54 protein-coding genes and 1 riboswitch (1 of these 55 running past the window's edge) are annotated in these 57,671 nt (G+C 72.1%); of the genes, 8 read left to right on the forward strand and 46 right to left on the reverse strand.

Annotation, left to right across the window (positions count from 1 at the left end; all coding sequences use genetic code 11):
* Nucleotides 1-354: 354 nt before the first annotated feature.
* Together hisG and MED01_RS28450 are read right to left on the reverse strand one after the other, a co-directional pair.
* Complete coding sequence (gene hisG, locus MED01_RS28445; RefSeq protein WP_238671583.1) at nt 355-1,200, reverse strand: ATP phosphoribosyltransferase; 846 nt, start codon at nt 1,198-1,200, stop codon at nt 355-357.
* 49 nt (nt 1,201-1,249) lie between these two features.
* Entirely contained in the window at nt 1,250-1,513 is a 264-nt protein-coding gene (locus MED01_RS28450) for a phosphoribosyl-ATP diphosphatase (RefSeq protein WP_110566078.1), read from the reverse strand.
* A gap of 133 nt (nt 1,514-1,646) precedes the next feature.
* Here MED01_RS28450 and MED01_RS28455 point away from each other — a divergent pair, with 133 nt between their 5' ends.
* From MED01_RS28455 to MED01_RS28465, 3 genes are read left to right on the forward strand one after another with little or no spacing between them, the layout of a single operon-like run.
* Nucleotides 1,647-2,510, forward strand: a complete 864-nt coding sequence (locus MED01_RS28455; RefSeq protein WP_238671584.1) for an ABC transporter substrate-binding protein — start codon at nt 1,647-1,649, stop codon at nt 2,508-2,510.
* Nucleotides 2,507-3,352: an amino acid ABC transporter permease gene (locus MED01_RS28460; protein WP_372493741.1), complete on the forward strand. Its 846-nt coding sequence runs from the start codon at nt 2,507-2,509 to the stop codon at nt 3,350-3,352. The genes MED01_RS28455 and MED01_RS28460 overlap by 4 nt, the downstream gene beginning before the upstream one ends.
* 3 nt (nt 3,353-3,355) lie before the next feature.
* A complete protein-coding gene (locus tag MED01_RS28465) occupies nt 3,356-4,099 on the forward strand; it encodes an amino acid ABC transporter ATP-binding protein (protein WP_274526410.1) in 744 nt (247 codons plus the stop codon).
* A 70-nt stretch (nt 4,100-4,169) separates the two neighbouring features.
* Here the strand turns inward: MED01_RS28465 and ribH are convergent, their stop codons facing one another.
* The 7 genes from ribH to rpe all read right to left on the reverse strand — a co-directional run bounded on the left by ribH (nt 4,170) and on the right by rpe (nt 10,386).
* Nucleotides 4,170-4,670 (reverse strand): 6,7-dimethyl-8-ribityllumazine synthase, encoded by a 501-nt coding sequence (gene ribH, locus MED01_RS28470; RefSeq protein WP_091401939.1) that lies wholly within the window; start codon nt 4,668-4,670, stop codon nt 4,170-4,172.
* A gap of 2 nt (nt 4,671-4,672) precedes the next feature.
* Entirely contained in the window at nt 4,673-5,938 is a 1,266-nt protein-coding gene (locus MED01_RS28475) for a bifunctional 3,4-dihydroxy-2-butanone-4-phosphate synthase/GTP cyclohydrolase II (protein ID WP_238671585.1), read from the reverse strand.
* Nucleotides 5,935-6,624: a nicotinamide riboside transporter PnuC gene (gene pnuC / locus MED01_RS28480; RefSeq protein WP_112584599.1), complete on the reverse strand. Its 690-nt coding sequence runs from the start codon at nt 6,622-6,624 to the stop codon at nt 5,935-5,937. The genes MED01_RS28475 and pnuC overlap by 4 nt, the downstream gene beginning before the upstream one ends.
* Nucleotides 6,624-7,268 (reverse strand): riboflavin synthase, encoded by a 645-nt coding sequence (locus tag MED01_RS28485; protein WP_238671586.1) that lies wholly within the window; start codon nt 7,266-7,268, stop codon nt 6,624-6,626. The genes pnuC and MED01_RS28485 overlap by 1 nt, the downstream gene beginning before the upstream one ends.
* Before the next feature lies 1 nt (nt 7,269).
* On the reverse strand, nt 7,270-8,331 hold the full coding sequence (gene ribD / locus MED01_RS28490) for a bifunctional diaminohydroxyphosphoribosylaminopyrimidine deaminase/5-amino-6-(5-phosphoribosylamino)uracil reductase RibD (RefSeq protein ID WP_238671587.1): 1,062 nt from the start codon (nt 8,329-8,331) through the stop codon (nt 7,270-7,272).
* A 167-nt stretch (nt 8,332-8,498) separates the two neighbouring features.
* Nucleotides 8,499-8,669: riboswitch (FMN riboswitch) on the reverse strand.
* Nucleotides 8,670-8,747: 78 nt separating this feature from the next.
* Nucleotides 8,748-9,704 carry a response regulator gene (locus tag MED01_RS28495; RefSeq protein WP_238671588.1) on the reverse strand — a complete coding sequence of 319 codons (957 nt, stop codon included), beginning with the start codon at nt 9,702-9,704 and terminating at the stop codon, nt 8,748-8,750.
* Nucleotide 9,705: 1 nt separating this feature from the next.
* Complete coding sequence (rpe, locus tag MED01_RS28500) at nt 9,706-10,386, reverse strand: ribulose-phosphate 3-epimerase (RefSeq protein WP_238671589.1); 681 nt, start codon at nt 10,384-10,386, stop codon at nt 9,706-9,708.
* A gap of 254 nt (nt 10,387-10,640) precedes the next feature.
* Between rpe and MED01_RS28505 the strand changes: the two genes are divergently transcribed.
* Together MED01_RS28505 and MED01_RS28510 are read left to right on the forward strand one after the other, a co-directional pair.
* Entirely contained in the window at nt 10,641-11,531 is an 891-nt protein-coding gene (locus MED01_RS28505) for a septum formation family protein (RefSeq protein ID WP_238671590.1), read from the forward strand.
* Between the two features lie 82 nt (nt 11,532-11,613).
* Complete coding sequence (locus tag MED01_RS28510) at nt 11,614-12,504, forward strand: septum formation family protein (protein ID WP_238671626.1); 891 nt, start codon at nt 11,614-11,616, stop codon at nt 12,502-12,504.
* Nucleotides 12,505-12,589: 85 nt separating this feature from the next.
* Here MED01_RS28510 and MED01_RS28515 read toward each other — a convergent pair whose 3' ends face one another.
* The 4 genes from MED01_RS28515 to MED01_RS28530 all read right to left on the reverse strand — a co-directional run bounded on the left by MED01_RS28515 (nt 12,590) and on the right by MED01_RS28530 (nt 18,081).
* A complete protein-coding gene (locus MED01_RS28515; protein ID WP_274526412.1) occupies nt 12,590-14,068 on the reverse strand; it encodes an RsmB/NOP family class I SAM-dependent RNA methyltransferase in 1,479 nt (492 codons plus the stop codon).
* Nucleotides 14,023-14,949: a methionyl-tRNA formyltransferase gene (gene fmt, locus MED01_RS28520; protein WP_238671592.1), complete on the reverse strand. Its 927-nt coding sequence runs from the start codon at nt 14,947-14,949 to the stop codon at nt 14,023-14,025. Before fmt ends, MED01_RS28515 begins: the two co-directional genes overlap by 46 nt.
* 5 nt (nt 14,950-14,954) lie before the next feature.
* Nucleotides 14,955-15,512 (reverse strand): peptide deformylase, encoded by a 558-nt coding sequence (gene def / locus MED01_RS28525; protein WP_091401921.1) that lies wholly within the window; start codon nt 15,510-15,512, stop codon nt 14,955-14,957.
* A gap of 85 nt (nt 15,513-15,597) precedes the next feature.
* Entirely contained in the window at nt 15,598-18,081 is a 2,484-nt protein-coding gene (locus tag MED01_RS28530; RefSeq protein ID WP_238671593.1) for an ATP-binding protein, read from the reverse strand.
* Nucleotides 18,082-18,320: 239 nt separating this feature from the next.
* Between MED01_RS28530 and MED01_RS28535 the strand changes: the two genes are divergently transcribed.
* Entirely contained in the window at nt 18,321-19,601 is a 1,281-nt protein-coding gene (locus MED01_RS28535) for a chymotrypsin family serine protease (RefSeq protein WP_238671594.1), read from the forward strand.
* Between the two features lie 79 nt (nt 19,602-19,680).
* On the opposite strand, the gene MED01_RS28540 is transcribed toward MED01_RS28535, so the two are convergent.
* The 15 genes from MED01_RS28540 to pyrR all read right to left on the reverse strand — a co-directional run bounded on the left by MED01_RS28540 (nt 19,681) and on the right by pyrR (nt 37,647).
* Nucleotides 19,681-20,664: an AAA family ATPase gene (locus MED01_RS28540; protein WP_238671595.1), complete on the reverse strand. Its 984-nt coding sequence runs from the start codon at nt 20,662-20,664 to the stop codon at nt 19,681-19,683.
* Nucleotides 20,665-20,921: 257 nt separating this feature from the next.
* On the reverse strand, nt 20,922-22,895 hold the full coding sequence (locus MED01_RS28545; RefSeq protein WP_274526413.1) for a primosomal protein N': 1,974 nt from the start codon (nt 22,893-22,895) through the stop codon (nt 20,922-20,924).
* Entirely contained in the window at nt 22,892-24,085 is a 1,194-nt protein-coding gene (metK, locus tag MED01_RS28550) for a methionine adenosyltransferase (protein ID WP_091401916.1), read from the reverse strand. The genes MED01_RS28545 and metK overlap by 4 nt, the downstream gene beginning before the upstream one ends.
* An 87-nt stretch (nt 24,086-24,172) precedes the next feature.
* Nucleotides 24,173-25,381, reverse strand: a complete 1,209-nt coding sequence (gene coaBC, locus MED01_RS28555) for a bifunctional phosphopantothenoylcysteine decarboxylase/phosphopantothenate--cysteine ligase CoaBC (RefSeq protein WP_238671597.1) — start codon at nt 25,379-25,381, stop codon at nt 24,173-24,175.
* A gap of 14 nt (nt 25,382-25,395) precedes the next feature.
* A complete protein-coding gene (rpoZ, locus tag MED01_RS28560) occupies nt 25,396-25,659 on the reverse strand; it encodes a DNA-directed RNA polymerase subunit omega (RefSeq protein ID WP_030335666.1) in 264 nt (87 codons plus the stop codon).
* A 64-nt stretch (nt 25,660-25,723) separates the two neighbouring features.
* Complete coding sequence (locus MED01_RS28565; RefSeq protein WP_238671598.1) at nt 25,724-26,257, reverse strand: nucleoside/nucleotide kinase family protein; 534 nt, start codon at nt 26,255-26,257, stop codon at nt 25,724-25,726.
* A gap of 25 nt (nt 26,258-26,282) precedes the next feature.
* Nucleotides 26,283-26,600, reverse strand: a complete 318-nt coding sequence (gene mihF / locus MED01_RS28570) for an integration host factor, actinobacterial type (RefSeq protein WP_030335662.1) — start codon at nt 26,598-26,600, stop codon at nt 26,283-26,285.
* Between the two features lie 178 nt (nt 26,601-26,778).
* Nucleotides 26,779-27,615, reverse strand: a complete 837-nt coding sequence (pyrF, locus tag MED01_RS28575) for an orotidine-5'-phosphate decarboxylase (protein ID WP_238671599.1) — start codon at nt 27,613-27,615, stop codon at nt 26,779-26,781.
* 73 nt (nt 27,616-27,688) lie between these two features.
* Nucleotides 27,689-28,963 (reverse strand): adenosylmethionine--8-amino-7-oxononanoate transaminase, encoded by a 1,275-nt coding sequence (locus tag MED01_RS28580; protein WP_238671600.1) that lies wholly within the window; start codon nt 28,961-28,963, stop codon nt 27,689-27,691.
* 297 nt (nt 28,964-29,260) lie between these two features.
* Nucleotides 29,261-30,307, reverse strand: a complete 1,047-nt coding sequence (locus tag MED01_RS28585; protein WP_238671601.1) for a quinone-dependent dihydroorotate dehydrogenase — start codon at nt 30,305-30,307, stop codon at nt 29,261-29,263.
* Nucleotides 30,304-33,651 carry a carbamoyl-phosphate synthase large subunit gene (gene carB / locus MED01_RS28590; RefSeq protein ID WP_238671602.1) on the reverse strand — a complete coding sequence of 1,116 codons (3,348 nt, stop codon included), beginning with the start codon at nt 33,649-33,651 and terminating at the stop codon, nt 30,304-30,306. Before carB ends, MED01_RS28585 begins: the two co-directional genes overlap by 4 nt.
* Nucleotides 33,644-34,807: a glutamine-hydrolyzing carbamoyl-phosphate synthase small subunit gene (gene carA, locus MED01_RS28595; protein WP_238671603.1), complete on the reverse strand. Its 1,164-nt coding sequence runs from the start codon at nt 34,805-34,807 to the stop codon at nt 33,644-33,646. The genes carB and carA overlap by 8 nt, the downstream gene beginning before the upstream one ends.
* Before the next feature lie 58 nt (nt 34,808-34,865).
* On the reverse strand, nt 34,866-36,143 hold the full coding sequence (locus MED01_RS28600; RefSeq protein WP_238671604.1) for a dihydroorotase: 1,278 nt from the start codon (nt 36,141-36,143) through the stop codon (nt 34,866-34,868).
* A complete protein-coding gene (locus tag MED01_RS28605) occupies nt 36,140-37,066 on the reverse strand; it encodes an aspartate carbamoyltransferase catalytic subunit (RefSeq protein ID WP_238671605.1) in 927 nt (308 codons plus the stop codon). The genes MED01_RS28600 and MED01_RS28605 overlap by 4 nt, the downstream gene beginning before the upstream one ends.
* A complete protein-coding gene (gene pyrR, locus MED01_RS28610) occupies nt 37,063-37,647 on the reverse strand; it encodes a bifunctional pyr operon transcriptional regulator/uracil phosphoribosyltransferase PyrR (RefSeq protein WP_238671606.1) in 585 nt (194 codons plus the stop codon). The genes MED01_RS28605 and pyrR overlap by 4 nt, the downstream gene beginning before the upstream one ends.
* Nucleotides 37,648-37,935: 288 nt before the next feature.
* Between pyrR and bldD the strand changes: the two genes are divergently transcribed.
* A complete protein-coding gene (bldD, locus tag MED01_RS28615; RefSeq protein ID WP_007458348.1) occupies nt 37,936-38,424 on the forward strand; it encodes a transcriptional regulator BldD in 489 nt (162 codons plus the stop codon).
* 91 nt (nt 38,425-38,515) lie between these two features.
* Here bldD and nusB read toward each other — a convergent pair whose 3' ends face one another.
* The 5 genes from nusB to MED01_RS28640 form a co-directional block, all read right to left on the reverse strand.
* Nucleotides 38,516-38,926, reverse strand: coding sequence for a transcription antitermination factor NusB (gene nusB, locus MED01_RS28620; RefSeq protein WP_172862180.1), 411 nt, complete (start codon nt 38,924-38,926; stop codon nt 38,516-38,518).
* 23 nt (nt 38,927-38,949) lie between these two features.
* On the reverse strand, nt 38,950-39,507 hold the full coding sequence (efp, locus tag MED01_RS28625) for an elongation factor P (RefSeq protein WP_007458344.1): 558 nt from the start codon (nt 39,505-39,507) through the stop codon (nt 38,950-38,952).
* Between the two features lie 98 nt (nt 39,508-39,605).
* The gene (gene aroQ, locus MED01_RS28630) at nt 39,606-40,031 is read right to left on the reverse strand and encodes a type II 3-dehydroquinate dehydratase (RefSeq protein ID WP_091401894.1); all 426 of its coding nucleotides are present in this window, start codon (nt 40,029-40,031) and stop codon (nt 39,606-39,608) included.
* Nucleotides 40,028-41,107, reverse strand: coding sequence for a 3-dehydroquinate synthase (gene aroB, locus MED01_RS28635; protein WP_238671607.1), 1,080 nt, complete (start codon nt 41,105-41,107; stop codon nt 40,028-40,030). Before aroB ends, aroQ begins: the two co-directional genes overlap by 4 nt.
* Nucleotides 41,108-41,117: 10 nt before the next feature.
* Entirely contained in the window at nt 41,118-42,116 is a 999-nt protein-coding gene (locus MED01_RS28640; RefSeq protein ID WP_238671608.1) for a helix-turn-helix transcriptional regulator, read from the reverse strand.
* A gap of 79 nt (nt 42,117-42,195) precedes the next feature.
* On the opposite strand from MED01_RS28640, the gene MED01_RS28645 reads away from it, so the two are divergent.
* A complete protein-coding gene (locus MED01_RS28645) occupies nt 42,196-42,924 on the forward strand; it encodes an alpha/beta fold hydrolase (protein WP_238671609.1) in 729 nt (242 codons plus the stop codon).
* Nucleotides 42,925-43,026: 102 nt separating this feature from the next.
* On the opposite strand, the gene MED01_RS28650 is transcribed toward MED01_RS28645, so the two are convergent.
* The 13 genes from MED01_RS28650 to MED01_RS28710 form a co-directional block, all read right to left on the reverse strand.
* Entirely contained in the window at nt 43,027-43,530 is a 504-nt protein-coding gene (locus MED01_RS28650) for a shikimate kinase (RefSeq protein WP_238671610.1), read from the reverse strand.
* Nucleotides 43,530-44,708, reverse strand: a complete 1,179-nt coding sequence (gene aroC / locus MED01_RS28655; RefSeq protein WP_091401884.1) for a chorismate synthase — start codon at nt 44,706-44,708, stop codon at nt 43,530-43,532. Before aroC ends, MED01_RS28650 begins: the two co-directional genes overlap by 1 nt.
* Before the next feature lie 94 nt (nt 44,709-44,802).
* Nucleotides 44,803-45,726, reverse strand: coding sequence for a glycosyltransferase family 2 protein (locus tag MED01_RS28660; RefSeq protein ID WP_238671611.1), 924 nt, complete (start codon nt 45,724-45,726; stop codon nt 44,803-44,805).
* A complete protein-coding gene (locus MED01_RS28665) occupies nt 45,723-46,397 on the reverse strand; it encodes a glycosyltransferase (RefSeq protein ID WP_238671612.1) in 675 nt (224 codons plus the stop codon). Before MED01_RS28665 ends, MED01_RS28660 begins: the two co-directional genes overlap by 4 nt.
* Nucleotides 46,394-46,873: a glycosyltransferase family 28 protein gene (locus MED01_RS28670; protein ID WP_238671613.1), complete on the reverse strand. Its 480-nt coding sequence runs from the start codon at nt 46,871-46,873 to the stop codon at nt 46,394-46,396. The genes MED01_RS28665 and MED01_RS28670 overlap by 4 nt, the downstream gene beginning before the upstream one ends.
* A 214-nt stretch (nt 46,874-47,087) precedes the next feature.
* Entirely contained in the window at nt 47,088-48,350 is a 1,263-nt protein-coding gene (locus MED01_RS28675) for a phosphotransferase family protein (protein ID WP_238671614.1), read from the reverse strand.
* Nucleotides 48,347-49,249 carry a sulfotransferase domain-containing protein gene (locus MED01_RS28680; RefSeq protein ID WP_238671627.1) on the reverse strand — a complete coding sequence of 301 codons (903 nt, stop codon included), beginning with the start codon at nt 49,247-49,249 and terminating at the stop codon, nt 48,347-48,349. The genes MED01_RS28675 and MED01_RS28680 overlap by 4 nt, the downstream gene beginning before the upstream one ends.
* A gap of 8 nt (nt 49,250-49,257) precedes the next feature.
* Entirely contained in the window at nt 49,258-50,895 is a 1,638-nt protein-coding gene (locus MED01_RS28685; protein WP_238671615.1) for a lipopolysaccharide biosynthesis protein, read from the reverse strand.
* Nucleotides 50,892-52,184 (reverse strand): O-antigen ligase family protein, encoded by a 1,293-nt coding sequence (locus MED01_RS28690; protein ID WP_372493743.1) that lies wholly within the window; start codon nt 52,182-52,184, stop codon nt 50,892-50,894. Before MED01_RS28690 ends, MED01_RS28685 begins: the two co-directional genes overlap by 4 nt.
* Before the next feature lie 68 nt (nt 52,185-52,252).
* On the reverse strand, nt 52,253-53,854 hold the full coding sequence (locus MED01_RS28695) for a GumC domain-containing protein (protein ID WP_238671617.1): 1,602 nt from the start codon (nt 53,852-53,854) through the stop codon (nt 52,253-52,255).
* Nucleotides 53,847-54,365, reverse strand: coding sequence for an acyltransferase (locus MED01_RS28700; protein ID WP_238671618.1), 519 nt, complete (start codon nt 54,363-54,365; stop codon nt 53,847-53,849). Before MED01_RS28700 ends, MED01_RS28695 begins: the two co-directional genes overlap by 8 nt.
* 128 nt (nt 54,366-54,493) lie before the next feature.
* Nucleotides 54,494-56,431 carry a hypothetical protein gene (locus tag MED01_RS28705; protein WP_238671619.1) on the reverse strand — a complete coding sequence of 646 codons (1,938 nt, stop codon included), beginning with the start codon at nt 56,429-56,431 and terminating at the stop codon, nt 54,494-54,496.
* Nucleotides 56,432-56,653: 222 nt separating this feature from the next.
* Nucleotides 56,654-57,671: the 3' portion of a glycosyl hydrolase gene (locus tag MED01_RS28710; RefSeq protein ID WP_238671620.1), read on the reverse strand. 689 nt of this gene lie beyond the right edge of the window; 1,018 of the gene's 1,707 nt are visible here — the last part of the coding sequence; the start codon falls outside the window, past its right edge; it ends in the stop codon at nt 56,654-56,656.

Here is a 57,671-nt window from a genome sequence, read left to right on the forward strand (position 1 = left end):
CCCGCCGCCCGCCGCCCGCCGCAAGATCGTGCTCGATCCTGGATGTAGTGGTATCGGGCGGCGTCGAGGCCACTATTTCCAGGATCGAGGGCGATCTTGCGCCTGTTCGCGGGGCGTGGTCGTCGGACGGGCCCCACCTTGCGGGTCTCCGGGTTCGACCCACGAGGTCCCGGTCGCATCAGGTCCGCCCGCACCAGGTCCGCGCGCAGCAAGGTCCGCGCGCATCAAGGTCGGCGTCGGCGCGCCAGATCCACTCGGGTTCAGGGAAAAGGGGGTGTCCCTGGCGTGCGGACACCCCCTTTTCAAGAAACCGGAGTGGATCAAGCCACGGAGCCGCCTCGGGTACGAGAACGGTCAGAGGCGGCAGGCGTGGATGTTGGTGACGAGGATGGCGCGGGCGCCCAGTTCGTACAGTTCGTCCATGATGCGGTGCACGTCGTCGCGGAGCACCATCGCCTGCACCGCCACCCAACCTTCGCGGTGCAGCGGCGACACGGTGGGCGACTCGATGCCGGGGGTGAGCCCGCTGGCCCGGTCCAGCAGACCGGCCGGCACGTCGTAGGCGAGCATCACGTAGCGGCGGGCCACCAGCACACCGTGCAGGCGGCGCAGCAACTGCTCGGCCTGCGGTTGCGCGGGCGCGCCGGCGCGCCGGACCAGCACCGCCGACGAGCGCAGCAGGGGCTCACCGAAGACCACAAGACCCGCCTGGCGCAGGGTCGCGCCGGTTTCCACCACGTCCGCGATGACGTCGGCGACACCGAGGCGTACGGCGTTCTCCACAGCGCCGTCGAGGCGGATCACGTCGGCCTTGACGCCCACGTCGCCGAGGTGCCGTTCGACCAACCCCGGGTACGCGGTGGCGATGCGGTGGCCGCCCAGCTCCTGCACGGAGGCGATGTCGTCGGGGCGGGCGGCGAAGCGGAAGGTGGCCCGACCGAAGGCGAGGTCGACGACCTCCTCGGCCGGCGCGGCCGAGTCGATCAGCAGGTCCCGGCCGGTGATCCCTAGGTCGAGGTCACCGGAGCCGACGTAGGTGGCGATGTCCTTCGGGCGCAGGTAGAAGAATTCGACGTCGTTGGCCTCGTCCCGGCAGACGAGGTCCTTGGGGTCGGTGCGCTGGCGGTAGCCCGCCTCGCGCAGCATCTGGGCGGCCGGTTCGGCCAGGGTGCCCTTGTTGGGAATGGCGACACGCAGCATGACGGAGTGCTCCTTCGATCCGGTTGGCGATCAACAGGGGTGGGGGCACTCACAGATGTCGGTAGACGTCCTTGAGGTCGAGACCGCTGGCGAGCATCAGCACCTGGACCTGGTAGAGCAGTTGGGAGATCTCCTCGGCGGTTCGCTCCGGCCCCTCGTGCTCGGCGGCCATCCACGACTCGGCCGCCTCCTCGACGACCTTCTTGCCGATGAAGTGCACGCCCTTGTCCAGCGCGGCGACGGTGCCCGAGCCCGGGGTGCCGGCGGCGGCCTTGGCCTGCAGCTCGGCGAACAACTCCTCGAACGTCTTCACGGGGAACGATTCTTCCAGCCACCCGGGCGGCACCGCGCGTCCGGGTCCGTCGAAATCCAGTAAGCGGACAATTCCCTACCAACATGGTGGGACAATTGTCGATCGATGCCCATGGAGCTCTACGCTGTCCGCCATGGCCAGCCGCTCACGTCTTCTCGCGCTCACCTTCGCCGGTGCCGTCGTCGTAGCCACCGCCGGATGCGCGCCACAGGACGAGAAACCCACCCCCACTGTCACCGCAGCGCCGTCCTGCGCCAAGGACAGCCTGCCCACGCGTACGCCGGGCAAGCTGACCATCGCCACCGACCAGCCCGCGTACGAGCCGTGGTTCGCCAAGGACAAGCCGGACAGCGGCGAGGGCTTCGAATCCGCTGTCGCGTACGCGGTGGCCGAGAAGCTCGGCTACGCCCGCGCCGACGTCACCTGGATCCGGGTCAAGTTCGACACCGCCATCGCGCCGGGGCCGAAGGACTTCGACTTCGACATCAACCAGTTCTCCATCACCGACGAGCGCAAGCAGGCGGTCGACTTCTCCGCGCCGTACTACCTGGTGCGGCAGACCGTCATCGCGTTGAAGTCCTCGAAGATCGCCGGCCGGAAGTCGCTGGCCGAGCTGCGGGACGCCCGGCTCGGCGCGCAGGTCGGCACCACCAGCTACCAGGCGATCACCGACGTGATCAAGCCAACCGCCAAGCCGCACGTCTACAACAGCAACGACGACGCCAAGAAGGCCCTTCAGAACGGACAGCTCGACGGTCTCGTGGTCGATCTTCCGACCGCCTTCTACATCACCGGTGCGGAGATCACCGACGCGACGATCGTCGGGCAGGTGCCGCAGGTCGGTACGCCCGAGGCGTTCGGGTTGCTGCTGGACAAGAACTCCCCACTGACCTCCTGCGTGAGCGGCGCGGTCGGTCAGCTCACCACGGCGGGCACCCTGAAGGAGCTGGAACAGAAGTGGCTCGCGCAGGTGGCGGGGGCGGCCGAGCTGCGGTGACGCTCCTGGATCAGGTGCCCTCGGAGGCGCAGCTGCGGCGGTCGGCGTACCGGCGTCGGCAGACCGTCTACAGCGTGCTCGTCGCGGCGTCCTCGACGGCGGCGCTCGGCACGCTGCTGGTGATCGCGGTGACCGGAGCGCCGGGCTGGAACCGGGTCCGGCGCTCGTTCCTGGATCCGGAGATCGCCCGCGACGCGCTGCCGACGGTGCTGAGCGGGCTGTGGCTCAACGTACGGCTGCTGGCCTGCTGTGCGGTCGGCGCGCTGCTGCTCGGGCTGGTGATCGCGGTGCTGCGGACGCTACGCGGGCCGGTCTTCTTCCCGGTCCGCGCGCTGGCCGCCGGCTACACCTACACCTTCCGCGGCCTACCGTTGATCATCGTCTTGTACCTGCTCACCCTCGGCGTGCCGGGGCTGCGGTTGCAGGGCATGCCGCCGGTGCTGGTGCTGGGTGGGATCGCGTTGGTCCTCACCTACGGCGGCTACCTCGCCGAGGTGTTCCGGGCCGGCATCGAGTCGGTGCACTCCAGCCAACTCGCCGCGGCCCGCTCGTTGGGCCTGACCTACCGGCAGACGATGCGGCACGTGGTCCTGCCGCAGGCCGTCCGCCGGGTGGCGCCACCCCTGCTCAACGACGTGGTGGCGTTGCAGAAGGACGTCGGGCTGGTCTCGCTGGCCGGGCCGATCGACGCGGTCCGCGCCGCGCAGATCGCCACCGCCCAGACCTTCAACTACACGCCGTACGTCGTGGCGGGGGTGCTCTTCGTGCTCCTCGCGATCCCGCTGATCGCGGTCACCGACTGGGTGACGCTACGCGCTGCCCGCCGACAGTCGGGAGGCTGACCCATGGCGTTGTTGCGCTGTCGGGGCCTGCGCAAGGAGTTCGGCGGGCACGCCGTGCTCGACCACCTCGATCTGACCGTCGCCGAGCATCAGGTGGTGGCAGTGATCGGCGCGTCCGGGTCCGGCAAGTCGACCCTGCTGCGCTGCGTCAACCTGCTGGACGATCTCGACGACGGCACCATCGAGTTGGACGGGGAGGACATCTCCGATCCACGGGTGGACCCGGACCGGGTCCGGCGGCGGATCGGCATGGTGTTCCAGGCGTACAACCTCTTTCCGCACCTGAGCGTGTTGGACAACATCACTCTCGCGCCGCGCCGCGTACACGGGCGGGGCCGGGCGGAGGCCGAGGCGCAGGCCCGGGAGCTGCTCGACCGGGTGGGGCTCGGCGCCAAGGCGGACGCCTACCCGGACCGGCTCTCCGGCGGGCAGCAGCAGCGGGTGGCCATCGTCCGGGCGCTGGCCAACTCACCTCGACTGATGCTGCTCGACGAGGTCACCTCCGCGCTCGACCCGGAGCTGGTCGGCGAGGTGCTGGCGATGATCCGCGACCTGAAGGCCGACGGCATGACAATGGTGCTGGCCACCCACGAGATGGGCTTCGCCCGGGAGGTCGCCGACCAGGTGTGCTTCCTCGACGCCGGGCGGGTCGTCGAGAGCGGCCCGCCCGGGCAGGTGCTCGGCGAGCCGACGCAGCCTCGTACCCGGCAGTTCCTGCGCCGGATCATCGAGGCCGGCCGTCTCTGAAGGCCCGCCTTCAGAGACGGCCGAGGCGGCGGCGCCAGAGACGGCCGAGGCGGTCGAGGCGCCAGAGGCGTCAGCCGCCGAAGCCGACTCGCTGGGCGTTGCCCGCCGCAACGGTCCGCACGGCCAACGCCGCGTCGAGCGCCGCCACCGTGGCGGCCCAGCCCTTGTCCTCCGCCGAGCCGGGCAGACCGGCGCGGTCGCGGGCCTGCTCGATGGTCTCCACCGTCAACACTCCGTGCGCCACCGGCTTGCCCTCGTCCAACGCCACCCGGGTCAGCCCGTCGGTGACCGAACGGCAGACGTAGTCGAAGTGGGCGGTGGAACCCCGGACCACCACGCCGAGGGCGACCACCACGTCGCAGCGGCGGGCGAGGGCCTGCGCGACCACCGGCAGCTCGACCGAGCCGGCAACCCGGGCGACCACGGAACGCGCGCCGCACGCCTCGGCGGCTGCCACCGCACGCTCCAGCATGTGGTCGGTCAGCTCGCCGTGCCAGCGGGCGGCAACGACCCCGACGGTCAGCCCCGCGGCGTCGACCGCCTCGACTCCCGGCTCACCGAAACCCGCCATCGTCATGCTCCGATCTCGTCGTTGGCGACCGGACGCCCCAGCGGCGCCTCGGACACCTCGTCCAACTCGTCCAGCAGGTGACCCATCCGGTCCCGCTTGGTGCGCAGGTAGCGCATGTTCTCCGGGTGCGCGCCGACCGGCAGCCCCTCGCGGCCGGTGATGGTCAACCCGTACCCCTCCAGCCCGGCCCGCTTGGCCGGGTTGTTCGTCAGCAGCCGCATCGACCGCACGCCCAGGTCGTAGAGGATCTGCGCGCCGGTGCCGTAGTCGCGTGCGTCGGCCGGCAGACCCAGGTCGAGGTTGGCGTCGACGGTGTCGCGGCCCAGGTCCTGCAACTGGTACGCCTGCAACTTGTGCAGCAGGCCGATGCCGCGTCCCTCGTGCCCCCGGACGTAGAGCACCACGCCCCGGCCTTCCTGCCCGACCCGAGCCAGTGCGGCATCCAGCTGCGGCCCGCAGTCGCAGCGCAGCGAGCCGAACACGTCCCCGGTCAGGCACTCGGAGTGCACCCGGACCAGCACGTCCTGGCCGTCACCGAGGTCACCCAGCACCATCGCGACATGTTCGGCCGGGTCGTGCTCGGCGCGGTAGCCGAGCGCCCGGAAGACCCCGTGCTTCGTCGGCATCCGGGCGTCGGCGACCAGCTCGACCTGCTTCTCGGTACGCCGACGGTAGGCGATCAGGTCGGCGATGGTGACCAGCGTGAGGCCGTGCTCGGCGGAGAACTTCTCCAGGTCCGGCAGGCGCATCATGGTGCCGTCGTCGTTCACCAGCTCGCAGAGCACGCCGGCCGGACGCAGCCCGGCGAGCCGGGTCAGGTCGATCCCCGCCTCGGTGTGCCCCGGTCGGCGCAGCACCCCGCCCTCGCGAGCGCGAAGCGGCACCACGTGCCCGGGGCGGGACAGGTCGGTGGGGTCGGTCGCCGCGCCGGCGAGCAACCGGCTGGTGTGTGCGCGGTCGGCCGCCGAGATGCCGGTGCTGACCCCCTCGCGGGCGTCCACTGTCACCGTGTACGCGGTGCCGCGCCGGTCCTGGTTGGTGTGGTGCATCGGCGGCAGGTCGAGCCGGTCGGCTTCGCTCTCGGTCAGCGCCACGCAGACGTACCCGGAGGTGTGGCGGACCATGAACGCCATCAGCTCCGGCGTGGCCAACTCGGCCGCGAAGATCAGGTCGCCCTCGTTCTCGCGGTCCGCGTCGTCGACCACGACGACCGGCCGGCCGGCCGCGATGTCCGCGACCGCCTGCTCGATATCCCCAAAACTGGTCATGCGACAGCCTCCGTGTAGATGGGCGTACGGACGGTCGCCGGTCGGGCGGCGCGGGAGGTGCGCCACCAGGCGGCGAAGCCCCAGACGCAGAGGGCGCCGTAGATCAGGTACATGACGGCCGAGGGGTAGAACCCGCCGCGCAGCAGCAGCGGCACGCCCACCGCGTCCACGGCGATCCAGAGCAGCCAGAACTCCACCCAGCCGCGGGCCATGCCGTACGTGGCCAGCAGGCTGCCGGTGAGGATCCAGGCGTCGGGCAGAGGGCCCCACGAGCCCAGGGCCTTGAGCAGCGGGTACGCCGCGGCGGTGCCGATCACGGCGGCCACCAGCAGCATCAGTCGCTCCCGTCCGGTGGCCCAGCGCGGCACGACCGCGGCCTGCCCGGCGTCGGCGCGACGGTTGCGCTGCCAGCGCCACCAGCCGTAGACGCTGACCGCGAAGAAGAACACCTGCCGGCCGGCCTGCCCGTACAGGTCGTGCTCCTGCGGGGTGGCGAACACCCCGCCGAGGAAGACGGTGAGGAGCAGCGCGTTACCGATCATGCCGACCGGCCACGCCCAGACCAGCCGGCGCAACCCGAGCAGCGCCGAGACCAGCCCGAACGCGTTGCCGACGATCTCCCTGGCCAGCACCGGAGAGCCGGCTACGTGCACCTGGGCGTCCAGCAGCCAACTGAGCGGACCCATCACGCCACCCCGCCCGGCTGCGCGGCAGCCCCGCTGGCGTCGGCGTGGGTGAGCCGGTCGCCGAGCAGCCGCTCGACGTACTTGGCCAGCACGTCGACCTCCAGGTTGACCGGGTCGCCGACGCCCTTCGCGCCGAGCGTGGTCAGCTTCAGCGTGGTCGGGATCAACCCGACGGCGAACTCGTCCGCGCCGACGGCGACCACCGTCAACGAGACACCGTCGATGGTGATCGAGCCCTTCTCCACCACGTACCGGGACAGGGCGGCGGGCAGTCGGAACCGGACGGTCTCCCACTGCTCGGCCGGCTCCCGGGAGATCAGCTCACCGACGCCGTCGACGTGGCCCTGCACCAGGTGCCCGCCGAGCCGGCTGCCGAGCGCGGCGGCCCGCTCCAGGTTGACCGGGTCGCCGGGGCGCAGCGCGCCCAGCGCGGAGCGGCGCAGCGTCTCCCCCATCACGTCGGCGGTGAAGACACCGTCGGCCACCTCCACGACGGTCAGGCAGACACCGTTGACGGCGATCGAGTCGCCGTGCCGGGCGTCGGACGTGACCAACGGGCCGCGTACGCCCAGCAGCGCCGAATCGCCTGCCGTCGGCGCCACCCGGACGATCTCGCCCAATTCCTCGATAATGCCGGTGAACATCTCAGCCCTCCCTTTTGCGGGGCAAAGCGGTGATCCGGAGATCCGGACCGATCTGCGTAACGTCGACGAACTCCAGATCGATGGCCTCGGCGATGGTGGTCACTCCCGCGTCGACCAGAGCGGTCGGGCCGGCGCCGAGCAACCGCGGCGCGACGTACCCGACGATCTTGTCGACCAGGCCGGCCTCCAGGAACGCGCCGGCCAGCCGGGGGCCGCCCTCCAGCAGCACCGCACGGACCCCGCGCTGGTGCAGCGCCGCGAGCAGCGCCGACAGGTCGACCCGGCCGTCCGGGTCGGCGCCGACCTCGTCGGCGGTCGCGATCCACGTGCGCGCGGCGCCGTCGCGGACCCGGGCGTCAGCCGGGGTACGCCCCGAGCTGTCCACCACCACCCGCAGCGGCTGCCGGATGGCCAGGCTGCCGTCGCGCAGGTTGCGGGCGGTCAACCGGGGGTCGTCGGCGAGCACCGTGCCCACCCCGGCGATGACCGCGTCGACGGTGCCGCGCAGCGCGTGCACGTCGATCCGGGCCGCCTCCGAGGTGATCCACATGCTGGTGCCGTCCACCGCGGCGGAGCGCCCGTCGAGCGTGGCGGCGTACTTCCAGATCACGTACGGCCAGCCGCGGCGCATCGAGGTCAACCACGCGACGTTGCCGGCCTCGGCCTCCTCGCCGCGTACCCCCAGATCGACCCGGACCCCGGCGGCGCGCAAGGTGGCGGCGCCCCCGGAAGCGACAGGGGTCGGGTCGGGTACGGCGATGACCACCCGGCCCACCCCGGCCTGGACGAGCGCGGAACTACAGGGGCCGGTGCGGCCGGTGTGGTCGCAGGGTTCCAGTGTGACGACAGCTGTGCCGCCCTTGGCCCGCTGCCCGGCCTGCGCCAGGGCGACGATCTCGGCGTGCGGCCCCCCGGCGTAGGCGTGGAAGCCCTCGCCCACCACCTCGCCGTCGGCGTCGAGGAGCACGCACCCGACCACGGGGTTGGGGCTGGTGGTGCCGAGCCCGCGCGCTGCCAACTCGATCGCACGCCGCATCGCCTCATCAACGGAGACGCTGGCCATCGCCCTGCCCCTGCCCTCTCACTCGCCGGTCCGCGCGCGGGCGGTCAGGGAGGCGGTGGCCATGGGGCCACTGGCAGGCGGTGGCGGATTCCGGGAACGGCACAGCCGCCCCGGGAGGGTCGGCACGGCACGCTGAAGCCAGCGGCCGGCTCGGACCCGTCCGTCCCGCGCGCTGTCTCCCATCCGGACTGTCTGGGCGCGGACGAACCGCCCCCAACCGTCGGCCCCGGATTTTCACCAGGTCCACCGGACGGCAGAGCCGTCCGGGTCGCGGGCTGACCACGGTTGGACCGTGGATCACCGCCGGTTCGGAATTTCACCGAGTCCCGCCAGCGCGTGGTGGGTACACGGGAAGTCTTACACGCCGATCCGGCTCTGCCGCCACCTAGGCGAGCTACTTCACAGCGCTATCACGCTCAGGTGACGCCGCGACGCCGGTCCACCGCCACGTAGGAGCCCGGTTGACTCTTGGCCACCGTCTTCATCTCCGAGGCCACCGCTATCGCTTCGAGCGGGTCGGTGAACCGCTTGCCGGCGTCGGAGAGGGACACCCCGATGGAGAGCGTGACCAGGGCAGCCCGCCGGATGTTGCCGCGCCGATCCTTCAACTCGACGAAGCCGCGCTCCCGGTCGGTCTGGTCGTAGAGCGTGTCGGCGGCGTTCTCGAAGTCGACGACCGCCCGGGACGTCAGTGGGCGCACCTGGTCCGGGGCGCAGACGATGACGAAGTCGTCACCGCCGACGTGACCGAGGAAGGCCGGTGGCAGGCCGACGCCCACCACCGCCCGGTGCAGGCTGCGGGCCAGCGCGGAGATGAAGTCGTCGCCACGCACGAAGCCGTACCGGTCGTTGACGCTCTTGAACCGGTCGATGTCGACGTAGCCGACGGCGTAGTCCACGCCGTTTCGGACCCGATCGCTGATCTCCCGACGGATCCGGCTGTTGCCGGGCAGCCCGGTCAGCGGGGAGACCTCCCGGAACTCCTTGTTGCGGCGCAACGTGGACGAGACCCGGGCCACCAGCTCCGCGGTGTCGAACGGCTTGACCAGGTAGTCGTCCGCGCCGGCGCTGAGCCCGTGCACCTTGTCGACCGTCATCCCCTTGGCGGTCAGCATGATCACCGGAAGAGCGGACGTCATCGGGTCGGCGCGCAGCCGGCGGGTCAGCTCCAGCCCGTCGATCCGGGGCATCATGAGGTCGACCACCGCCAGGTCCGGCCGCTGGCGCTCGATGACCTCCAGCGCCTCCTGGCCGTCGTTGGCGTGGATCACCTCGAAGCCGTGCAGCCGCAGGTTGAACTCGACGAACCGGGCGATGTCCTCGTCGTCGTCGACGACGAGAATGATGTCCTTGCGGTCGGCCTCGGGCTCCACCTCAGGCCCCGGGCGCCGCGCGTTCCGCCAGTGCCCGCAGGTGCCGTACCGCCTCTGCCGGGTCGGCGGCCCCGTACACGGCGGTGCCGGCCACGAACGCGTCGGCGCCCGCCGCTGCCGCCTGCTCGATGGTGTCGGCAGCGATACCGCCGTCCACCTCGATGCGCAGCTCCAGGTGCCCGGCCGACGCGTGCCGCCGGGCCGTCCGCACCTTCTCCAGCAGCTGCGGAATGAACCGCTGCCCACCGAAACCCGCCTTGATCGTCATGATCAGCAGGGTGTCGAAGCTGGGCAACAGGTCCAGGTAGGGCTCGATCGGGGTGTCCCGGTCGATGGCCAGGCCCGCCTTCGCACCGGCCGAACGCAGGTCCTTGGCGAGCGCCACCGGGTCGTCGGACGCCTCCGCGTGGAAGGTGACGTTGTACGCCCCGGCGTCGGCGTACCCGGGGGCCCACCGGCGCGGGTCCTCGATCATCAGGTGCACGTCGAAGGGCATCGCCGTGACGGCCCGCAGGCTCTGCACCACGGGCAGCCCAATGGTCAGGTTCGGCACGAAATGGTTGTCCATCACGTCGACGTGCAACCAGTCCGCGGCGTCCTCGACGGCACGGACCTCTTCGGCGAGTCGGGCGAAATCGGCGGCCAGGATGCTCGGCGCGACGATCGGCGGCGGTACGGTCACGGGGCCAGTGTACGAACGTGGCCACCCGCCACCCGCATCGCGGCACCTTTGGGGACGCCCTGTGACCCAGCAATGACCATTGGTGCAGAATTGGACGCTCCGGACCTCCGAATCCGGACGAACAGACATCAGCCACTGGCCGATCGACGGAAACGCGACGACACTCCAACCGGGACGGTGCCGTAGGCTGCACGCCCGCCGGGGTCTCGCCGCGGGGCGCGGCGACCGGCCGCCAGCTCCCGGGAGGGCGGACGATGCGACGGTGGCTTCCAGCGCTGGTGCTGGCCAGCGTCACGACGATGCTGCTGGCCGGCTGCACGCCGGCCCGGGGCGCGGACGGTGATCTCACCGACGACTGGCCGACGCTGCGGGTTCCGAAGCCGTTCACCCCCGCCACCGACACCTGCCTGCCGCGGATCGCCACTGTCGTGCAGGCCAGCACGTACGAGACGGTGGACTGCGCACGCAACCACCTGGCCGAGACCATCCACGTCGGCACCTTCGTCGGGCCCGACGCGCTGACCGAGGCCCGACCGGAACCCGGATCTTCGGCGCTGCGCACGGCTCGCGCCGAGTGCGACCAGCGGGCCCGGCAGGTGCTCGGCGGCGACTGGCACACGGCCCGACTCGCGCTGTCCCTCGCGTTGCCGTCCACGGCCGCCTGGGCCGGCGGCGCCCGCTGGTTCCGCTGCGACATCAGCGAGACCGGCAGCATCGACAACACCCGCCCGGTGAACCGCACCGGCAGCCTGCGCGGCGCGTTGATCGGCGACACGCCGCTGACGCACCGCTGCTTCGACCCCAAGCTGATCGGCGACAACCTCAACTACATGGCGCCGGTGCTCTGCACCGAGCCGCACCGCGCCGAGTTCGTTGGCGTCTACGAGGAACGTGACATGAGCTGGGCGGAGTTCGCCAAGTCCGCCGAACAGGCCCACCAGCGCTGCATGGCGCTGATCGCCGAGTACGCCGCGGTGCCCAACAACAGCGAGCTGCCGTACCGGGCCGGGTCCATCTACTACCCGCCGTCGCAGCGGGAGTGGGAGGAGGGCGACCGTGGAGTGCGCTGTTTCCTGTGGAGCGACGACCGCAAACTCACCCGCTCGATGCGCGGCGCCGGTCCCGAGGGACTGCCCGCGATCTGAGCATCGTTGCCGTATGCTGCTGCGCCGTGGCGCTATCGACCGGCCGGGTCCGGTCGGGGGCCAGCAGCGGCGGGAGGTCGGGATGCGACGGTGGCTGGCGGCGTTCGCCGGGGGTGGGGCGCTGGCCCTGGCGCTGGCCGGGTGCGGCGCACCCGCCGGCATCGACAGTGACCTCATCGACGACTGGCCGGCGCCCGTCGCGGCGCAGCAGTTCGTCCCCGCTGCCGACGTCTGCCACCAGAGCTCCCAGCAGGTCGGCTTCCTGACCGGCTACAACCCGACGGCGTGCACCGAGGCGCACCGGGTGGAGACCATGCACGTCGGCACCCTCACCGGCCCGGGCGCCGACGGCGGCACGCCCCCGCAGCCCGGCTCGGCCGGCATGCGGGCCGCGCAGACCGGGTGCGACACGGCTGTCAACAAGGCGGTGGGGGCCGACTGGCGTTCCGGGCGACTCGGCCTGACCGTCGTGCTGCCGTCGCCGCAGGCCTGGTCGGGCGGAGCCCGCTGGTACCGCTGCGACGTCACCGAGATCGCCAGCATCGACGACACGGCGGTCGACCTGCGCACCGGCACCCTCCGGGGCGCGCTGTCCGGAGCGGCCCCGCTGGCGTACCGCTGCTTCAACCCGAAGCTGGTGAAGGACGACATCGACGAGATGGTGCCGGTCTCCTGCACCGCGAAGCACCACGCCGAGTTCGTCGGCGTCTGGCAGGCGCCGGACACCAGCTACGCCGAGTTCACCCGCAGCACCAAGCGGACCCACCGGGCCTGCCAGACGATGATCGCCAAGTACGCCAAGGTTCCGGACAACTCCCAGCTCGACTTCCGCGCCGGCACGATCTACTACCAGCCGTACGAGGAGGAGTGGCGCAACGGGAACCGGGGCGTGCAGTGCTTCCTCTGGATCTCCGACCGGAACCTGACCCGCTCGATGAAGAACGCCGGCACCAAGGGCCTCCCGGTCACCTAGGGCCTGTGTCAAAGCCCTCGGTCGAGCCGAGCGTGAACGCACGGCGTCCGGCCGGTCGGCTGACCGGCCGGACGCATGGAACAGATCAGCCTCGGCGCAGGACGGCGAGGAACATCGCGTCGGTGCCGTGGCGGTGTGGCCAGAGCTGCACTGTCGGCCCGTCACCGAGACCGGGCATGCCGGCCGGCAGCAGCGGGCGGGCGTCCACGAAGTCCACCGGAACCCCGCTACGGCGGGCCGCCTCGGTCACCGTCACGTGCGTCTCGACGGTGTGCGGCGAACAGGTGACATAGGCGACCAGGCCACCCGGGCGGACCGCCCGCAGCGCCGCGCCGAGCAGTTCCCGTTGCAGCCGGGTCAGCGGCGGCAGGTCGGACGGTTGGCGACGCCAGCGCGACTCCGGCCGACGACGCAGCGACCCCAGCCCGGTACACGGCGCGTCGACAAGCACCCTGTCGAAGTGCTGCTCCGGCAGTTTCGGGTCGCCGCCGACCTCACGGCCGTCCATGGTCAGCACGGCCACCGGCAGGTCCCGGGTCGCCAGGGAGACCAGCCGGGCGCGGTGCTCGGCCACCTCCACCGCTGTCACCCGGGCACCCCGCTGCGCGGCCAACGCGCCGAGCAGCCCGGCCTTGCCACCCGGGCCGGCGCACAGGTCCAGCCACCGTCCGTCCGGGCCGTCCAGCGGCGCGTCGGCGAGCGCGGTGGCCACCAACTGGGAGCCCTCGTCCTGGACGTGGGCCCGGCCGTCGACCACCGCCGGGATGTCGCCCGGCGACCCGCCGGGCAGATAGACGGCGTACGGCGAGAAGGCACCCGGCGCACCACCGACCTGGTCGGCTAGCTCGACCGGGTCGATCAGGCCGGGCCGGGCGCACAGGTGCACCGGCGGGCGCTCATTGTCCTCGATCAGGAGACGCTCCGTCTCACCCAGATCGCCGCCGAGCGCCTCGGAGAAGGCCCGCACGATCCACTGCGGGTGGCTGTACGCCAGCGCGAGGTGCCCGACCGGGTCGGTCTCCATCGGTGGAGCGAGCTTCGCCACCCAGGCGTCCGCGTCACGGGTGGACACCTCGCGCAGCACCGCGTTGGCGAAACCGGTGGCGCCCGGTGCTACCGAACGGACCAGATCCACAGTCGAGGAGACAGCGGCGTGCGGGGGCACCCGGGTGTGCAGGAGTTGGTACGCCCCGAGCCGCAGCGCGTCGCGTACCGGCGGGTCGATCCGGGCCACGTCCCGGCCGGCAGCGTCGGTCAGGATCGCGTCCAACGTGCCCAGGTGGCGCAGGGTGCCGTAGGTCAGCTCGGTGGCGAAGGCCGCGTCCCGACCGAACAACCCCTCTTCCCGCAGGATGATGGGCAGCACCAGGTTGGCGAACGCGTCGTCCCGGTGCACCGCCGCCACCGCCTCGTACGCGGCGCGGCGCGGTCGGTCCAGCGGTGGTCGGACCGGACGCCGGTCCCCGCCACGGCCGGTCGACGGGCCGGAGCGCGTCGGTCGGGTTCCCTCCGGTGCCGTCACGCGAAGTCCTCTCCAGTGCCGACCCGGACGCCGCGCGCCCAGTCGGTAGCGTCCATCGCCCGCTTGCCCGCGGCGCGGACCTCGCCGAGACGTACCGGCACTGTCGCCGTGCCGGCCAGCACCCGGGACTTCTCCACCAGCAACTCCCCCGGCTTCAGCTCGGGGCCGTCGGGCACCGGGACGACCGGGCCGAGTTTCACCCGCTCGTCGCGGAACGTGGTCCAGCCACCCGGAGCGGGCGTGCAGGCCCGGATCCGCCGGTCCACGGCGAAGGCCGGGTCGCTCCAGCGCACCCGCGCGTCATCCACTGTCAGCTTCGGCGCCAGCGACACCCCGTCGGCCGGCTGCGGCTCGGCGCGGGCGGTGCCGTCGGCGATCGCGTCGAGCACCGCCACCAGCAGCCCGGCGCCGGAATCGGCGAGCCGCCCCAGCAGGTCGCCTGAGGTGTCGGTGGCGCGGATCTCGTCGGTCAGCGTGCCGTAGACCGGGCCGGTGTCCAGGCCCTCCTCCAACTGGAAGACGCTGGCCCCGGTCAGCTCGTCACCGTGCAGCACGGCGTGCTGCACGGGTGCGGCGCCACGCCACGCGGGCAGCAGGGAGAAGTGCAGGTTGATCCAGCCGTGCCGGGGGATCTCCAGGGCCGCCGGCGGCACCAGCGCGCCGTAGGCGACCACCGGCACGCAGTCCGGCTCCAACTCGCGCAGCCGGTCGAGGAACTCCGGCTCGCGGGGGCGGGCCGGTGTGAGCACCTCGACGCCGTGCTCGTCGGCCCACGCGCCGACCGGCGAGCGGGACAGGCCCCGCCCACGCCCGGCGGGCGCGTCGGGTCGGGTGACCACTGCCACCAGCTCGTGTCGGGAGGCGGCGACGGCGGCCAGGGCGGGAACGGCGACGGCCGGCGTACCGGCGAAGATCACGCGCATCCGGGTCAGCGCCCCAGACCGAAGGGGTCGCTGATGTGCGGGCTGAGCTTGACGGTGGGCGGGGCCGCCGCGTCGTACCACTCGGCCTGGCGGATCGCCTTCATGGCTTCCTTGCGCCCCTCCGGGTCCAGTCGGTCCAGGAAGAGCACCCCGTCGAGGTGGTCGGTCTCGTGCTGCACGCAGCGCGCCATCAGGCCGGTGCCGACGATCTGCATAGGGTCGCCGAACGAGCTGAAGCCCTTGGCGACGACGTTCTGCCGACGTTTGGTGTCGAAGTAGAGCCCGGGGATGGACAGGCAGCCCTCTGGGCCGTCCTGCTCCTCCTCGTCGGGGAACTCCAGCACCGGGTTGATCAGGTGCCCGAGGACGTCGTCGACGTCGAAGGTGAACACCCGTAGGCTCACACCGAGCTGCGGCGCGGCCAGGCCGGCGCCGTTCTGCTCACGCATCGTGTCGGTGAGGTCGGCGACGAGCCGACGTAGCTCGGCGTCGAAGTCGACCACCGGATCGGCCGGCGTGCGCAGCACCGGATCCCCAAACAGACGGATGGGCTGGACGGTCACGCGGGACGGCTCCTTCTTCGGGTGGACGAGCGGTGCCGTACCAGTCTACGGAGTGCCCGGCCGGACACCGGGCGGCGCACCTCGCTCAACCACCGCCGGTGTGCCCAGCGTCACCGGCGGACTCCCCGGCCAACAGCTCCCGCACCCGCTCGGCGTCCGGGTGGCCGAGATCGTCGAGGATGACCAGTGCCCGCCGCCAGGTGCGCGCGGCGCCGGCCGCGTCCCCCACCGCCTGCCGGCTCTCGCCGAGCCGCGACAGGGTGTCCGCCTCGTCGTAGCGGTCGCTGACCCGCCGGTACAGCCCGAGGGCCCGCTGGAAACAGCGGATCGCGGCCCGGTGGTCGGCCAGTCGGGCGTGGATGAAGCCGAGGCTGTCCCAGGTGTTCGCCTCGCCGTGCCGGTCGCCCGTCGTCCGCAGCAGCGCCAACGCCTCCCGGCAGTGCCCGAGCGCCGGCTCGTACTGGCCGAGCTGGGCGTACGCCCACCCCACCGCGTTGCGGGCGCTGGCCTCCCCGGCGACGTGCCCGGAGGCCCGGTACAGCGCCAGCGCCCGCTCGCTCTGCTCCAGGGACTCGGCGTGCCGACCGAGCCCGTCGAGCATCGCGCCGAACGCCCGGTGGGTGCGGGCCTGCCCGGTGTGGTCAGCCAGCTCCGCGAAGATCACCAGGGCCTGCCGGTAGTTCCTCGCCGCCTCGTTCACCCGGCCCAGGCGGGACAGCACCCGGGCGAGGTCGCGGTGGGCGTTCGCCTGCCCCTGTCGGTCGCCGGCCCGCTGCGCCCCGGCCAGGGCGTTGCGCTGGGCCACGGCCAGGTCCGGCCACCGCCCTCGGCGTTGCAGGAAGTCCACAAGTGTCCAGGCCAGCTGCCACGCATGGCAGTCGAACCCGACCCGTCTCGCGTGGGCGACCGCCGCCAGCAGCACCGGGTACTCGACGCTGAACCAGGCGAGCGCCTGATTGAGGTCGGCGATCTCCTCGGGGAGCACACCCGGCGCGGCGGCGGTGAGGGTGACCGGGTCCCGTCCCGGTTGCAGCAGCAGCGCCGCCGCGTGCGCGGTGTGCAGGTAGTGGTCCAGCCCACGCCGGATCGTGGCCCGCCGGACCCCCTCCGGTTCGAGGCGTTCGACCTGCTCGGCCGCGTACGCCCGGAGCAGGTCGTGCGCGCCGAACCGGCCGGGGGCGTGCTCGGTGACGAGGTGCGCGTGGGCCAGCTCGGCCAGCAGTCGGGGCACCTGGGCCCGAGGCAGCCCGGCCAGACTGGCCGCCGCGGCGAACCCGATGTCCGGTCCGGGATGGCAGCCGAAGAGCCGGAACAGGCGGGCCGCCGCCGGGGTCAGGCTCCGGTACGACCAGGAGAAGACGGCCTGCACGTCGGTGCCGGCGTCCCCTCCGTCGAACGAGTCGAGTGGTCGCGGCGCCGCCCGCAGTTCGGCCGCGAGGGTGGCCAGCGGGAACGTCGGCTTCTCCGCGGCTCTCGCGGCGAGCACTGCCAGCGCCAGCGGCAGCCGCGCACACCGCTCGATGATCTCGTCCACCGCCTGCGGCTCGGCCGCCAACCGGTCCGTGCCGAGCCGCCGGGCCAACAGTTGCCAGGCCTCGGCGGCGCTGAGCAGGTCGACGCCGATCGGCCGGGCGCCTTCGGCGGCGATCAGCCCGGCGAGCCGGTTGCGGCTGGTTACCAGGACCAGGCAGGTCGGGCTGCCGACCAGCAGGGGTCGGATCTGGTCGGCGTCACGGGCGTTGTCCAGCAGCACCAGCATCCGGCGGCCGGCGAGCAGGCTGCGGTAGAGGCCCACCTGCGCGGGCAGGTGGGTGGGGATGCGCTCGGGCGGCACCTCGAGTGCCTCCAGGAAACCGCGGACCGCCTCGACGGCCGTCACCACAGTTCCGGTGGCGTCGAACCCGCGCAGGTCGACGTAGAGCTGGCCGTCCGGGAAGCGATCGGCGACCCGGTGCGCGAAGTTCACGGCGAGGGTCGTCTTGCCGACCCCGGCCGTACCGGACAACGTCATGACGGTGACCGACGCCACGCCGTCGTCCTCGGACCCCCCGGCGCGAGCGCATGCGTCGTCGAGCTGGGCGAGTTGGGCCGCACGCCCGACGAACCCGGGCAGCGCCGGGGGCAGTTGGCGGGGTGTCGGGAACCGGTGAAGCGTGGCGTCGGCGCCTGGGCCGCCGGCCCTGGCCCGCGCCGCCGCCCGCCGGGTGGTGGCCCGGTCGCGGTTCGGGCTGCGACGCCGCTCCTCGACCCGGTCCCGCGCCGTGGCCAGCACCCCCTGTTCGGCGGGGGTGGCCCCGAGCAGTCGGATGAGAGCGTCGAACCGTTCCGGCGGCGGCAGGATGTTGCCGGCGAAGTACTCGCCGATGATCCCGCGCGACCAGCCGGTCTTCGCGGCCAACTGCCGGTACGTCAGCAGGGTCTCGCCCTGCTGACGGGCTTCTCGGCGGCGTAGCTGGCGCAGCAGTCCGGCCAACTCGGGCAGTGTCTGCGCCTCGGTGCCGGCGCGGGCCAACTCGGGTGACCCATGTGACGTCTGATGAGTGCCGGAAGGTATCCACTGCTCAGACATGCGACCCCCACCCCGGTCATCCGGCCCCCCGGATGCGCACGGGCAGGGTAATTCCGGCCCCGCGCCGCTCGATAGATGGTTGCCAATGTATGACAGTTCCACTACGGACGGTTTCCCCGTCCGGCGGTGTCCAACGGTGTCCAGGCCCGTCCAGGATCCGTCCCGAGGCGTCGACACCAGTGCCACCGTCCTGGTGCGGGCCCGGCCCGCTCCACGACACCTGGGGGAAGAGGTACCCGATGATCCGTCCACAACCGACCACCCGACGCCCCGTGGCGCTGTTGCGTCGCGTCGCCATCACCGCGATCGGTCTCACGCTGCTCGCCGCGGGCCTGACCACCACCCCGGCCGCCGCCGCACCGGGCGGCAAGGCCACCACCGCCGGATCCTTCGTCGACAGCACACCGGTGCCCGGCGGCTTCGCCTCCTGGTCGGAGTTGCTCGGGCTGCAGCAGCGCATGAACACCGCCGCCGAGCGGATCACGAAGGTGGCCGAGCGCAGCCCGAACTCCGGCTTCGCCGGCATCGTCGCCGACCCCACCACCCGCCACCTCCAGGTCTACTGGAAGGGTGAGCCGCCGGCGAGCCTGGTGACCACCGCCCGTTCCACCGTCGCCACCACGGTGCTGCCCGCCGCGTACTCGCAGCGGGAACTGCTTGCCGCAGCCGATCGGCTGCGGGCCAAGGCCGGAAACGAGATCACCACTGTCGGGCCGCGCGCCGACGGCGCCGGCCTGCTCGTCGGCACGCAGGACGGGCTGCTCGGCGCGACGGCCATGGCCGGCGTGCCGGTGACCGTGCAGACCAGGGTCGCCGCCGCGCCCGCGACGCGGTGGGACGACAGCGCGCCGTGGTGGGGCGGTGCCGCCTGGCGCAACGCCACCACCGGCGGTGGCTGCTCGACCGGCTTCGGGGTCTTCAAGAACGGGAACGCGCGGATCCTCTCCGCCGCGCACTGCGGCAACCTCAACAACGTCGCGACCGATCCGACCGGCCAGTCGATGGGCACCGTCAGCACCCGCAACGCCGGCACCGACACCCTGCTGTTGTCGGCCGGCGCCGGCGGCCGGGTCTTCAACAACAGCACCGCCGCGAACGGCGACGTGGTCAGTGAGTTCAGCAACCAGGTGATCGGCGCGTCGGCCAGCCAGGTCGGCAACTGGGTGTGCACCTCGGGCGCGTACTCCGGCACCCGCTGCTCGATCCAGGTGAAGGCCCGCAACCTCTGCATCAACGTGCGCGACTTCGGTCAGGTCTGCGGCCAGGTCCAGGCGGAGAACACCACAGTCGCCAACGCCGTCGGTCAGGGCGACAGCGGTGGCCCGGTGGAGATCGTGAACGCTGCGAACACGCTCCAGGTCTGGGCGACCGGCACCACCACCGCCATCGACGACACCTTCACGTCGACGACCTGTACCGGCTACGTGAAGACCGGCCGGGTCTGCGCCTGGCGGTTCTACTACGAGGACATCTTCTCCGGCATGGCCGGCGTCGGCGCCACGGGCGTCGTCCTCGGCTGAGACGTCGCGGCGACCGCCGTACGACTCGGTGGCCGGGCCGGCGCGCGCACCCCGCGCGTCGGCCCGGCCTCACGCCGGTTCAGACGCTGGCGCCCGGGTCCCCGGCGAGCACCGCGTCGCCGCGGAGCAGCGCGGGCTCGGGCAGCGGCAGTTGGATCTTGTGAGCCGCCTCCCAGTCGTAGATCAGACCCGGGCGCACCTGGGCGGCGAAGTAGTCGATAGCGGTCATCCCACCCACCACCGGCTCGTCGACCTCGGCGACCAACTGGGCCGGGACCATGGAGAACCCGTTCTGCAGGGCAGCGCTGAGGCGGCGATGACCGTCGACGACGAAGAAGTACTCACCGGTGAACCCGATCTTCAACGGTTCGAGGGCCTCGTCGCCGGCCTCGGCCACCCCACCGACGAAGTCGGTGTCCCACAGACCCCGCAGGGTGGCGATGTCCTCGGTCGGGTAGACCCGGGCCGGGTCCAGCAGCAGCAGCGGCGGCCCGTCGCGCAGCACCTCGGCACCGAGCGTGCCCTCGTACGCGGCCACGATGTGCTCGATCACCTCGCTGGCGGTGGCCCGGGTGGTGTCACAGATCAGGTCGTAGTTGCGCAGACGGGCCTTGTCCACCCCGTAACGGATGATGAACCGGCTGCGCTCGCTCGCGCTGCGCTCCCGGAGCTTGGCCTTGGCCTCGTCCAGCGAGGCGTAGCTCTCGGCCGGGCCGGACGGTCGGGCGAGCACCCGGCGGGCCGCCTCGCCCGGCTCGGTGATCATGTGCACCTTGAGCGCGTCGGTGAAGAAGTGCCAGGCCAGCCGGGAGTCCATGATGAGGCGCTCACCGGAGGCGGCGATGTCCCGCTGGAGCTGGTCGACGTAGCCGTCGACGGCCTGGTCGAGCTCGGCGTGCAGATTGAGTTGCAGGGCGGTCATCTGCCGCTGCTGCGCCATCTCCCGGTAGAGGTCCCCCACGCTGACCCGGCGCATGCCGAGCCGCTTGGCGATCTCGACCGACACGGTGCTCTTGCCGCTGCCGAGGTCGCCGTTGAAGACGATCGATTGTCCAACGGTCACGACTGGTCCACCCCTGATCACCGGCTCACTGACATCATCGACCTCGCGCCCGACCGACGCGTTCCCGCCATCGTCGCGCCATCCCGCGACGGCTCCAGCTTGGCGCGGCTGACGCCCCCTCGCGACCTGGAGCCCGTCGTACGCCTTGGCATGACGGGCGATGCTACCACTCGGACGCCACCGCTCTGCCGGACGCGGTGTGCGAGGGCCGCCGGCAGCGGGCGAGGTCCGCGACCGCCGGCACCGGCCGAAACGCCTCAGAACAGGCTCAGCGGATCGACCTGGAGACGAACCGGATCGGCGGCCTTGCGGGCGGCCCGGACGCCAGCGGCCGAGTGCAACGCCTCGGCGAGCGCTGCGGCCCGGGCCCGGGGCACCCGGACCAACATCCGCTCCCGGCCCTCCTCGGCCGGGACCGGCCCGAGCACCTCGGCGTCGTCCGGCAGCCGGGCCGCCGCCAGCAGGTCCGCCACCGCCTCGGCCGCTCCGGTGACGCTCGCCATCCGCACGGCCGGCGGGAAGCCCAGCTCGCGACGCTCGGCCAGCTCCCGACCGGCGAACCAGGCGGCGTCCCAGCGCAGCAGCGCCTGCACGGGGGCGAGCGCGCCGTCGGCGACCACCACCACCCGACCGGCCGGCGCAGGGCGGGCCAGGGCCGCCGCCGCCAGCCAGCGGCGCAGCGCCTCCTCACCGGCGCGCAGGTCGGCCCGGGTCAGCAGGGCCCACGAGTCGAGCAGCAGCACCGCGCCGTAGCCGCCCTCGGCGACCGGCTCGGCGCCCGGGGTGGCCACCACGAGGGCCGCGCCACCCGGCACGTCGGTCAGCACCTCCTCGCGCCCCGAGGTGCGCACCGGGACGTCGGGGAACGCCCGACCCAGCTCCTCGGCGGTCCGCCGAGCCCCGGTCACCGCTGCCCGCAGCCGCCGCCCACCGCACTCCGGGCAGGCGTACGCGGCCGCCACCCTGGCGCACCACCGGCAGGCCGGCGTGCCGCCGGCCGAGGGCAGCGCGAGCGGGCCGGCGCAGTGCGCGCAGCGGGCCGGAGTGCGGCACTCGGCGCAGGAGATCGACGGGAGGTAGCCGCGGCGGGGCACCTGCACCAGCACCGGCAGGTCCTGGCGGAGCGCGTCGCGGGCAGCCGTCCAGGCCAGGCTGGGCAGCCGGGCGGTGGCGGCCCCGGGGTCGCGGGCCAGTTGCGGGTCGTCCCCGGTCGGCGCGATGGCCGGGATCCGCGCCCGCACGGTGGCCCGGTCGGCGACCACCTCCGGGGCCCAGCCCGTCTCCACCAGCAGCTGCGCCTCGGCCGTCCGGGCGTACCCGCCGACCAGCGCGCCGGCCTCGGCGAGGTGGGCGCGGGTGAGCAGCACGTCGCGGGCGTGCGGGTAGGGCGCCCGGGGCTCGGAGTGCAGGTCGTCACCGTCGTCCCAGACGGCGACGAGGCCGAGCCGGGCCACCGGGGCGAACATCGCCGCCCGGGTGCCGATCACCACCGGCACCCGGCCACGGCGAGCGGCGAGGAACGCCCGGTAGCGCCGGGCCGGACCGAGCGCGGCGGAGAGGGTGACGTGCCGCCCCGGGCCGAGGACGCCGGTGAGCGCCGCGTCGAGGCGGTCGAGGTCACGCGCGTCGGGCACCACGACCACCGCGCCGCGCCCACCGGCGACGGTGGCCGCCACCGCGTCGGCGTAACGGGCCGCCCAGTCCTCACCGGGCAGCGCCGACCAGACCGCGCGGGGCGCACGGCCGTCGACGAGCGCCCGCAGCAGGGCCGGGCCGGCCGGGTAGTCGCGCCACCCGCGTGGGTCGAAGGCCCCGGTGGGGGCCGTCGGGGTGGGTGGCTCGTCGTGGGGCTCCTTCTCCACCCGCGCGTGCCGGGGTGGCACGGCGAGCCGGAGCACGTCGGCGAGGCTGCCCGCGTACCGGTCGGCGACCGCCCGGGCCAGCCGGGCGACCTCGGGGGCCAGCACCGGCTCCGGGGAGACCACCTTCTCCAGGTACGCGAGGCGGCCGGTGTGCCCGGAGTCGTCGGCGCGTGACAGCAACCACCCGTCGACGAGTTGCCCGGCGAAGCGCACCTTCACCCGGGTACCGGGCACCGCCACCTCGTCCAGCTCCGCCGGCACCAGGTAGTCGAACGGCCGGTCCAGGTGCGCCAGTCCGACATCCACGCAGACGCGTGCGACCGGCGACCCATCAGCGGGTCGCCGGTCGCTGCGCTTGGTGGCGGTCAGGCTCCCGCGGCCGACTTGAGGTCGGCGGCCCGGTCGGTGCTCTCCCAGGTCAGGTCCGGCAGCTCCCGGCCGAAGTGGCCGTACGCGGCGGTCTGCTGGTAGATCGGGCGGAGCAGGTTGAGGTCCCGGATGATCGCGGCCGGACGCAGGTCGAACACCTCGGTGACGGCCTTCTCGATCGAGGAGACGGGCACCGTCTCGGTGCCGAACGTCTCGATGAAGAGGCTCACCGGGTGCGCCTTGCCGATCGCGTAGGCGACCTGCGCCTCGCACCGCTCGGCCAGGCCGGCGGCGACCACGTTCTTGGCCACCCAGCGCATCGCGTACGCGGCCGAGCGGTCCACCTTCGACGGGTCCTTGCCGGAGAACGCGCCGCCACCGTGGCGGGCGTACCCACCGTAGGTGTCGACGATGATCTTGCGGCCGGTCAGCCCGGCGTCGCCCATCGGACCGCCGATCTCGAACCGGCCGGTCGGGTTGACCAGCAGCCGGTAACCGTCGGTGTCCAGGCCGAGGCTCTCCAGCTCCGGGGCGATCACGTGGTCGCGCACGTCCGGGGTGAGCAGCGAGTCCAGCGAGATGTCGGCGGCGTGCTGGCTGGACACCACAACGGTGTTCAGCCGGACCGGGCGCAGCCCCTCGTACTCGATGGTGACCTGGGTCTTGCCGTCCGGCCGCAGGTACGGGATCGTGCCGTCCTTGCGCACCGCCGAGAGGCGGCGGGCCAACCGGTGCGCGAGCGCGATCGGCAGCGGCATCAGCTCGGGCGTCTCCGAGCAGGCGAAGCCGAACATCATGCCCTGGTCGCCGGCGCCCTGCGCGTCCAGCGCGCTCTCCGACGCACCGGTGCGCAGCTCGAAGGCGTTGTCCACACCCTGCGCGATGTCCTCGGACTGGGCGCCGATGGAGACGCTGACCCCACAGGAGGCGCCGTCGAAGCCCTTCTTCGACGAGTCGTAACCGATGTCGAGGATGGTCCGGCGGACGATCGTCGGGATGTCGGCGTACGCCTTGGTGGTCACCTCACCGGCGATGTGCACCTGACCGGTGGTGATCATGGTCTCCACTGCCACGCGGCTGTGAGGGTCCTCGGTCAGCAACGCGTCGAGGATGCCATCGCTGATCTGGTCAGCGATCTTGTCCGGGTGGCCTTCCGTGACCGATTCGGACGTGAAGAGACGGCGTGTCACGGCACTCCTAAGCGTGTGAGGTCGTTCCGCGGCAGTCTAATCACCACTGCGGCCGGTGTCGGGATCGGTCGCGCCCTGTTCCACCCGTCAGGAGCGGCCAGGCAGCCGCGCCACGACGAGGTCCCACACGGCGTCGGCCACAGCTTCCTTGGCCTGCTCGGGCAGCCGGCTGACCGAGCCGTCCGCGCCGATCACCGTCACCGTGTTGGTGTCGGCACCGAAGACCAGATCCGGACCGACCTCGTTGACCACGATCAGGTCGGCCCGCTTCCGGGCGAGTTTCGCCCGGCCGTTGGCCTCGGCGTCGCCGGTCTCGGCGGCGAACACCACCAGCACCTGCCCTGGTCGTTTGCGCTGGCCGAGCTCCGCCGCGATGTCCGGGTTCGTGACGAGTTCGATGGTGGGTGCGACACCGTCGTCCGACTTCTTGATTTTGCCAGTCGCGTACGTCGCGGGCCGGAAATCGGCCGGAGCCGCCGCCATCACCACCGCGTCGGCCTCGACGGCGGCCTTGACTGTCGCCTCCCGCAACTCGGCGGTGGTGCCCACCCGGATCAGGTCGACACCGGCCGGGTCGGCGAGGCCGACGTTGGCCGAGATCAGTGTGACCCGGGCACCCCGGGCGACCGCCGCGCGGGCGAACGCGTACCCCTGCTTGCCCGACGAACGGTTGCCCAGGAAACGCACCGGGTCGAGGGGCTCGCGGGTGCCGCCGGCGGTGACGACCACCCGGCGACCGGCCAGGTCGGCGGGGGCGGAGTCACCGCGGGCCAGGAGCCGGCCGGCGACGGCGAAGATCTCCGCCGGGTCGGGGAGCCGCCCCTTGCCGGTGTCGGCGCCGGTGAGCCGGCCGACAGCGGGCTCGATGACCCGCACTCCCCTGGAGCGCAACGTGGCGACGTTGGCGACCGTGGCGGGGTGCTCCCACATCTCGGTGTGCATGGCCGGGGCCAGCAGGACCGGGCAGCGGGCGGTCAGCAGGGTGTTGGTCAGCAGGTCGTCGGCGAGGCCGTGGGCGGCCTTGGCGAGCAGGTCGGTGGTGGTCGGCGCGACCACCACCAGGTCGGCCTGCTTACCGAGCCGGACGTGCGGCACCTCGTGGACGTCGGTCCAGACGTCGTCGGCGACCGGTTGACCGGAGAGCGCGGCCCAGGTCGGCGCTCCAACGAAGCGGAGCGCCGACGCGGTTGGCACGACCCGAACCCGGTGACCCGATTCGGTGAAGAGTCGCAGCAGCTCACACGCCTTGTAGGCGGCGATGCCGCCGCCGACCCCGAGGACGATCGAGGCGGACATCGGCCAGCGGGGGCTTACGGCTGGTCGGTCGGCTCGGCGGTGAGCAGGCCCGAGTTGATCTCGCGCATGGCGATGGAGAGGGGCTTCTCCTGCGGGGTGGTCTCGACGAGCGGGCCGACGTACTCCAGCAGACCCTCACCGAGCTGGCTGTAGTAGGCGTTGACCTGGCGCGCGCGCTTGGCGGCGAAGATGACCAGCGCGTACTTCGACGTCGTCTTCTCGAGGAGCTCGTCGATCGGCGGGTTGGTGATGCCTTCGGGGTTGGCGATGGATCCCACGAATTAACCTCTGCGTCTTTCGAGCCGCGCGGACGCGGTGCTGAGTCTCAACGGCGGCCGACCGTCAGCCACGCACGCGCGACCAGGCCGGATCCGGATAAGAAGAACCGAGTAAGCCTACCAGCTCCTCGACCACCCGTTCGGTGTGGTCGTGGGTCAGCGCGTGCTCGACGGTGGCGGCCACCGTGGCGTCGGGCGCGTACCCGGGTGGGCTCAGCAACACCAGCCGGGCATCGGGCAGGCGCGCCCGGACCAGTGGGACGCCGCGCAGGTCGAGCGGGAGCAGCACCTGCTGCCCGGCGTCGAGCCGGGCGCGTAGCGGCGGGTACGGGGTGCCCCGGCGGTGCGAACCGATCCGGGACCACTCCAGCAGCTCGCCGTCGACGATCCGCCGATCGAACTCGGCGGGGGCGAGGAAGACGCGGTCCACCCCGTCGATCTCCGACTCCCGGCGCGGCCTGGTGGTTGCCGCGACCGGGATCCACACGGACGGAGAACGCGCCCGGACGAGCTCGACGACACTCTCCCTGCCGGAACCCGAAGGTCCAGCCAGGACAGTGAGCCGAGCCGCCGGGCGCGCCTCGTCATCCGTGCTCACTGCTTGTTTCTACACGCTGCCAGGTTCAGTTGGCGGCGAACTCTCCAAGCAGTGCCTTGCGCTGCTGCTCGCCGAGGCCACGCAGGCGACGGCTGTCGGCGATCTTGAGCTTCTCCATGATCTGGGTAGCCCGGATCTTGCCGATGCCCGGCATGGCCTGCAGGACGGCCGACACCTTGAGCTTGCCAACGACGTCGTCGCTCTCGGCCCGCTCGAGGACGGCACCGAGGGTGGTCTTGCCCTGCTTGAGCTGCTCCTTCAGCTGAGCACGGGCCTTGCGGATCTCCGCGGCCTTCTCGAGCGCGGCAGCGCGTTGTTCGGGGGTCAGTGACGGGAGCGGCACCAGTTCTCCTCAGGTCCCTATCGCGGCGGGCGGGGCGCACCGCCGCATCTGTGAAACGTGGTGTCGCTGTGAACCAAGGGGTCCATGGTTCCCAGCGCGGGGAAAACTAGCGGCCAACGGAGCTTTCGGCAACGTGGGGGCCGCATGATCACCGTAGAGTGACCGACCCGTCAGTCAGTCACCGGGCAGGCAGAACGGCCCGGCAGTCGACCAACACGCGGTCCGCGGCGGCCCGCAGCGCGGTCACATCGGGGCCTGCCGAGAGCACCTCCCGGGAGTACGACGGGAGCACCGAGGCGAGGCTCGAACCGAAGACGGTACGCAGATCGGCTGCACCGGCACCCTGTGCGCCGAGCCCCGGAGAGAGCAGTGGGCCGCCCACACCGGAGAGGTCGTGACCGGTGTCACCGATGGTCGCGCCGACCACCAGACCGAAGCTCCCGAGCGGGGACGCACCCCTGTTGAGCTGCGAAATCTCGTCGATCACGGTTTGCGCCACGGTGCGGCCGTCGGCCGTGACGGCCCGCTGCACGGCAGCGCCCTCGGGGTTGGAGGTGAGGGCCAACACGAACACCCCGCCGCCGTGCTCGGCGGCCAGCTCGAACATCGGCGCCAGCGAACCGACCCCGAGGTAGGGGCTCGCGGTGACCGCGTCGACATACACGGGGCTGGATGGATCAAGGTACGCCGAGGCGTACGCGCTCACCGTCGAGCCGATGTCGCCGCGCTTGACGTCGAGCAGAACGAGCGAGCCGGCTTCTCGTAACTGTCGGATAGTTGACTCAAGAATCGCCACACCTCGGGATCCGAATCGCTCGAAAAAGGCCGACTGAGGCTTGACTACCGCAACCCGGTCACCGAGGGCGTCGACAACGATCCGGCTGAAACGGTCGAGCCCCTGAAGGTCGTCCGGGAGGCCCCACTGCGCCAGCAGACCGGGATGCGGGTCGATGCCCACACAGAGTGGGCCCCGCTCGGTGACCGCCCGGTGCAGCCGGGTACCGAAGCTCTCCATCGGAGTGTTCCCCTCTTCTCGTCCGGGCGGCTGACCCGCCCGGGTAACCAGTCGACCCGGTGGCCGGGCCGACTCAGCCAGCAGTCACCGCCGCCGCCACCCCGGTCGCGATCCGGGCCAGGTCCACGTCGTCGGTGACGTACGGCGGCATCGTGTAGATCAGGTCGCGGAACGGACGCAGCCAGACCCCCTGGGCGACCGCGGCCGCGGTCGCCGCGCCAAGGTCGACCTCGTGATCGAGCTGGACCACGCCGATCGCGCCGAGGACCCGTACGTCGGCCACGCCCGGCATGCCGCGCAGGGGCTCCAGACCGGCGCGCAGACCGGCGCCGACCCTGGCGACCTGGCCGGCCCAGTCTCCGGCCCGCAGCAGCCCGATGGAGGCGTTCGCCACCGCGCAGGCCAACGGGTTACCCATGAACGTGGGCCCGTGCGCCAGCACACCGGCCGCCGAGATGCCCCGGGCGACCTCCGCGGTGCACACTGTCGCCGCGAGGGTCAGGTACCCGCCGGTCAGCGCCTTGCCCACACAGAGCACGTCCGGCGTGACCCCGGCGTGCTCGGCGGCGAACATCTCGCCGGTACGGCCGAACCCGGTGGCGATCTCGTCGAAGATCAGCAGGATCCCGTGCGCGCGGGTCACCTCGCGCAGCACCCGCAGGTAACCCGGGTGGTGGAAGCGCATCCCGCCGGCGCCCTGGACGACGGGCTCGACGATCACGGCGGCCAACTCGTCGGCGTGCCGCTCGACCGTCTCGACCAGCGCCGCCACGTACGCGTCGTCGGGCGGATCGGTGAAGCCGCCCGGCGGCACCGGGGCGAACACCTGCCGGGGCAGCACGTCGCCCCACAGGTGGTGCATCCCGCCCTCCGGGTCGCAGACGCTCATCGGATGGAAGGTGTCGCCGTGGTAGCCACCCCGCCAGGTAGCCAGCCGGCGCCGCTTGGGCCGCCCGACGGCCCGCTGGTACTGCAGGCACATCTTCACCGCCACCTCGACGCTGACCGAGCCGGAGTCGGCCAGGAACACGTGCTCCAGGCCGTCCGGGGTCAGCTCGACCAGTGTTCGGGCCAGCTGCACCGCCGGCTCGTGGGTGAGCCCGCCGAACATCACGTGGCTCATCCGGCCGAGCTGGTCGGTCACCGCCGCGTCCAGCACCGGGTGCCGGTACCCGTGGATCGCCGCCCACCAGGACGACATGCCGTCCACCAGCTCACGCCCGTCGGCCAGGGTGAGCCGTACCCCCTCGGCGCTCTGCACCACGTAGGGCGGGTTGGCCGGCGGCAGCGCGGCGTACGGGTGCCAGACGTGCGCCCGGTCAGCGGCCAGGATCTCCTCGGGTGTCACGCGTACTCCTTCCAGACACGGACGGGCCGGGCGGCGGACGTCCCACAGCCGGGTCGAGTCATCCCTGCGCCGCCTTTGCTCTGCTTCACCGGACGCCACACCCGGTGTCCGGAGATCGGACGTCGGCCGTCGCGTGGGTTGAAGCAGAGCAAAGGATCTGCGACGAGGTTCGCCTCCCGGGTGCGCAGCCGGTTCGGCGGCGAGCCGGCGCAGGCCCACGCCGGCCCACGCCGGTTCGGCGGCGAGCCGGCGCGGGCCGGCCTGACGCGAGGCCGGGCGAGCACCGGGCCGGTGCGGTCACCGGCCGGCGACCGCGTCCGGTGCCGCCGTTGCGGCCGCCGCGCGGGCGGCGGCGCGGACCAGGGCCGGTCCTCGGTAGATGAAGCCGGTGTAGAGCTGCACCAGGGCGGCGCCGGCATCGAACATCCGCGCCGCGTCGTCCGGATCCAGCACCCCGCCGACGCCGATGATCGGCAGCCGGCCGTCGGTCTCCCGGTGGACGAAGGCGACCACCTCGCGGGCCCGCCCGGTGAGCGGCCGACCGGAGAGCCCACCGGCCTGCCCGCCACGCTCGACGTCACCGCTGGCCAGCCCCTCGCGAGACAGGGTGGTGTTGGTGGCGATCACCCCGGCGGCGCCCCGGGCCAGGCAGACCTCCAGCAGCTCGGCGATCGCCGCCTCGGTCAGGTCTGGTGCGATCTTGACCAGCACCGGCTTCTCCCCCACCAGCGCGCCGAGCAGCGCGTCCAGGTGGGCACGGTCCTGCAACGACCGCAGACCCGGGGTGTTCGGTGAGGACACGTTCACAGCGAAGTAGTCCCCGTGCCCGCGCAGCGCCCGGTACGAGGCGAGGTAGTCCTCGACCGCCTCGTCCAGCGGGGTCACCTTGGACTTGCCCAGCGAGATGCCCAGCGGCACCCCGAGCGGGCGCGGCAGCGCCGCCAGCCGGGCGGCCAGCGCAGCGGCCCCGGCGTTGTTGAAGCCCATCCGGTTGACCACCGCCTCGCTGGCCGGCAGGCGGAACAGCCGCGGCCGGGGGTTGCCCGGTTGGGCGTGCGCGGTGACCGTGCCGACCTCCACGAAACCGAAGCCGAGCGCCGGCCAGGCCGGCAGCGCCGCGCCGTCCTTGTCCATTCCGGCGGCCAACCCGACCGGGTTGGGGAACCGCACCCCGAACACGGTGCGCGGCGCGTCGACCGCGTACCGGGCCCGCAGCGCGGCGAGCGCGGCCGGCCGCCGCGACAGGGCAGCCAACCGCCGCAGGGTCCACTCGTGCGCCGTCTCGGCGTCCCCGCCCCCGAGCCGGAACAACCACGGCCGTACCGCCTGCTCGAACACTGTCACTGGGCCGCCCGCAGGATGGCGTGCAGGTCCTGCAGGGGGCGGACCTGCATGTCGCCGCGGATCCGCGCCTCGATGCCCATCACCGCTGCGGCGGCGCCGGGAACCGTGGTGATGCAGGGGATGTCCGCGGTGACGGCCGCGCTGCGGATCTCATAACCGTCGGAGCGGGCGCTGGCACCCGAGCCCTGCGGCGTGTTGATCACCAGCGCCACGTGGCCGCCGCCGATCAACGACACCGCGTCGTCGCCCGCACCGGCCTGGTAGTGCTTACGGATCTGCTCACAGGCGATGCCGTGCCGGCGCAGCACCTCGGCCGTGCCGGCGGTGGCGACGATCTCGAAGCCCAGATCGGCCAGCCGCTTGATCGGGAAGATCATGCCGCGCTTGTCCCGGTTGGCCACCGAGACGAAGATCTTCCCGGCGGTCGGCAGCGACCCGTACGCCGCCGACTGGCTCTTGGCGAAGGCATGCCCGAAGTTGGTGTCGATGCCCATCACCTCGCCGGTCGACTTCATCTCCGGCCCGAGCAGCGAGTCGATCCCCTTGCCAGCGCGGGTCCGGAAACGCTTGAACGGCAGCACCGCCTCCTTGACGGCGACCGGCGCGTCGGCGGGCATCGTGCCCCCGTCCCCGGTCGCCGGCAGCAGGCCCTCGGCGCGCAGCTCGGCGATGCTCGCCCCGAGCGCGATCCGGGCCGCCGCCTTGGCCAGCGGCACCGCCGTGGCCTTGGAGACGAACGGGACGGTCCGCGACGCGCGCGGGTTGGCCTCCAGCACGTAGAGCACGTCGTCCTTGAGGGCGTACTGCACGTTGAGCAGGCCCCGGACCCCGACGCCACGCGCGATGGCCTCGGTGTAGCGGCGGACCTCGACCAGGTGCGAGCCCGCGAGGGTGATCGGCGGGAGCGCGCAGGACGAGTCGCCGGAGTGGATACCCGCCTCCTCGATGTGCTCCATCACACCGCCGATGTAGACCTCGCCGTCGGCGTCGCACAGCGCGTCCACGTCGATCTCGATGGCGTCGTCGAGGAACCGGTCCACCAGCACCGGGTGGTCCGGGGAGATGTCGGTGGCCCGGCCGATGTAGTCGCGCAGCGTCGGGTCGTCGTAGACGATCTCCATGCCCCGCCCGCCCAGCACGTACGACGGCCGGACCAGCACCGGGTAGCCGATCTCGTCGGCGATCGTCTTGGCCTCGTCGTACGAGGTGGCCATGCCGTGCGCCGGCGCGCGCAGGCCGGCACGGGCCAGCACCGCGCCGAACGCGCCGCGCTCCTCGGCCAGGTGGATCGACTCCGGGGAGGTGCCGACGATCGGCACACCGGCGTTCTTGAGCCGCTGCGCCAGCCCCAGCGGGGTCTGCCCGCCGAGCTGGACGACCACCCCGACCACACCCGGCCCGCCGGCCGCCCGGCCGGACGAGTCCTCGGCGTGCCAGACCTCCAGGACGTCCTCGAAGGTCAACGGCTCGAAATAGAGCCGGTCGGCGGTGTCGTAGTCGGTGGAGACCGTCTCCGGGTTGCAGTTGACCATGACCGTCTCGTAACCGGCCGACCGCAACGCCTGGACGGCGTGCACGCAGGAGTAGTCGAACTCGATGCCCTGCCCGATCCGGTTCGGGCCGGAGCCCAGGATCAGCACCTTCGGCCGGTCCGACGGCACGACCTCGGACTCCAGGTCGTACGTCGAGTAGTGGTACGGAGTGGTCGCCTCGAACTCGGCCGCGCAGGTGTCCACTGTCTTGTAGACCGGGCGCACGTCAAGGCGGTGGCGCAGGGTCCGTACGCCGTCCTCGGCGGCCAGCTCCGGGCGCAGCGCGGCGAGCTGCCGGTCGGACAGACCGGCCCGCTTGGCACGACGCAGCAGGTCGGCGTCGAGCACCGGCGCGTCGACGATCTCGGTGCGCAGCTCGATCAGCGCGGCGATCTGGTCCAGGAACCACGGGTCGATCCCGCCGGACGCCTCGGCCACCTCGGCGATCGACGCCCCGAGCCGCAGCGCCCGCTCCACCGTGTACAGCCGACCGTCGTGCGGGATCCGCAGCGCCGCGAGGGTGTCCGCCAGTGTGACGCCGGCAGGGTCCGGCACACTCCAGAAACCGGCCGACTTGGTTTCCATCGAGCGCATCGCCTTGTTCAGCGCCTCGGTGAAGTTGCGCCCGAGGCTCATCGCCTCGCCCACCGACTTCATCGTGGTGGTCAGCTCCGGGTCCGCGCCGGGGAACTTCTCGAACGCGAACCGGGGGATCTTCACCACCACGTAGTCCAGGGTCGGCTCGAACGCCGCCGGGGTCTTCAGGGTGATGTCGTTGGGGATCTCGTCGAGGGTGTAGCCGATGGCCAGCTTGGCGGCGATCTTCGCGATCGGGAAGCCGGTCGCCTTGGAGGCCAGCGCCGACGACCGCGACACCCGCGGGTTCATCTCGATCACGACGATCCGGCCGTCGACCGGGTTGACAGCGAACTGGATGTTGCAGCCGCCGGTGTCCACCCCGACCTCGCGCAGCACGGCGATGCCCAGGTCACGCAGGCGCTGGTACTCCCGGTCGGTGAGCGTCATGGCCGGGGCCACAGTGACGCTGTCGCCGGTGTGCACACCCATCGGGTCGATGTTCTCGATCGAGCAGACCACCACCACGTTGTCGTGCCGGTCGCGCATCAGCTCGAGCTCGTACTCCTTCCAGCCGAGCACGCTCTCCTCGATGAGCACCTCGTGCACCGGGCTGGCGGACAGGCCGTCGCCGGCGATGCGGGCCAGGTCCTCCGGGGTGTGCGCCATGCCGGAGCCCAGGCCACCCATTGTGAACGACGGCCGGATCACCACCGGCAGGCCCAGCTCGGCGACTGTCGCCTCGACCTCGTCCATCGAGTGGCAGACCCGCGAGCGGGGCACCAACCCGGCCGGGTCGTCGACGCCCAGCCGTACGCCGGCCTTCGCCACGATCTCCTTGAACAGCTGCCGGTCCTCGCCCCGGTTGATGGCGTCGATGTTCGCGCCGATCAACTCCACGCCGTACTTCTCCAGGACGCCGGCCTCGTGCAGGGCGACGGCCGTGTTCAGCGCGGTCTGCCCGCCGAGGGTCGCGAGGATCGCGTCCGGGCGCTCCTTGGCGATGACCAGCTCCACGAACTCCGGGGTGATCGGCTCGACGTACGTCGCGTCGGCGAACTCCGGGTCCGTCATGATCGTCGCCGGGTTGGAGTTGACCAGGCTGACCCGGATCCCCTCGCTGCGCAGCACCCGGCACGCCTGGGTGCCGGAGTAGTCGAACTCGCAGGCCTGCCCGATGACGATCGGCCCGGAGCCGATCACGAGGATGTGCTTGAGATCGGTCCGCTTAGGCATTGCTGCGCCCCTTGCTGTGGGTCCGGCCTTCGATCAGTTCGGCGAATCGGTCGAAGAGGTAGTCCGCGTCGTGCGGGCCGGCTGCCGCCTCCGGGTGGTACTGGACGGTGAACGCGGGCAGGTCCACTGCTCGCAGCCCCTCGACCACGTTGTCATTGAGGCAGACGTGTGACACCCGTACGCCACCGAAGTCGGTGTCGATCACCTGGTCGGGGACGACAGCGCCGTCGCCCGAGCCGGGGACCTGCACGGCGAAGCCGTGGTTGTGGCTGGTCACCTCGACCTTGCCGGTGACCCGGTCGAGCACCGGCTGGTTGATTCCCCGGTGGCCGTAGCCCAGCTTGTAGGTGCCGAAGCCGAGCGCCCGGCCGAGGATCTGGCTGCCGAAGCAGATGCCGAACAGCGGCACCTCCCGCCGCAGCGCCTCCCGGGCCAGTTCCACCGGGGCGTCGGCGGTGGCCGGGTCGCCCGGACCGGGCGACAGGAAGATCGCGTCGGCGCCGGTGGCGAGCATCTGGTCGATGCTCGACGACGCCGGCAGCACGTGCGTGGTCACCCCACGGGTGGCCAGCCGACGCGGCACGTTGCGCTTGATGCCCAGGTCCAGGGCGGCCACTGTGAACCGGTGCTCGCCCAGGGCCTCGACGACGTACGGCTCGGCGGTGCTCACCTCGGCGGACAGGTCCGCGCCGACCATCTGCGGCGCCTGGCGGACCCGGGCCAGCAGGCTCTGCGGGTCGTTGTCGATGCTGGAGATGCCCACCCGCATGGCGCCCCGCTCGCGCAGGTGCCGGGTCAGCGCCCGGGTGTCCACGCCGCTGATGCCCACCACACCCTCGGTGGCGAGGCGGTCCTCGAGACCACCGGTGGCCCGCCAGTTCGAGCCGATCCGGGCCGGGTCGCGCACGACGTAGCCGGCCACCCAGATCCGACCGGACTCGTCGTCCTCGCCGTTGACGCCGGTGTTGCCGATGTGCGGCGCGGTCTGCACCACCACCTGACGGTGGTAGGACGGGTCGGTCAGGGTCTCCTGATAACCGGTCATGCCGGTGTTGAAGACCGCCTCGCCGAAGGTCTCCCCGACGCTGCCGTACGCCTCGCCGGGGAACGTGCGCCCGTCCTCGAGGACAAGGATCGCGGGTCTGCGCTTGACCATTACCGTGCCCGCCTTTCGTTCGCGACTGCGGGACTCCGCTGCGCTGCGTTCCTCGCGCTCACTTGACAGCCTTTCCGTCCAGGACCGTCGGCTCGCCACGCAGGAAGGTCGCCACGATGCGACCTGGCAGCGTCATGCGGGCGTACGGGGTGTTGCGACTGCGACTGGCCAGCTCCGCCGGCTCGATGGTGCGGTGGGCGGCCGGGTCGATCAGGGTCAGGTTCGCCGGCACACCCGGCGCGGGGTCGACGCCGTGCCCGGTGAGGCCGGCGATCCGTGCGGGGGTGCGCGACATCCGCTCGGCGATCAGGTCCCACTCGGGGCCGAGCACGTCCAGCGCGATGGAGAGGGCCGTCTCCAGACCGAGCATCCCCGGTCGGGCGTACGCCCACTCGCACTCCTTGTCCTCCACCGCGTGCGGGGCGTGGTCGGTGGCGATCACGTCGATCACCCCGTCGGCGAGGGCGGCACGCAGCGCGGCGATGTCCGCGGCGGTGCGCAACGGCGGGTTCACCTTGTAGACCGGGTCGTAGGTTTCCGCCCGTTCGTCGGTGAGCAGCAGGTGGTGCGGGGTCACCTCGGCGGTCACGCGTACCCCGCGCGCCTTTGCCTGGCGCAGCACCTCGACGCTGCCGGCGGTGGAGACGTGGCAGACGTGCAGTCGGCTGCCCACGTGCTCGGCGAGCAGCACGTCCCGGGCGATGATCGCCTCCTCGGCGACCGCCGGCCAGCCGATCAGGCCGAGCCGGGTGGAGACCTCGCCCTCGTGCATCTGGGCGCCCTCGGTGAGCCGGGGCTCCTCGGCGTGCTGGGCGATGATCCCGTCGAACGCCTTGACGTACTCCAGGGCTCGGCGCATCAACTTCGGGTCGGCGACGCAGTGCCCGTCGTCGGAGAAGATCCGCACCTGGGCCGCCGAGTCGGCCATCGCGCCCAGCTCGGCCAGCCGCTCGCCGGCCAGCCCGACGGTGACCGCGCCGATCGGCTGCACGTCGACCAGGCCGGCCTCGCGGCCGAGCCGCCAGACCTGCTCGACCACACCGGCGGTGTCCGCCACCGGGGAGGTGTTGGCCATCGCGCAGACCGCCGTGTAGCCGCCCAGCGCCGCCGCCCGGGAACCGGACTCGACGGTCTCGGCGTCCTCCCGGCCGGGCTCGCGCAGGTGGGTGTGCAGGTCGACGAGGCCGGGCAGGGCGACCAGGCCGGCGCCGTCGACGACTGTGGCGTCCGGCGCGGTCAGGCCGGGACCGACAGCGGCGATCACGCCGTCGCGGATCAGCAGGTCGGTCGGCGCGGCGCCGACGACACTCACGCTGGTGATCAGGTACGCGGTCACCGGTTGTTCCCTCCGAGCAGCAGGTAAAGGACAGCCATCCGCACGGAGACCCCGTTGGTGACCTGTTCGACGATTGTGGAGCGGGGTGAGTCGGCGACCTCGGGGGTGATCTCCATCCCCCTGTTCATCGGGCCGGGGTGCATGACGATCGCGTGTTCGGGCAGCCGGCGCATCCGCGGCCCGTCCAGCCCGTAGCGGCGGGCGTACTCGCGCGCGGAGGGGAAGTAGGAGTCGTTCATCCGCTCCCGCTGCACGCGCAGCATCATCACCACGTCCACGTTCGGCAGGACGGAGTCGAGGTCGTAGGAGACGTTGGTGCCGGGCGCGAGGGCGCCCGCGATGTCGACCGGAATGAGGGTCGGCGGGCCGACCAGGGTGACCTTGGCGCCGAGGGTGGAGAGCAGCAGCACGTTGGAGCGCGCCACCCGGGAGTGCAGCACGTCCCCGACCACAGCGACCGACAGGCCGGCGAGCCGGCCCAGCCGGGACCGCATGGTGTACGCGTCCAGCAGCGCCTGGGTGGGGTGCTCGTGGGTGCCGTCGCCGGCGTTGACCACCGACCCGTCCACCCAGTTGGCCAGGCGGTGCGGCGCGCCGGAGGCGGGGTGTCGGATGACGACGGCATCAGCGCCCATGGCCTGCAGGGTCAACGCGGTGTCCTTCAGGCTCTCACCCTTGGTGACGCTGGACCCCTTCGCGGAAAAGTTGATCACGTCGGCGCTGAGCCGCTTCGCCGCGGCCTCGAAGGAGATCCGGGTACGCGTGGAGTCCTCGTAGAAGAGGTTCACCACTGTCCGTCCGCGCAGCGCGGGAAGCTTCTTGATCTCCCGGCCGGCGACGGTGGCCATCTCGGCGGCGGTGTCCAGGATCTCGGTGGCGGTGTCGGCGTCCAGGTCCCCGCCGGAGAGCAGATGCTTGATCATGAGGCGGTTCCCCCGTACAGCTTGACCTCGTCCGTCCCGTCGATCTCGGCGAGCGTCACCTTGACGCTCTCGGCGAGCGAGGTCGGGATGTTCTTGCCGACGTAGTCGGCGCGGATCGGCAACTCCCGGTGGCCCCTGTCGACCAGGACGGCGAGCTGCACCGAGGCCGGACGGCCCACGTCGTTGAGCGCGTCGAGCGCGGCCCGGACGGTGCGGCCGGAGAAGAGCACGTCGTCGACCAGGATGACCCGCTTGCCGTCGATCCCGCCGGGGGGCAGCTCGGTCGGACCCACAGCGCGGGTGGCGTGCCGACGAAGGTCGTCGCGGTACAGGGTGATGTCGAGCACACCGACCGGAACGGCGACGTCCTCGAAGGTGCTGATCCGGTCGGCGAGCCGCCGGGCGAGGGGGGTGCCCCGGGTGGGAATTCCCAGCAGCACAGTGTTCGCGGCGCCCTGGGTCTTCTCCAGGATCTGGTGGGCGATGCGGTCGACCACGCGTTGCACGTCGGCGCTGGCGAGGATCACCTTCACCGAGGGTTGTCGCGGTGGTGACGAGCGGGCAGCCGGTGGGTATGCCACGGCGGACCTCCTTCCCCGCCTCACGGGACGGGTCGTTAAAGGATGTCGGGCACCTCCGGCCGGACCGCTCAGCAGACCTGGGCCGGGGCTTCCGCCACGTTACCAGTGGTCACCGGGGTGATGGACGGCGGCCGCTGACCACCGGGTCAGGTACCGGAAAAGGGGAAAACTCCCCGGACGCTCCGCAACGGTAGGGGCACGACCACTTGACCACGTGTCGCATTCCCCGTACCGTCACGCTCCGTAGCGATCGACGGGAGAACCCCGAGCAGCACTGGGAGTGTCCGAATGCCCTCTGAATACGCCAAGTCTCTGGGCGCCCGCCTGCGCTCCATCCGCCAGCAGCAGGGTCTCTCCCTGCAGGGTGTGGAGGAGAAGTCGAACGGGCGGTGGAAGGCCGTGGTGGTCGGCTCGTACGAGCGTGGCGACCGGGCCGTGACGGTGTCCCGTCTGGCCGAGTTGGCCGAGTTCTACCGCGTACCCGTCTCGGAGCTGCTGCCTGACGGCAGTGGCGTCCGTCACGAGCCCACCAGCAAGATTGTCCTGGACCTGGAGCGGCTCTACGACGAGGCCTCCGAGGACCTGGCCTACGTTGCCCGCTACGCCCGCGCCATCCAGCAGCAGCGCGGCGACTACAACGGCCGGGTGCTCTCCATCCGCGCCGATGACCTGCGGGCGCTCGCGATCGTCTACGACGCCTCACCGTCGGGCCTGATCGAGCGGCTCACCGAGCACGGCGTGCTGGTGGCCGACCCCCGGGCGTTCTTCGCCTCCTGATCTACCGCTCCACCTGATCTACCGCTCCACCGAAAGGGCCCGTGCCGACTGGCACGGGCCCTTTCGGGTTTGCGGTGTTCGGTGCGGACGCTCAGCGGGTGGCGTACTCGGCGATCCGGCCGAGCACCCCGTTGAGGAAGCGCGGCGAATCGTCCGTCGACATCTGCCGAGCCAGCTCCACCGCCTCGCTGATGGCCACCGCGTCGTCGATCTCGTCGACGTAGAGCAACTCGTAGACGGCGATCCGGGCGAGATTACGGTCGACGACCGGCATCCGCTCCAACGTCCAACCCTCGGCGTAGCTGGCGATCAGCTCGTCGATCCGGTCGAGGTGCTCGGCAACCCCCTCGACCAGGCCCACCGCGTAGCCCAGGTGCTCCGGTCGGGGCTGCTCGATCCGCTGCACGTAGCCGGCGAGCACCTCCACCGGAGGCTTGTCCCGCAGGTCGGACTCGTAGAGGACATCCAGCGCCCGCTTGCGCGCCTTGCGGCGCGCCGGCATCTGCTGCTTGGAACCCTCAGCCATCAGGCGCGGCCGAGGTAACGGCCGTCGCGGGTGTCGACCTTGATCTTCTCGCCGGTGGTGATGAACAGCGGAACCGGCACCGTGGCGCCGGTCTCCACGGTCGCCGGCTTGGTGCCGCCGGTCGAACGGTCGCCCTGCAGGCCGGGCTCGGTGTAGGTGACCTCCAGCACGACGCTGGTGGGCAGCTCGATGTAGAGCGGCACACCCTCGTGCTGGGCGACGGTCGCCTCCGCCTCGGGCAGCAGGTAGTTGGCTGCCTCACCGACGGTGCCACCGGGCACCGTGATCTGGTCGAAGGTCTCCAGATCCATGAAGACGAAGTCCTCACCGTCGGCGTACAGGTACTGCATCGTGCGCTTGTCAACGGTCGCGGTTTCGACCTTGGTGCCCGCGTTGAAGGTCTTGTCGACCACCTTCCCGGACAGCACGTTCTTCAGCGTGGTGCGCACGAAGGCACCACCCTTACCGGGCTTGACGTGCTGGAACTCGACGACGGCCCAGAGCTCGCCGTCCAGGTTGAGTACCAGACCGTTTTTGAGGTCGTTGGTGGAGGCCATTTCCTGCCTTGATCATCAATTGGCGGACAGACCTGGCAAGTCTACAAGCTGCGTCGAATCGGACGGCCCCCCGTTCGGAGCGCCCAGTCCGTGGGCCTTCAGCGGGTGGCCAGATGGTGCAGAGCGAGACGATAGCCGTCGATACCCAGACCGCAGATCACCCCGGTCGCCACCGCCGAGACCACCGAGTGGTGCCGGAACTCCTCACGGGTGTGGATGTTGGAGATGTGCACCTCCACCAGCGGCCCCCGCAGCATGGCGCAGGCGTCCCGCACCGCGTACGAGTAGTGCGACCAGGCGGCGGGGTTGAGCACCACCGCGGCGCCCTCGTCGGCCGCCGTGTGCAGCCAGCCGAGCAGCTCGTGCTCCGCGTCGGTCTGCCGGACCGTCACCGCCAGCCCCAACTCCCGACCGGTGCTCTCGCAGAGCGCCACCAGATCCGCGTAGCTGGTCGCGCCGTACACGTCGGGCTCGCGGGTGCCCAACCGGCCCAGGTTCGGCCCGTTCAAGACGTAGACCTTCACGGGGTTGCCACCTCCCGGTAGGCGGCCTCCAGCAACGCGTCGTCGGGGCCTTCCAACATCGCCGGGCGGGCCAGCCCGTCGAGCACCACGAAGCGCAGCCGACTGCCCCGGGTCTTCTTGTCCACCCGCATCGCGGCCAACAGTTGCGGCCAGGCGTCGGCCGGGTAGCTCACCGGCAGGCCCAGCGCGCTCAGCGCGACCAGGTGTCGGTCGGCGGTCGGCGCGTCCAGCCGCCCGGCGAGCCGGGCCAGCGTGGCCGCGTACACCAGACCGACAGCGACGGCGTGGCCGTGCCGCCAGCGGTAGCTCTCGTTCTGCTCGATGGCGTGGGCCAGGGTGTGGCCGTAGTTGAGCACCTCCCGCAGGCCCGACTCGCGCAGGTCGCCGGCGACCACGTCGGCCTTGACCCGGATGGCCCGCTCGATCAGCTCCCGGCTCACCGGCCCACGCGGGTCGGTGGCGGCCTCCGGGTCGTTCTCGATGAGATCCAGGATCGTCGGGTCGGCGATGAAACCGCACTTGACGACCTCGGCCAACCCGGCCGCCAGGTCGACAGCGGGCAGGCTGTCCAGAGTGGCCAGGTCGGCCAAGACCCCGACCGGCGGGTGGAACGCGCCCACCAGGTTCTTGCCGGCGGCCGTGTTGATGCCCGTCTTGCCGCCCACCGCGGCATCCACCATGCCCAGCAGCGAGGTCGCCACCGGCACCCAGCGCACACCCCGCAACCAGCAGGCCGCGACGAAGCCGGCCAGGTCGGTCACCGCGCCGCCGCCCACCCCGACCACCGCGTCGGTACGGGTGAAGCCCGCCGCTCCGAGCCGGTCCCAACAGGCGGCGGCCACGTCGATGTGCTTTCCCGACTCGGCGTCGGGCACCTCGATCGGCAATGGTTCGACGCCGGCGGTGCGCAGGCGTTCGCCGAGCGCGTCCGCGAGGGCCTTGAGCGGAGGCGCGTGCAGCACCGCCACCCGGGTCGCGCCGGGCAGCAGGCCAGGCAACGCACCCAGCAGGTCACGTCCCACCAAGACGTCGTACGGCCGCTCGCCGCCGACCGGAATTCGGGTCACCTCGTCCATCGCCGGCAGCCTAGTCCAGCGGGCGGCGCGGGGAGGGCGGCTGTCCACCTGCTGGCCGGGTGGCCCAGTCCGCCAACCGGCGGGCGTGTTCGGCCACAGCGGCGCGCAGGGCGTCCGGATGCCGGACGGTGAACGGACACCCCAGACCGGCGAGCAGGGCCGCCATCCCGGGCAGGCTCTCCGCTCGGGCCCGCAGCAGCACCCCGTCGGCGGTGGCTGTCAACTCGGCCACGCTGGGCGGGATGCGGCGGCGGGCGGCGACCAGGTCGGTCTCCAGCACGACCTCCACCTCGTGCCGGTACGGCACGCCGGCCAGCGACCGGGTCACCCAGGCCACCGCCTCGAAGCCGTCCGGCACTGTGAACGTCGCCACGCCGGGCGTCACCGCGCCGATCCGGTCCAGTCGGAAGGTGCGGATCTCCCCACGCCTGTGGTCGTGGCCGGTGACATACCAACGGCCGGCGTGGAAGACCAGCCCGTACGGGTCGAGTTCGCGGTGCGACTGCTCGCCCCGCCAGGAGCGGTAGTCCACCGCCACCCGCTGCCGGTGCCGGGTGGCCGAGGCGAGCGCGAGCAGTGTGCCGGACGCCGGTCCGCGCTCCGGCTCCGGACGACGCAGGGTGAAGCCCAGGTGCTCCTGGACGGCGGCGAGCCGGTCGGCGAGCGCCCCCGGCAGCACCCGGCGGATCTTCGCCAGCGCGGTGGCGGTGGCGGGCTGCTCGGTGGCCAGCCCGACCCGTTCGGCGACGACGAGGCCGAGCAGCACGGCCACCGCCTCGTCGTCGGTGAGCATCAGCGGGGGCAGTTTGTAACCGGAGTGCAGCCGGTAGCCGCCGTAGCGGCCCCGGTCGGCGGTGACGGGAATGCCCAGCTCGACGAGCGTGGTCGCGTAGCGGCGCACGGTCCGCTCGTCCACACCGAGGTGGCCGGCGAGTTCGGCAGCCGTCGACCGGTGCCGGGTCTGCAGCAGTTCGAGCAGGGCCAGCACCCGCCCAGCGGGATGTGACACGGGCCACTCCTTCAAAGCGGGCGGATCCTGTCCGGAATAGATCGTACGGTCTGTCGGTAACCGAGAGAAGGAGCCACAGATGGCGACATTCGTGCTGGTGCCGGGTTTCTGGCTGGGTGCCTGGGCATGGCGGGACGTGACAGTCGCGCTGCGGTCGCAGGGGCACGAGGTGTATCCGATGACGCTGACCGGGTTGGCCGAACGCGACCACCTCGCCGGGCCGGAGGTCAGCCTGGACACGCACACCACCGACATCGTCCGACTGATCGAGGTCGAGGACCTGCGCGACGTGCTGCTGGTCGGGCACTCCGGCGGGGGGATGCCGGCCGCCCAGGCGGTGGACCGCATCCCGGACCGGATCGCCCGGATCATCTACGTGGAGAGCGGGCCGTTGCCGGACGGCACGGCGCAGTTCGACACGCTGCCGGCCGACGAGCAGCAGCGGCTGCGGGCTGTTGTCGGCAGCGGGCACCTGCTGCCGCCGCCGGCCTGGGATCCGGCGGCCGACCCGAACAACCTTGCCGGTCTGGACGAGCCGACGCTCGCGCTGCTGCGTACCCGGGCCACCCCACAGCCGCTGCGGGCCGCCACCGACCCGGTCCGACGCACCGGTGGGAGACGGGTGCCGACCGCGCTGGTCGCCAGCACCTTCCCGCTCGGCATGGTGCAGCAGATGATCCAACAGGAGCATCCGTTCTTCACCGGACTGGCCGACGGCCAGTTGCATGAGCTGCCCACCGGGCACTGGCCGATGCTCAGCGAGCCGAAGGCTCTGGCCGACGTCCTCGACCTGATCGCCCGCGGCTGAGGGCCACCCCACTGCGCCGATCTTGCAGTTCCGGTTGCCGAGATGCGGGGAATGCCCCCTACGCCGGAGCAGCTACTGCAAGATCGGCGGGGCAGGGCTACGTCAGCGGGGCAGCAGGGCGGCGACGTCGGCGACTACCTGCGCCGGGGCCCGGCCGTCGGTGACCACCGTCTCGGTGGCGACCTCGGCGTAGAGCGGCCGGCGCTGGTCCAGCAGGTGCTTGAGGGTGGCCCGTGGGTTGATCGCCAGCAGCGGCCGGCCGGCGCCGAGCCCGACCCGCCGCACCGCGTCGGGCAACTCGACCGAGAGGTGCACCACCCGGTGCCCGATCAGGGCCGCTCGGGTCTCCTCGGCCAGCACCGCGCCGCCGCCGAGGGCGAGCACGCCCGTGCCGCCGGCCAGCGCCGCGGCCACTGCGGCCCGTTCCAGGGTACGGAAGTGCGCCTCGCCCTCGTCGATGAAGATCTCCGGGATCGGCTTCCCGGCCATCTGCTCGATGTCGGCGTCGGTGTCGCGGAACTCCACGCCGAGGGTGGCGGCGAGCGCCCGACCGACTGTGGTCTTGCCGCAGCCGGGCGCGCCGACCAGCACGACGACAGGTGCCATCAGCGGATGACCAGCGCGTCGAGGTAACCGGCGAGGTTGCGACGGATCTCGGCGATCGAGTCTCCGCCGAACTTCTCGGTGGCCGCCTCGGCCAGCACCAGCGCCACCATCGCCTCGGCGACCACCGCCGCGGCGGGCACCGCGCAGACGTCGGAGCGCTGGTTGATCGCGGTGGCCGGCTCGCCGGTGGTGACGTCCACTGTGGCCAGCGCCCGGTTCAGCGAGGAGATCGGTTTCATGGCGGCGCGGACCCGCAGTGGCTCGCCGGTGGTGATGCCGCCCTCCAGCCCGCCGGCCCGGTCGGTGACCCGCCGAACGCCGGTGGCCGACGGGATGATCTCGTCGTGCGCCTCCGAGCCGCGGGAACGGGCCTGCTGCCAGCCGTCGCCGATCTCCACGCCCTTGATCGCCTGAATGGACATCAGCGCGGTGGCCAGCCGGGCGTCGAGCTTGCGGTCCCACTGCACGTGGCTGCCCAGCCCCGGTGGCACCCCGTACGCCAGCACCTCGACCACGCCGCCGAGGGTGTCGGCGGCCTTCTTCGCGGCGTCGACCTCGGCGACCATCAGGGCGCTGGCCTCCGGGTCGAGGCAGCGCAGCGGGTCGGCGTCGATCCGGGCCGTGTCGGACGGCGTGGGACGCAGGCCGGGCTTCGCGGCCACCGGGCCCAGCTCGACGACGTGCGAGACGATCTCGATGCCGAGCGCCTGACGGATCAGCGCCTTGGCGACAGTGCCGACGGCCACCCGGGCGGCGGTCTCCCGTGCGCTGGCGCGCTCCAGGATCGGCCGTGCGTCGGTGTGGCCGTACTTCTGCATGCCGGCCAGGTCCGCGTGGCCGGGCCGGGGACGGGTCAGCGGGGCGTTGCGGGCCTGCCGGGCCAGCTCGTCGGGGTCGACCGGGTCGGCGGCCATCACTGTCTGCCACTTCGGCCACTCGGAGTTGCCGACCCGGATCGCCACCGGGCTGCCCAGGGTCACGCCGTGGCGCAGGCCGCCGAGCAGCTCAACCTCGTCCCGCTCGAACGACATCCGGGCACCCCGCCCATAGCCCAGCCGTCGACGGGCCAGCTCGTCGGCGATCTCGGTGGTGGTCACCTCAATGCCGGCCGGCACCCCCTCCAACATCGCGACGAGGGCGGGACCGTGCGATTCACCTGCAGTCAGCCAGCGCAACACAGCGGTCAGTCTGTCACGGCGGGCCACCGACGCGGCGCGCTCCCCGTCGTGTCCCGCCCAGCGGACGCCGCCGCCCGCTCACGCGGGCGGCGGCTCAGATCCCCCGACCGCGCTTGTGCAGGGTGCGCAGCACCGCGTCGGCCCGGACCACCCGACCGGCGACGGCGAGGGCCAGGTAGGCGCGCGGCTCGCGGGGGTTGCTCCGCAGGGTGCGCCGGGCCCACCGCAGCGCGCCCCGGCGGTCACCGGAGGCGGCCTGGGCGAACGCGATCTGCCCGGCCACCCGGGCCTCGCCGGCCGGTTGACTGGCGAACTCCGGGTAGCGCTGCAGCAACCACTGCAACGCCTCCGAGATGGTGTCCCAGCGCTGCGCGAAGTACGAGCGCTTGTGCCAGCGGACCAGCACCGACGGCGTCCGCAGGTTGATCAGCGGCGCGCTGCGGGCGGCCCGCAGCAGGAACTCGTAGTCCTCCGCGTAGCTGCCCGGGATCTCCTCGTCGACAAGCCCGAACCCGTTGCGCAACGCGGTGGCGCGGATCAGGAAGGTCGACGGGTGCAGCTCAGTCATCCGGTCGCGTAGCAGGTCGTCCAGGGTGATCCGGTCCTTGTCGAGCACCCGCTCGACGCTGTGCCCGTCGTAGTTGACCCGGATGCCGCAGCAGACGAACTCGGCGGCCGGATCGCCGGCCAGCGCGTCGACCTGGGCGGCAAGCTTGCCGGGCAGCCACTCGTCGTCGTCGTCGCAGAACGCGACCAGCTCGCCCTCGGCCGCGAGGGTGCCGCTGTTGCGCGCACCGGCCAACCCTGGGGTACGGGCGTTGCGGATCACCCGCACCACGCGGGTCGGGCCGCTCCCCAACTCGTTCAGCGACTCGTCCGGCGCGGACTGGTCGAACACCACGACGACCTCGATCAGGCCCGGGTAGTCCTGTGCCAGGATCGCGCGCACCGCGGCCCGCAGCAGCTCGGGGCGGTCCCGGGTGGGCACCACGACGCTGACGGTCGGCTGCTGGGTCATCGAATCTCCTCCGTACCCGGGCGCGGCCGGGACCAGGCCCGCCACCGGGGTCGGCGCGGGGTCGAACGGGCCACCAGGTCGTCGACGATCTGCCCGACCCGGGCCACCGCCGCCCGTCGCGCCTCGTGTGCCTCCGGGTCGGCGGCCACCGCGTACCGGGACGGGTCGGCCACCCCGGCGGCCAACGCGTCGTGCAGGGCCTCCCGGGTCTCGCAGAGCGCCACCAGCCCGGCGGCGCCGAGCCGGCGGGCGAAGAGGAGCTGATGGTTGTCGACGTGCTCACCGCGAGCCGGATCGCGGGGCACCACGATGGGCAGGTGGCCGTGCCGGCGGGCCTCCAGAATGGTCGCCGGGCCACCGTGGCAGACCACCAGATCCGCATCGATCATCGCCTGTTGCAACGCGTCGTGGCCGAGGAACGGCACCGCGCCACTCAGCTGGGGCGCCTTCGTGTGCCCGTGCTGCATGGTCAGCCCGACCGGGCCGGCAGCCTGCGCGTGCCACTGCGCCAACCAGTCGACGAGCCGGTCGAAGGGGTGCTTGTCGGTGCCCACCGCGACCAGCAGTCGGAGCTGGGCGACCGCCGAGCTGTCGCGCTGGCGCGGCAGGCGGGCCGCCTCGGTGGCCGGCCGGGGTTGCGGACGCCGGGCGGTGCCCGTCTCCCCGGTCACAGCAGCGTCCCGACGACTGTCGCCTCGGGGTACTGCCGGCGCTGCTCGTCCCACTGCACCAGCATCGAGGACAGGAACGGCCGGCAGAGCCGAGCGGTCAACGTCGGGGTGTCGATCCGGTCGTACACCTCGATGTAGACGGTCGGGATGCGCCGCAGCCGGGCCAGCACCACGAACGGCACCGCCACCCCGGCGCCGGTGGTGACCACGGCGGCGACCCGCCGGGCCCGCAGCACCCGCCAGGCCAGCAGCGCGTTGCGCAGCAGGTTCGGCACGTTGCGGGTGGTCGGGTGGTGCGCCGGCACCAGGTCCTCGCCGGCCAGCAGCGACACCGCCTCCGGGGTGTCGAAGGTGACCCAGCAGCGCCGCCGCTGTTCGTACCAGGGCCGCAGGGCCAGTAGTTGGGCCAGATGGCCGCCGCTGGAGCCGACCAGCAGCAGCACCGGTGCCCCACTGTCGTCGTTGTTCGTGTCCACGCGACTCCCCACAAGTTCGCTTGGAATTTCAGTTCACGCCAGGCAGAAGCAGATCACACGATTCCCGGTCGTTGAATAGCGCGACCGGCCGAGATGACGATCTCCACAGCGGGCGGTGCGGTGCACCGAACGTCCGAGGTCCATCGATCGTCATCACCACCTGCGATTTTGTCGTCACTCTGCGGCGCACCGTCGTCGCCGCGATTCCTCCAGATCAGCCGCTATGTCTTTTCTCGATGACGTCCAAGAGTGCGGGATGCAGGGCGGCGTTCCAGCCCGCGCCCGCGTCGGCCAGCCGCCACGTCCGCAACCACATCTCCACCAGGTACGCGTCGGCGACGAGCCGACGCTGCGCGGCGACGAGGCCGAGCCGCTCGCCGTGCCGGCTCAGATATCCGTCCACCGCCGACGCGGCCACGTCGGCCGGCTCCCCGCGCAGCACGAGGGCCCGCTGGAACGCGTCGTGCGCCAGGTCGAAGCCGACCGGCACGTCCGGCCCGCTGTGCTCCCAGTCCCAGGCGACCAACCGACCGGCGTGCCAGCCCAGGTTCCACGGCACCCAGTCACCATGCCAGTGACCGAACTCGACGCTGGTGTCGCCATGCCGGCGGGCCAACGCCGAGACCGCGGCGACCGCCCGCGCACCGGCCGGCTCGGTCGCGGCGGCCCGGCCGGCCTGGTCGGCCAGCCGGCGCAGGAACGTCGAGTCGGCGAGCGGTCGGGGCGTGCCCGCCCCGTCGCCTCGCCGGGCGACAGCGAGCAACGCCGCGATCCGGGGCGGGTCGTCCACCGGCACACCGCGTACCGCCGGGGGCAACGGCTCGATCACCGCCACCACCTGGCCCGCCCACGACGTCTCGGTGAGCAGCCGCGGCGGCGTCGGATGGTCGGCGACGCCAACCACCTCGCACAACGCCCGCAGCGCCGCCGCCTCCGCGCTGACCAGCGCGCGGGTCGCGTCGTTCCAGCCGATCTTCGCGTAGCCACGCGGACGCCCGTCGGCACTGAAGAGTTGCAGGGTGGGCTTGCCGTTCGGGTCGGGTGGGCGGACCCCGAACGCGGCCAGCAGCGGCGTGTCACCCAGGTCGGCGGAGAGCCGCTCGCTGAGCAGCAGCTCCGCGGCCGGCACCCCGGCCGGCACCGAGACGGTCAACGTGGGAAAGGGCGCGAGCCCCACCCGGCCGAACCGGGCCAGCCCACCGAGCACCGCCCGAAGCGCGCGCACCTTCGGTGGCCGCAGGGCGTTGTACGCCAACAGGGACGCCGCCCCGGCCCGGGGCGCGCCCAACGGCACCAGGAACCGGGCCCGGGCGACCGACGGCACCACCGCGTACCTTGCCACCGCCTGGTGACCGGCCGGCGGGGCGCCGGCCACTGTCAGGCCGACCCGGTCGTCCGGGAAGACCGCGCGGCTCACCCAACCCAGGCCGTCCACCCGTGAACGCGGGTCGGTGGCCGGGCCCACCCCTGTCGTCACGCCGCCCGGTCCGCCCAGTCGAGGTCCAGCCCGAGCCGTTGACGCAAGGCGTCGTTGTACGGCCGGTAGTAGTCGGTCAGCTCAGCGCGCACGTTCGGCTCCAGCGGTGCCGAGCGCCGATCGTTGTAGACCTTGAAGTTGGGCAGGTCGTACGCCGGCAGACCAAGGAAGTCCAGGGTCCGTCGGTAGGTCGCCCGCGAGTCGCTGTACAGATCCTCGCTGGGCAGGAAGAGGATCTGCTCCCGGTCGAAGCGCTCCAGCCACGGCTCCAGGTGCTCCAGGTAACGCCCCCGGGCCCGGTACGTGTACCAGTCGTACGGCTCGCTGAACGACTCCGGTTCGGCGATCAACCGCTCCCGCTCCCCCGCCGTGCGTTCCGGCTCGGCCGCGAGGGCGGCGGCGAAGTCCAGTGGTTCGATGCCGTGGGTGCGGCGTTCCTTCCAGTGCGAGTACGCCCGCTCCACGGGGTCCCGCAGCAGCACGATGAGCTTCACCGACGGCATCAGCCCGGCGACCCGCTGCGCGGCGAGCGGATGGAACATGTACAGCGGGGCGGCCTCACCGACCCGGACCGGGCCGCCGTGCCGCTTGGCCAGGGCCTCGCGCTGCCGCTCGGTCGGGAAATGCGAGCGGTACCAGGCTTCGCCGCGGCCCCAGTGCTCCTCGAAGTAGTGCGCCGACTTGGTGTTCCACGCGGGAAAGAGCCGGGGTACCAACGGGTGCTGGATGAGGTAGTTCCACAGGGATGTGGTGCCACCCCGTTTGGTCCCGATGATCAGGAAGTCCGGCAGCGGCCGACGGTCGCTGGTGCGAACGCCGTAGTCGACAAGCGACTCCTTCACCCGGGTGGTCACCTGGGTCGGAACCAACTGCTTGACCCGGTCACGGATGGACACCACGCCGAACCTCACCTGCCTCTCGTCGATGCCGAGGTGGGCTCTGCGGCCGTGGCCGCGTTGTCCCCTCCACGGATCTGTCTCATGGTCCCTCGGATGCCGGCGCGCACCCGGGGCAACGTCAACATGCCGACGCAGCCGGTCAGCAGCACCGCCAACGCCACCGCGAGGCCGGGCAGGCCGCGACCGCCCACCAGCACGCCGGCCCCGGCGGCCAGGCCCACACCGGCGATCGTGGCCGCCGCGGCACGCACCATCGCGGCGTCGAACAGCGGCTCCCGAACCACCGACCGGGCGAACCCGGCGGCGGTGAGGTTCTCGGTGGCGATGCCGGCCGCCCAGGCCACCGCCGCGCCCGTCGCGCCGTAGCGCGGGATGAGCCAGAGGCCCAGCGAGACGGTCACCGTCAACCCGGCCACTGTGGCGACCAGGTGCAGCCCGCTGCGTCCGCCCATCAGGAGCAGGCTCTGCACGTTGCCCACTCCGGTGTTGACGAGCATCGCCAGCGCGAGCACCGTCATCGCCGGCACACCGGCGGTGAACTCCGGCCCGAACAGTTGGAGGAAGGCCAGCGCGAACACCGCCAGCAGCAGGTACACCGGCCAGGACAGCACCAGCCCCCAGGTGGTCAACTGCCGGTGCACCGCCGCCGCGGCGGCCCGCTCGCCCCGCCCGAGCAGCCGGGACAGTTGCGGCGACACCGCCACCCGCAGCCCCTGCATGGCCAGTTGACCGGCCAGCACGTACCGGCCGACGGCGCCGAACACACCGGCGTCCGCCGGGCCGGCCAGCACCGAGGTGAGCAGCACGCCCACCCACATGCTGCCGGCGTCGATGGCCGCCGAGGCGGCCCGGGGCAGCGCGAAGCGCCAGAACGTGGACCAGTCGGCGCGGCGCGGACGCAGCGTCGCGCCCCGGCCCAGCCCGAGCGGGCCGGCGACGAGGATGAGACAGGCCAGCAGCGCCAACGCCGCCGGCACCAACCAGCCGGTCATGCCGGCGAGCAGGCCACCACCGGCCAGGGCGGCCGCGCCGACCAGCGCCGGGCGGGCGATCGGCAGCAGCAGGAACTGCACCCCGACGTATGCCCGGATGGGCCGCACGCAGCGCAGCGCGGCCAGCAGCAGGGTCATCGTGACCACCACCGGCACCGCGGCGAACGTGACGGTGAGCAGCGCGCCGCCGCTCGCGCCGGAGCCACCCAGCAGTCGGGGCGCGAGGGCGTCGGCGGCCAGCACGCCCGCGCCGGCGACCAGCAGCCCGGTCACCAGCGGCGGGATCAGCGCCACCGGGAGCACCCGGGCGGCATCACCGCGCACACCGGCGCTGCGGCGCGGCAGAGCCCACATCAGACCGGTTTCCGCGCCGAGCGTGCAGATCGCGGTGGCCACCGTGACGACCCCGATCGCGGCGAAGAACGCGCCAGCGCCGGCCGGGCCGTAGCTTCGGGTGATCACGACCGCCAGCACGAACCCGAACAGGCCGCTGGTGGCCGCGCCGAGCAGCCCGGCCACGCCGCTGCGCGCGCTGCGGCGGGTTTCGGCCGAGCCGGTGTCCCCAGCGGGCGACGGCGCGGCCTGACCCTCTACCGGGGTGGGCGTGGACCGGCCCTCGTCGGCGCCGGCCGACGGACGGGTCGCGGCGGTCACGCGGGCACCGGCGCGGCCCGCGCGGGCGTCGGCGACGACCCGGCCAACCGGGTCAGCCGTTCGCGTTCGGTGAGCGCCATCGCGAAGGCCACAGCGAAGAACGCGACAGCCAGGTTCTGGTTCGCCATGCCGTAGAACGGGACCTGCACGAGGCAGACCACCGGCACCACCGCCAGCCACTGCCCGGCCGCCGACGTCGCCCGCGCGCAGATCACCGCCGCGGCGACGAACCACGCCAGGAAGCAGATGAGCGCGGGTACGCCGTGGCTGAACAGCACCATCCACAGCTGCCCCTGGGTGCCGATCGGCGCGGCCGCCGACACGGTGTCGACGTTCACCGGAGCGCCGTAGCCCAACCAGGGCGACTCCTGCACGCGGCGGATCACCTCGGTGTAGAGCGAGAGCCGGTCGGTGTTGGTGTCGCTGGAGTCGACCCGCCTGCTGATCAGCTCGGTGATCGGGATGAACAGCGTGGCCAACCCGCCGATCACCACGACCCCGACGATGGACGCGGCCACCCTGACGTTGCCGCGCAGGCTGGCCCGCACTCCGAGCACCGCCAGCCCGGCGCCGAGGCTGAGGAACATCGCCCGGTTGAGGGTGAGGAACGCCGGCGCCAGCGACAGCGGCAGCGACGCCAGCAGCGCCCAGCGCAGCAGCCCCTGCCGGCGCAGCATCGCGAACGCCACCACGCAGGGCAGGGTCATCGCGTACGCGCTGCCGTAGTTGTTGGTGTACGCGAACGGCGCGGCCGGCCGATAGATCGGGTTGAGCGAACGGGCGCTGTATTCAGCGGTGGTGAGGTGCACCATGTCCTGGATGAACGGGGTGCCGGCCACCCCACCGGGCAGCAGCACCTCCATCGGGGTCGTCATGGCCAGCCGGGGCACGAGCACCCCGAGCCAGCCCAGCGCCACCAACCCGAACCAGAACGCGCAGAGCGGGGTGAGCACCGCCACCAGGCTGGCGCGTTCCCGGGCGGCCGCGTAGACGTAGACGCCGACCACCAACGCGGTCAGGTAGAAGGCCAGCCGCAGGGCGAACGTGAGCAGCGAGGCGGGCGACGACAACTGGGTGGCGCTGACCACCACGATGGCGAGGAAGAGCAGCCAGATGCCGGCCGCCGGCGGCAGCGGCACGCGCCCCCGGGTGAGCAGCAACGCGAACAGCAGCGCGCCCAGCAGCGGCCAGCCGAGGTAGAACGCGCCGAACAGCCACCAGAGCGGCACCAGGCCGAACATCATCGACAGCGGCCAGAGCGGCAGTTGCGGCGGCGCGAACGACGGCACCGGCGCGGACTCCTGGGGAGCGCCTCCGGGTGGTGGTTCGGTCGCCGGGGCGCGGGTCACCGACACGCTCAGGCCCGGCCGTTCCGGGTGAGCACGAAACCCAGCGGGGTGACCCCGGCGGCGCGCAACCGCTCCACCAGGCGTCGCAGGTCACTCTGCCGGGTGCGGTCGCGCTCCACGACCACCACCGCGCTGCCCTGCCGGGCCACTGCCACGCCACGCTCGTCGGACTCGGCCGGCGGTGCGTTGAACAGGACCAGGCCGTGGTCCGCGCCCTGCCGCCAGGTGCCGAACCGGACACTGCCCACACCCACGACAACCTCGTCGGGGGTGACGACGCGACTGTTCTCCGGGCGGGCGGACGACACCCTCGGCAGCGTGAGTGTGGCATCGGGGTCGGTGGACGGGCGGGCACCGGGCGGGTGCGGGGAGGGCCGACGGGCGGGCGTGCTCTCCGTGGCGGCAGCAGCGGCGGGCGGTGTGCTGCCGGCCGGCCGGGGCTTGGGCACCAGCGGCCGGGACGGGTCGATGGGCAGCCGCCCCCGGTCGGCGAGAACGGTGGCCCGTAGCCGCTCGATCCGTCCGCTGTCGTCGGCGACGAAGACCTCCCGGCCGTCCACGGCGAGCGCCACAGCGAGCCCGGCGGTGAGCGCCGTGGCGTCCTCCCGGGCGGTGACCAGCGCCACCCGGGCCGGCTGCCGGACCCGCTCGGCGACCGCCATCGCCACGTACCGGACGTCGGCGTCGACCGCCCGGGGGCTACCCCGGAACGCCGGCCGGCGTACGGTGCCGAGCAGTGGAAGGCCGGAGGCCTCCCGACCGTCGGCGACCGAGCGGACCCTCCGGTCGGTCGACTCCCAGAGGTACGCCAGCACGATGCCGATCAGCGCGCCACCGAGCAGGCCGGCGACCAGGTAGAGCGGCCGGTGCCCGGCGGAGGTGACCAGCGCCTTCTCGGCTGTCTGGGTGACCCAGCCGGGGTTGACGTCGACCGCCGCGATCTCGGTGCGGGCGGCGTTGAGCTGGGTGAGCTGGTTGTTGATCCCGGCCAGCTCGGCCACCAGCGCGTCACCGGCGGCGGTGTCCTTGGCGGTGTTCGCCCGCTTCTGCAGGGCGGTCTGCTGGGCGGCGACCTTGGTAATGCTGGCGTCGTAGGAGCGCAGCATCTCGGCGCGCTGCTGCTCGTACATTGTGCGGCGCACGCTCAGGTAGGCCTCGGCGGCCATGTTGGCGCTCTGCACGGCCTGGTGCGCCTCGCCCGCCTGGTAGGTGAAGCGCAGGATCTGCCCACCGGTGGGCACCTCGACCTCGAGCGCGTCACGGATGTCGCGCGGATCGCCGCCCGCCGAGTCGGCGAGCCGCTGCACCACCTCGGTGCCGGTGGCGATGCCGCTCTCCACGTTCATGTTGACCGCGCGGTCGGCACCCGCGCCGCTGGGGGTGAAGGCGTCGGTCACCACCGGCCGGACCGCGACAACGGCGCTCGCGGACAGCGCCGCCGGCACCAGCAGCACGTAGCCGAGCGCGGCGAGCAGACCGACCATGGCGACCGCCGCCACCAACCGCAGCCGGTGCATCGGCACCCGCAGCAGGTCGGTCAGTGTCACGGCACGGGAGGTGCCGGAGGACGGGCCGTCCGTGGGCCAGGGGGCGGGCGCTGCATCAGTCATGGAACTTCTTCACCGTCTGTTGAGGATTACCGACGACCACGACGCCGGGCGGTACGTCCGTGCGGACCACCGTCGCCGCGCCGACGACGCTGTCCCGGCCGACCCGCACGCCCTTCAGGACCAGGGCGTGCGCACCGACCCAGACGTTCTCCTCGAGAACGATCGGGGCACGGGTGAGTGGGCCGGGCGGGGCGTGCCGCTGCGCGGGGGGCAGGTTGTGGAAGTCGTTGTCGAGCAACTCGCAGTCCGACAGGAGGCACCGGTCCCCCACTGTGACCGACGTCCAGGTGCCGATCCAGGTGGCGTTGAGCAGACAGTCCGCCCCGACGCGTACCTCGCCGGGTCCGGCGAAGCGGACGAGTTTGTTCAACCGGGTGCGGTCACCAATTGTCACCCGCACACCACGCCGCAACCGGATGCGGCCCCGGATCTCCACGTCCCGACCAAGCGTCAACCGTCGATAACGGAGCTGATACCAGCCGCGTTTGACCGCGAAGACCAGACGCACCACACGTCTCGTTCGGATGCCAGCGGCGCCGAGCAACGACCCTCCCCCACCGTCGCGGGCCGGCGGCGGTGGGTACCGCCACCGGCCCAACGTGAACAATCTACCGATGCTCCGTTACGAACGGTTGACCCTTACTGTACGGAGAAGAATGTCGATGGGGTAGACCAGGACAACTCGGGCGTCGCGCTGCTGATCACTGTCGCCGTGGTGCCGTTGACCACCGCGGTCGGGGCGGCCGTCGGGTCGAACGGCACGCTGCGCAGCGCGCCGTCGGTGGAGCCGTAGACGATCCGGCCACCCACCCAGGCCATGCCCCGCACCGCGGACCAGGTCACACCAGTGGTCGGCAGGGTGAACTCGGTGGCACCGAGGTAGCTGCCGTCGATCTCGAAGTAGCGGTAGTAGAGGTTGTTGGACCCGGTACGGGTGTAGTAGAGCCGGCCGTCGAGGAAGAAGGCGCCGGTCAGCAACGCCGGGTTGTACCAGTCGTTGTAGCCGGACGCCTCCCACGGCGAGCCGATGGCGCCTCCGTTGAAGAGCGAGATGTCGATCCGACTGCCGGTGGGCGTGCCGGCCACGGTGTGCGACCAGTAGATCCGGTCGTCCACCCGCCAGGTCGCGCCGGCCGCCGTGTACGCGGGCTGGCTGACGCTGGTAGCGGTGCCCAGCGCTGTGCCGTCGAACGGCACCTTCGCCACGGTGCCCGAGGCGGTGCCGAGGTAGAGGTTGCCGGTGGTGGCCGACGGCGGGTTCTTCGCCGTGAAGGTACGTCCGCCGGCGAGCGGGAACATGCCGAGCCGGCCGTGGTACTCCTCGCCCATGCCATCGGAGTTGTGCCCGAAGTAGAGGCCGTCCGAACCGCGCCAGAGCACGGGCACCGCCGAACCCCAACTGCTGGTGCCCGACGGCATCGACGCGCTGCCGCTGCGGCGCGGGTTCCAGTTCACCGGCATACCGGTCGCCGGGGTGACGGCGGCGATGCCGAGCCGGTCGATCGCGCCCGCGCCCGCGTTGTCGCTGGCGTTCGGGTTGTTCAACCAGCGGAAGTGCCCGCCCAGGTAGATCACGTTGTCCGCCACCTCGACTGAGGTGATGGTGTCGTTGCCGGTGAAGTCGACCCAGGTGGCGAGCTGGCCGCCGCCCCGCGCCGCGGTCTCGAAGCGGACCAGGGCGTCGCAGTACGCCGACGGCCAGCCGGCGCCGCCGTTGGTGCCGACCACGAACCAGGTGCCGTCGCCGCCGAACTTCACGTCCTGCACGTAGTGCACGAAGGTCGCCGGTGACGCGCACGGCGCGACGAACTTGTCGCTGCTCCAGTCGATCAGCGTGGGCGTCGCGGAGACGTCCACCAGTGCGATCTGGTTGCGCGGCAGGTCGTTCACGAGCGTGAAGTTGCCGCCGACGACCAGGGTGTCGCCGTCCGGTGCGACGTCGATGGTCCAGACGTACGACGTGGTGCTGTGCCGTCCCACAGTGGCGTCGATGCTGAAGCTCGGGTCGATCGCGCCGGTGGTCGCGTTGAGCCGGCCGAGACCGGCGTGCGCGGTGCCGTTGAGCCAGTTGAATGCCCCGGCCACGTAGAGCCAGTTGCCGTCCAGCGCCAGGTCGCGGACCGTGCCGCCGTCGGAGCGCCCGACCCAGCTGTCGATGATCGCGCCGGTCGACGGGTTGAGCGCCACCAGGTTCTTCCGGGAGACGCCGTTGACGTTCTTGAAGGTGCCGCCGACGATCAGCGTGCCGCCGGGGCCGGCGATGAGGGTGTTGACAGCGCCGTCGAGCACCGGCAGGAAGGTGGTCGACATGGTGCCGGTGGTCCGGTCGTACGCGAAGAGGTAGCGCTGCGTGATCCACGCAGAACTCGCGGTCTGCCGGAGCTGGGTGAAGCTGCCGCCGACGAAGACCGTGTTGCCCACCTGCGCGAAGGCACGGGTCTCACCGTCTCGGGCGTGCGGGGTAGCGTCGGCGGGGTTCGCCGACACCAGGGTCGCCGTGGTCGGGACCGGTACCACAGCGGCCGACGCGGTGGTGGGCACGCCCAGAGCTGCGGCGATGATCGCCAACGCGACCATCCCCGCCCGAGTACGACGTCGTCCTGCAAAACGCCACAAGTGCGAGAGTTTGGGCACGCTGCGCCTCCAGATTGGATGAGAACCCGAGGTAGCGTGCCTCGTCCAGCCTGGTTAACAAAATCCGCCGATTGGGCGGTGCATGAATCCGCAAGCCGACAGAACGCCGGAGGATCGGTTGTCCGACCCCCCGGCGACCGCCGTCCGGTCAGCCCGTTTCGAACGTCAGCGGTTACCTCCGGTGGGTTGCCGCAGGTAGGGGTCCTGGCCGGCCTTCGCGAAGCCGGCCACCGCCGAGGCGTCGTGGTTCATCGTCATGTCGCAGGTCGACGTGCGGCTGGTCATGCCGGCCGAGTTGAAGTAGATCGCCGCCTTGATCTTCGGGTGCGCCTTCAGCGCCGCCGGGAACTCCTGGAACCAGCGCTGCTTGGCGCCCAGGTCGGCGGAGTTGAAGTTGGTGCCGAACTCGGCGAGCATCCGGGGCTTGCCCGCGCCGATGCCGTTGTCGTCCAGCCACCGGTAGAAGCCACCGACAGTCGTGCTCGGGCTCTTCCACACAGTGCTGCCGTTGCAGACGTGGAAGTTGTACGGGTCGTAGGCCACCCAGTCGACGTACTGGTCGCCCGGGTACAGGCCGGCGTACCGCGAGTAGTGCCCGGACCAGCCCATCATCGTCCAGACCCAGACCGCGTTCGTCGCGCCTGCGTTGGCGAACCGCTGGTGGACGTAGCGCCAGGCCCTGACGAAGTCGGCGTCGCTGCCCTTGTTCGGCTCGTCCTCCGGCTCGTGGTCGAAGCCGATGAAGACCGGAACGCCAGCGGCCTTGATCCGGCCCGCGACCGCGTCGATGGTGTCGTCCTGCTTGCCGCCGTAGACGTCCGACCACTTGAGGGTGGTGCCGGCGGAGAAGTCACGCGACTCCCAGGCGAAGAACATCAACCGGCCTTCGCGCATCTGCTGCTGCTCGTACATGTCGGGGAAGGCGCCGTTGCTGCCGGCGTTGGAGAAGTCGTGGTAGCGGTGCACGATGTCGAACTTGCGCCCGACCTGCGTCTCCACGTCGACGACGGCCTTGCCGTGGTCCCAGCCACCGGCCGCCCCGGCGGGCGAGTACATGCCCCACCAGGCGCCACAGGACGGGACGAGCTTGTCCGAGACGGACCCACACTTGCCGGACGGGAGGGTGCCGCTGGCGCTCGGGGTCGCCGTCCGGGTCGGAGCGATGGTCGGCGACGGCTTCGGC

The organism is Micromonospora alfalfae (assembly GCF_022230925.1).
Lineage (GTDB): Bacteria > Actinomycetota > Actinomycetes > Mycobacteriales > Micromonosporaceae > Micromonospora > Micromonospora alfalfae.

Bases quoted from the DNA above. Each gene is read 5' to 3' on its own strand.
- hisG (WP_238671583.1), bottom strand. From the start codon at position 1,200: ATGCTGCGTGTCGCCATTCCCAACAAGGGCACCCTGGCCGAACCGGCC.
- MED01_RS28455 (WP_238671584.1), top strand. From the start codon at position 1,647: ATGGCCAGCCGCTCACGTCTTCTCGCGCTCACCTTCGCCGGTGCCGTC.
- MED01_RS28465 (WP_274526410.1), top strand. From the start codon at position 3,356: ATGGCGTTGTTGCGCTGTCGGGGCCTGCGCAAGGAGTTCGGCGGGCAC.
- ribH (WP_091401939.1), bottom strand. From the start codon at position 4,670: ATGGCGGGTTTCGGTGAGCCGGGAGTCGAGGCGGTCGACGCCGCGGGG.
- MED01_RS28475 (WP_238671585.1), bottom strand. From the start codon at position 5,938: ATGACCAGTTTTGGGGATATCGAGCAGGCGGTCGCGGACATCGCGGCC.
- pnuC (WP_112584599.1), bottom strand. From the start codon at position 6,624: ATGGGTCCGCTCAGTTGGCTGCTGGACGCCCAGGTGCACGTAGCCGGC.
- MED01_RS28485 (WP_238671586.1), bottom strand. From the start codon at position 7,268: ATGTTCACCGGCATTATCGAGGAATTGGGCGAGATCGTCCGGGTGGCG.
- ribD (WP_238671587.1), bottom strand. From the start codon at position 8,331: ATGGCCAGCGTCTCCGTTGATGAGGCGATGCGGCGTGCGATCGAGTTG.
- MED01_RS28505 (WP_238671590.1), top strand. From the start codon at position 10,641: ATGCGACGGTGGCTTCCAGCGCTGGTGCTGGCCAGCGTCACGACGATG.
- MED01_RS28510 (WP_238671626.1), top strand. From the start codon at position 11,614: ATGCGACGGTGGCTGGCGGCGTTCGCCGGGGGTGGGGCGCTGGCCCTG.
- fmt (WP_238671592.1), bottom strand. From the start codon at position 14,949: ATGCGCGTGATCTTCGCCGGTACGCCGGCCGTCGCCGTTCCCGCCCTG.
- MED01_RS28530 (WP_238671593.1), bottom strand. From the start codon at position 18,081: ATGTCTGAGCAGTGGATACCTTCCGGCACTCATCAGACGTCACATGGG.
- MED01_RS28535 (WP_238671594.1), top strand. From the start codon at position 18,321: ATGATCCGTCCACAACCGACCACCCGACGCCCCGTGGCGCTGTTGCGT.
- coaBC (WP_238671597.1), bottom strand. From the start codon at position 25,381: ATGTCCGCCTCGATCGTCCTCGGGGTCGGCGGCGGCATCGCCGCCTAC.
- pyrF (WP_238671599.1), bottom strand. From the start codon at position 27,615: ATGGAGAGCTTCGGTACCCGGCTGCACCGGGCGGTCACCGAGCGGGGC.
- carB (WP_238671602.1), bottom strand. From the start codon at position 33,651: ATGCCTAAGCGGACCGATCTCAAGCACATCCTCGTGATCGGCTCCGGG.
- carA (WP_238671603.1), bottom strand. From the start codon at position 34,807: ATGGTCAAGCGCAGACCCGCGATCCTTGTCCTCGAGGACGGGCGCACG.
- MED01_RS28605 (WP_238671605.1), bottom strand. From the start codon at position 37,066: ATGATCAAGCATCTGCTCTCCGGCGGGGACCTGGACGCCGACACCGCC.
- bldD (WP_007458348.1), top strand. From the start codon at position 37,936: ATGCCCTCTGAATACGCCAAGTCTCTGGGCGCCCGCCTGCGCTCCATC.
- nusB (WP_172862180.1), bottom strand. From the start codon at position 38,926: ATGCCGGCGCGCCGCAAGGCGCGCAAGCGGGCGCTGGATGTCCTCTAC.
- efp (WP_007458344.1), bottom strand. From the start codon at position 39,507: ATGGCCTCCACCAACGACCTCAAAAACGGTCTGGTACTCAACCTGGAC.
- aroB (WP_238671607.1), bottom strand. From the start codon at position 41,107: ATGGACGAGGTGACCCGAATTCCGGTCGGCGGCGAGCGGCCGTACGAC.
- MED01_RS28645 (WP_238671609.1), top strand. From the start codon at position 42,196: ATGGCGACATTCGTGCTGGTGCCGGGTTTCTGGCTGGGTGCCTGGGCA.
- MED01_RS28650 (WP_238671610.1), bottom strand. From the start codon at position 43,530: ATGGCACCTGTCGTCGTGCTGGTCGGCGCGCCCGGCTGCGGCAAGACC.
- MED01_RS28660 (WP_238671611.1), bottom strand. From the start codon at position 45,726: ATGACCCAGCAGCCGACCGTCAGCGTCGTGGTGCCCACCCGGGACCGC.
- MED01_RS28695 (WP_238671617.1), bottom strand. From the start codon at position 53,854: ATGACTGATGCAGCGCCCGCCCCCTGGCCCACGGACGGCCCGTCCTCC.
- MED01_RS28705 (WP_238671619.1), bottom strand. From the start codon at position 56,431: ATGGTCGCGTTGGCGATCATCGCCGCAGCTCTGGGCGTGCCCACCACC.